The organism is Streptomyces sp. NPDC020597 (assembly GCF_044335095.1).
Classification (GTDB): domain Bacteria; phylum Actinomycetota; class Actinomycetes; order Streptomycetales; family Streptomycetaceae; genus Streptomyces.
The window spans coordinates 1-57,671 of record NZ_JBIRUL010000008.1 but is presented as its reverse complement, the minus strand read 5'-3'; the positions used below and the strand labels follow the sequence as shown (position 1 = coordinate 57,671).

Annotated in this window: 53 protein-coding genes (1 of these 53 running past the window's edge); 48 read left to right on the top strand and 5 right to left on the bottom strand. The window is 70.9% G+C overall.

The features are described from left to right. Positions 1–1,593, top strand: the 3' portion of a protein-coding gene (gene thrS, locus ACH4ZA_RS16090; protein ID WP_398429952.1) for a threonine--tRNA ligase. The gene continues 384 nt to the left of window position 1, outside the view; only the last 1,593 of its 1,977 coding nucleotides appear in the window; the start codon falls outside the window, past its left edge; its stop codon occupies positions 1,591–1,593. Between the two features lie 99 nt (positions 1,594–1,692). After that, positions 1,693–2,253: an HIT family protein gene (locus ACH4ZA_RS16085; protein ID WP_398429950.1), complete on the top strand. Its 561-nt coding sequence runs from the start codon at positions 1,693–1,695 to the stop codon at positions 2,251–2,253. Positions 2,254–2,382: 129 nt separating this feature from the next. Here ACH4ZA_RS16085 and ACH4ZA_RS16080 read toward each other — a convergent pair whose 3' ends face one another. After that, entirely contained in the window at positions 2,383–4,044 is a 1,662-nt protein-coding gene (locus ACH4ZA_RS16080) for a hypothetical protein (protein ID WP_398429948.1), read from the bottom strand. 197 nt (positions 4,045–4,241) lie between these two features. Beyond that, complete coding sequence (locus ACH4ZA_RS16075) at positions 4,242–6,437, bottom strand: elongation factor G-like protein EF-G2 (RefSeq protein WP_398429947.1); 2,196 nt, start codon at positions 6,435–6,437, stop codon at positions 4,242–4,244. A 224-nt stretch (positions 6,438–6,661) separates the two neighbouring features. Here ACH4ZA_RS16075 and pgsA point away from each other — a divergent pair, with 224 nt between their 5' ends. The 15 genes from pgsA to ACH4ZA_RS16000 all read left to right on the top strand — a co-directional run bounded on the left by pgsA (position 6,662) and on the right by ACH4ZA_RS16000 (position 22,036). After that, positions 6,662–7,435: a phosphatidylinositol phosphate synthase gene (gene pgsA, locus ACH4ZA_RS16070; protein WP_398430163.1), complete on the top strand. Its 774-nt coding sequence runs from the start codon at positions 6,662–6,664 to the stop codon at positions 7,433–7,435. Next, entirely contained in the window at positions 7,432–8,349 is a 918-nt protein-coding gene (locus ACH4ZA_RS16065; RefSeq protein ID WP_398429946.1) for a phosphatidylinositol mannoside acyltransferase, read from the top strand. Before pgsA ends, ACH4ZA_RS16065 begins: the two co-directional genes overlap by 4 nt. After that, the gene (locus ACH4ZA_RS16060; RefSeq protein ID WP_398429945.1) at positions 8,346–9,515 is read left to right on the top strand and encodes a glycosyltransferase family 4 protein; all 1,170 of its coding nucleotides are present in this window, start codon (positions 8,346–8,348) and stop codon (positions 9,513–9,515) included. Before ACH4ZA_RS16065 ends, ACH4ZA_RS16060 begins: the two co-directional genes overlap by 4 nt. Before the next feature lie 77 nt (positions 9,516–9,592). Then, positions 9,593–10,135: a hypothetical protein gene (locus ACH4ZA_RS16055; protein WP_398429944.1), complete on the top strand. Its 543-nt coding sequence runs from the start codon at positions 9,593–9,595 to the stop codon at positions 10,133–10,135. Between the two features lie 170 nt (positions 10,136–10,305). Further along, a complete protein-coding gene (gene pdxS, locus ACH4ZA_RS16050) occupies positions 10,306–11,217 on the top strand; it encodes a pyridoxal 5'-phosphate synthase lyase subunit PdxS (protein WP_057580365.1) in 912 nt (303 codons plus the stop codon). A 6-nt stretch (positions 11,218–11,223) separates the two neighbouring features. Further along, positions 11,224–11,835, top strand: a complete 612-nt coding sequence (gene pdxT, locus ACH4ZA_RS16045; protein WP_398429943.1) for a pyridoxal 5'-phosphate synthase glutaminase subunit PdxT — start codon at positions 11,224–11,226, stop codon at positions 11,833–11,835. Positions 11,836–11,911: 76 nt separating this feature from the next. Further along, positions 11,912–12,664 carry a YebC/PmpR family DNA-binding transcriptional regulator gene (locus ACH4ZA_RS16040; RefSeq protein ID WP_398429941.1) on the top strand — a complete coding sequence of 251 codons (753 nt, stop codon included), beginning with the start codon at positions 11,912–11,914 and terminating at the stop codon, positions 12,662–12,664. Positions 12,665–12,821: 157 nt separating this feature from the next. Further along, the gene (gene ruvC, locus ACH4ZA_RS16035; RefSeq protein WP_398429939.1) at positions 12,822–13,391 is read left to right on the top strand and encodes a crossover junction endodeoxyribonuclease RuvC; all 570 of its coding nucleotides are present in this window, start codon (positions 12,822–12,824) and stop codon (positions 13,389–13,391) included. Next, the gene (gene ruvA, locus ACH4ZA_RS16030) at positions 13,388–13,993 is read left to right on the top strand and encodes a Holliday junction branch migration protein RuvA (RefSeq protein WP_351688571.1); all 606 of its coding nucleotides are present in this window, start codon (positions 13,388–13,390) and stop codon (positions 13,991–13,993) included. The genes ruvC and ruvA overlap by 4 nt, the downstream gene beginning before the upstream one ends. A gap of 10 nt (positions 13,994–14,003) precedes the next feature. Beyond that, positions 14,004–15,077, top strand: a complete 1,074-nt coding sequence (gene ruvB, locus ACH4ZA_RS16025) for a Holliday junction branch migration DNA helicase RuvB (protein ID WP_398429938.1) — start codon at positions 14,004–14,006, stop codon at positions 15,075–15,077. Positions 15,078–15,252: 175 nt separating this feature from the next. Beyond that, positions 15,253–15,768, top strand: coding sequence for a preprotein translocase subunit YajC (gene yajC, locus ACH4ZA_RS16020; RefSeq protein WP_398429936.1), 516 nt, complete (start codon positions 15,253–15,255; stop codon positions 15,766–15,768). A gap of 133 nt (positions 15,769–15,901) precedes the next feature. Continuing rightward, positions 15,902–17,674 (top strand): protein translocase subunit SecD, encoded by a 1,773-nt coding sequence (gene secD / locus ACH4ZA_RS16015; RefSeq protein ID WP_398429935.1) that lies wholly within the window; start codon positions 15,902–15,904, stop codon positions 17,672–17,674. A gap of 3 nt (positions 17,675–17,677) precedes the next feature. Further along, the gene (gene secF, locus ACH4ZA_RS16010; protein WP_398429933.1) at positions 17,678–18,787 is read left to right on the top strand and encodes a protein translocase subunit SecF; all 1,110 of its coding nucleotides are present in this window, start codon (positions 17,678–17,680) and stop codon (positions 18,785–18,787) included. Continuing rightward, positions 18,784–19,323: an adenine phosphoribosyltransferase gene (locus ACH4ZA_RS16005; protein WP_391039372.1), complete on the top strand. Its 540-nt coding sequence runs from the start codon at positions 18,784–18,786 to the stop codon at positions 19,321–19,323. Before secF ends, ACH4ZA_RS16005 begins: the two co-directional genes overlap by 4 nt. A gap of 181 nt (positions 19,324–19,504) precedes the next feature. Further along, positions 19,505–22,036 carry a RelA/SpoT family protein gene (locus tag ACH4ZA_RS16000; RefSeq protein ID WP_398429932.1) on the top strand — a complete coding sequence of 844 codons (2,532 nt, stop codon included), beginning with the start codon at positions 19,505–19,507 and terminating at the stop codon, positions 22,034–22,036. An 84-nt stretch (positions 22,037–22,120) separates the two neighbouring features. Here ACH4ZA_RS16000 and ACH4ZA_RS15995 read toward each other — a convergent pair whose 3' ends face one another. Further along, positions 22,121–23,350, bottom strand: a complete 1,230-nt coding sequence (locus tag ACH4ZA_RS15995) for a DUF349 domain-containing protein (protein WP_398429931.1) — start codon at positions 23,348–23,350, stop codon at positions 22,121–22,123. 155 nt (positions 23,351–23,505) lie between these two features. Beyond that, the gene (locus ACH4ZA_RS15990) at positions 23,506–24,333 is read right to left on the bottom strand and encodes a peptidylprolyl isomerase (protein WP_398429930.1); all 828 of its coding nucleotides are present in this window, start codon (positions 24,331–24,333) and stop codon (positions 23,506–23,508) included. 180 nt (positions 24,334–24,513) lie between these two features. On the opposite strand from ACH4ZA_RS15990, the gene ACH4ZA_RS15985 reads away from it, so the two are divergent. From ACH4ZA_RS15985 to nusB, 18 genes are all read left to right on the top strand, one after another. Then, positions 24,514–25,230: an MBL fold metallo-hydrolase gene (locus ACH4ZA_RS15985; protein ID WP_398429928.1), complete on the top strand. Its 717-nt coding sequence runs from the start codon at positions 24,514–24,516 to the stop codon at positions 25,228–25,230. Between the two features lie 12 nt (positions 25,231–25,242). Next, entirely contained in the window at positions 25,243–26,505 is a 1,263-nt protein-coding gene (hisS, locus tag ACH4ZA_RS15980) for a histidine--tRNA ligase (RefSeq protein ID WP_398429927.1), read from the top strand. Positions 26,506–26,947: 442 nt separating this feature from the next. Beyond that, complete coding sequence (locus tag ACH4ZA_RS15975) at positions 26,948–27,607, top strand: vitamin K epoxide reductase family protein (RefSeq protein ID WP_398429926.1); 660 nt, start codon at positions 26,948–26,950, stop codon at positions 27,605–27,607. Between the two features lie 60 nt (positions 27,608–27,667). Further along, positions 27,668–29,023: a replication-associated recombination protein A gene (locus ACH4ZA_RS15970; RefSeq protein WP_398429925.1), complete on the top strand. Its 1,356-nt coding sequence runs from the start codon at positions 27,668–27,670 to the stop codon at positions 29,021–29,023. Positions 29,024–29,321: 298 nt separating this feature from the next. After that, positions 29,322–29,936, top strand: coding sequence for a 30S ribosomal protein S4 (gene rpsD, locus ACH4ZA_RS15965; RefSeq protein ID WP_007491489.1), 615 nt, complete (start codon positions 29,322–29,324; stop codon positions 29,934–29,936). Between the two features lie 186 nt (positions 29,937–30,122). Further along, positions 30,123–30,563, top strand: coding sequence for a DUF948 domain-containing protein (locus ACH4ZA_RS15960; protein WP_398429923.1), 441 nt, complete (start codon positions 30,123–30,125; stop codon positions 30,561–30,563). 8 nt (positions 30,564–30,571) lie between these two features. After that, complete coding sequence (locus tag ACH4ZA_RS15955; protein ID WP_398429921.1) at positions 30,572–30,934, top strand: hypothetical protein; 363 nt, start codon at positions 30,572–30,574, stop codon at positions 30,932–30,934. After that, the gene (alaS, locus tag ACH4ZA_RS15950) at positions 30,934–33,606 is read left to right on the top strand and encodes an alanine--tRNA ligase (protein ID WP_398429919.1); all 2,673 of its coding nucleotides are present in this window, start codon (positions 30,934–30,936) and stop codon (positions 33,604–33,606) included. The genes ACH4ZA_RS15955 and alaS overlap by 1 nt, the downstream gene beginning before the upstream one ends. A gap of 8 nt (positions 33,607–33,614) precedes the next feature. Beyond that, positions 33,615–34,079 (top strand): Holliday junction resolvase RuvX, encoded by a 465-nt coding sequence (ruvX, locus tag ACH4ZA_RS15945; RefSeq protein WP_398430162.1) that lies wholly within the window; start codon positions 33,615–33,617, stop codon positions 34,077–34,079. Positions 34,080–34,202: 123 nt separating this feature from the next. Further along, on the top strand, positions 34,203–35,987 hold the full coding sequence (mltG, locus tag ACH4ZA_RS15940; RefSeq protein ID WP_398429918.1) for an endolytic transglycosylase MltG: 1,785 nt from the start codon (positions 34,203–34,205) through the stop codon (positions 35,985–35,987). Positions 35,988–36,107: 120 nt separating this feature from the next. Beyond that, entirely contained in the window at positions 36,108–36,962 is an 855-nt protein-coding gene (locus ACH4ZA_RS15935) for a shikimate dehydrogenase (protein WP_398429916.1), read from the top strand. Between the two features lie 290 nt (positions 36,963–37,252). Continuing rightward, complete coding sequence (aroC, locus tag ACH4ZA_RS15930) at positions 37,253–38,437, top strand: chorismate synthase (protein WP_398429914.1); 1,185 nt, start codon at positions 37,253–37,255, stop codon at positions 38,435–38,437. Beyond that, positions 38,434–38,949: a shikimate kinase gene (locus ACH4ZA_RS15925; protein WP_398429912.1), complete on the top strand. Its 516-nt coding sequence runs from the start codon at positions 38,434–38,436 to the stop codon at positions 38,947–38,949. Before aroC ends, ACH4ZA_RS15925 begins: the two co-directional genes overlap by 4 nt. Continuing rightward, complete coding sequence (gene aroB, locus ACH4ZA_RS15920) at positions 38,946–40,040, top strand: 3-dehydroquinate synthase (protein ID WP_398429911.1); 1,095 nt, start codon at positions 38,946–38,948, stop codon at positions 40,038–40,040. The genes ACH4ZA_RS15925 and aroB overlap by 4 nt, the downstream gene beginning before the upstream one ends. A gap of 193 nt (positions 40,041–40,233) precedes the next feature. Continuing rightward, the gene (locus ACH4ZA_RS15915; protein ID WP_398429910.1) at positions 40,234–41,115 is read left to right on the top strand and encodes a Pro-rich N-terminal domain-containing protein; all 882 of its coding nucleotides are present in this window, start codon (positions 40,234–40,236) and stop codon (positions 41,113–41,115) included. Positions 41,116–41,207: 92 nt separating this feature from the next. Further along, on the top strand, positions 41,208–42,314 hold the full coding sequence (locus ACH4ZA_RS15910; protein ID WP_398429909.1) for an aminopeptidase P family protein: 1,107 nt from the start codon (positions 41,208–41,210) through the stop codon (positions 42,312–42,314). Positions 42,315–42,360: 46 nt separating this feature from the next. Continuing rightward, complete coding sequence (efp, locus tag ACH4ZA_RS15905; RefSeq protein ID WP_020117452.1) at positions 42,361–42,927, top strand: elongation factor P; 567 nt, start codon at positions 42,361–42,363, stop codon at positions 42,925–42,927. 2 nt (positions 42,928–42,929) lie between these two features. Continuing rightward, on the top strand, positions 42,930–43,364 hold the full coding sequence (gene nusB / locus ACH4ZA_RS15900; RefSeq protein WP_398429907.1) for a transcription antitermination factor NusB: 435 nt from the start codon (positions 42,930–42,932) through the stop codon (positions 43,362–43,364). A gap of 226 nt (positions 43,365–43,590) precedes the next feature. Here nusB and bldD read toward each other — a convergent pair whose 3' ends face one another. Further along, a complete protein-coding gene (gene bldD, locus ACH4ZA_RS15895; RefSeq protein WP_107444999.1) occupies positions 43,591–44,091 on the bottom strand; it encodes a transcriptional regulator BldD in 501 nt (166 codons plus the stop codon). Positions 44,092–44,331: 240 nt separating this feature from the next. Between bldD and pyrR the strand changes: the two genes are divergently transcribed. From pyrR to ACH4ZA_RS15830, 13 genes are all read left to right on the top strand, one after another. Then, positions 44,332–44,916, top strand: coding sequence for a bifunctional pyr operon transcriptional regulator/uracil phosphoribosyltransferase PyrR (gene pyrR, locus ACH4ZA_RS15890; protein WP_398429906.1), 585 nt, complete (start codon positions 44,332–44,334; stop codon positions 44,914–44,916). A gap of 97 nt (positions 44,917–45,013) precedes the next feature. Beyond that, entirely contained in the window at positions 45,014–45,994 is a 981-nt protein-coding gene (locus ACH4ZA_RS15885; protein ID WP_398429904.1) for an aspartate carbamoyltransferase catalytic subunit, read from the top strand. Between the two features lie 4 nt (positions 45,995–45,998). After that, positions 45,999–47,285: a dihydroorotase gene (locus tag ACH4ZA_RS15880; RefSeq protein ID WP_398429903.1), complete on the top strand. Its 1,287-nt coding sequence runs from the start codon at positions 45,999–46,001 to the stop codon at positions 47,283–47,285. Further along, positions 47,282–47,902, top strand: a complete 621-nt coding sequence (locus ACH4ZA_RS15875) for a hypothetical protein (protein ID WP_398429901.1) — start codon at positions 47,282–47,284, stop codon at positions 47,900–47,902. Before ACH4ZA_RS15880 ends, ACH4ZA_RS15875 begins: the two co-directional genes overlap by 4 nt. Beyond that, a complete protein-coding gene (gene carA, locus ACH4ZA_RS15870; RefSeq protein ID WP_398429899.1) occupies positions 47,899–49,041 on the top strand; it encodes a glutamine-hydrolyzing carbamoyl-phosphate synthase small subunit in 1,143 nt (380 codons plus the stop codon). Before ACH4ZA_RS15875 ends, carA begins: the two co-directional genes overlap by 4 nt. After that, a complete protein-coding gene (gene carB, locus ACH4ZA_RS15865) occupies positions 49,034–52,342 on the top strand; it encodes a carbamoyl-phosphate synthase large subunit (RefSeq protein ID WP_398429897.1) in 3,309 nt (1,102 codons plus the stop codon). The genes carA and carB overlap by 8 nt, the downstream gene beginning before the upstream one ends. A gap of 52 nt (positions 52,343–52,394) precedes the next feature. Continuing rightward, positions 52,395–53,501, top strand: a complete 1,107-nt coding sequence (locus ACH4ZA_RS15860) for a quinone-dependent dihydroorotate dehydrogenase (RefSeq protein WP_398429895.1) — start codon at positions 52,395–52,397, stop codon at positions 53,499–53,501. Beyond that, positions 53,498–54,340, top strand: coding sequence for an orotidine-5'-phosphate decarboxylase (gene pyrF / locus ACH4ZA_RS15855; RefSeq protein WP_398429893.1), 843 nt, complete (start codon positions 53,498–53,500; stop codon positions 54,338–54,340). The genes ACH4ZA_RS15860 and pyrF overlap by 4 nt, the downstream gene beginning before the upstream one ends. 290 nt (positions 54,341–54,630) lie before the next feature. Then, positions 54,631–54,954 (top strand): integration host factor, encoded by a 324-nt coding sequence (locus tag ACH4ZA_RS15850; RefSeq protein WP_003977346.1) that lies wholly within the window; start codon positions 54,631–54,633, stop codon positions 54,952–54,954. Positions 54,955–55,014: 60 nt separating this feature from the next. Next, a complete protein-coding gene (gmk, locus tag ACH4ZA_RS15845) occupies positions 55,015–55,608 on the top strand; it encodes a guanylate kinase (protein ID WP_398429891.1) in 594 nt (197 codons plus the stop codon). Positions 55,609–55,660: 52 nt separating this feature from the next. Beyond that, positions 55,661–55,933, top strand: a complete 273-nt coding sequence (gene rpoZ, locus ACH4ZA_RS15840) for a DNA-directed RNA polymerase subunit omega (RefSeq protein WP_003988945.1) — start codon at positions 55,661–55,663, stop codon at positions 55,931–55,933. Between the two features lie 122 nt (positions 55,934–56,055). Continuing rightward, positions 56,056–57,258 carry a bifunctional phosphopantothenoylcysteine decarboxylase/phosphopantothenate--cysteine ligase CoaBC gene (coaBC, locus tag ACH4ZA_RS15835; RefSeq protein ID WP_398429889.1) on the top strand — a complete coding sequence of 401 codons (1,203 nt, stop codon included), beginning with the start codon at positions 56,056–56,058 and terminating at the stop codon, positions 57,256–57,258. 239 nt (positions 57,259–57,497) lie between these two features. Then, positions 57,498–57,671: S-adenosylmethionine synthetase N-terminal domain-containing protein (locus tag ACH4ZA_RS15830; protein ID WP_391039454.1), on the top strand; the 174-nt coding region annotated here is incomplete at its 3' end.

Sequence of the window (57,671 nt, the reverse complement as noted above, 5' to 3'; positions counted from 1 at the left end):
AAGCGGGGGCAGCGGTTCTCCCGCCGCGTGGTCACCGACGAGGCCGCCCGCGAGGAGCTCGCCGACGAGCCGTACAAGCTGGAGCTGATCGGCCTCAAGGGCTCGGCCTCCTCCGACGACGGCGCGGACGTCGAGGTCGGCGCCGGCGAGCTGACGATCTACGACAACCTCGACGCGAGGACCGGCGACCTGTGCTGGAAGGACCTCTGCCGCGGTCCCCACCTGCCCACCACCCGCAACATCCCGGCGTTCAAGCTGATGCGCAACGCGGCCGCCTACTGGCGCGGCAGCGAGAAGAACCCCATGCTCCAGCGCATCTACGGCACCGCGTGGCCGACCAAGGACGAGCTGAAGGCGCACCTCGACTTCCTCGCCGAGGCCGAGAAGCGCGACCACCGCAAGCTGGGCTCCGAGCTCGACCTGTTCTCCGTCCCCGAGCAGATCGGCTCCGGCCTCGCGGTCTTCCACCCCAAGGGCGGCGTCGTCCGCCGGGTCATGGAGGACTACTCGCGCCGCCGTCACGAGGAGGAGGGCTACGAGTTCGTCTACACCCCGCACGCGACGAAGGGGAAGCTCTTCGAGCAGTCCGGGCACCTCGACTGGTACGCCGACGGCATGTACCCGCCCATGCAGCTCGACGAGGGCGTCGACTACTACCTCAAGCCCATGAACTGCCCGATGCACAACCTGATCTTCGACGCGCGCGGCCGCTCCTACCGCGAACTGCCGCTGCGGCTCTTCGAGTTCGGGACCGTGTACCGGTACGAGAAGTCGGGCGTCGTGCACGGCCTGACCCGCGCGCGCGGCTTCACCCAGGACGACGCGCACATCTACTGCACCCGCGAGCAGATGGCGGACGAGCTCGACAAGACGCTCACCTTCGTCCTCGGCCTGCTGCGCGACTACGGCCTGAACGACTTCTACCTGGAGCTGTCGACCAAGGACCCGGAGAAGTTCGTCGGCTCGGACGACGTCTGGGAGGAGGCGACCGAGACGCTCCGCCAGGTCGCCGAGAAGCAGGGCCTGCCCCTGGTCCCGGACCCGGGCGGCGCCGCCTTCTACGGCCCCAAGATCTCCGTCCAGACGAAGGACGCGATCGGCCGCACCTGGCAGATGTCGACCATCCAGCTCGACTTCAACCTGCCGGAGCGCTTCGAGCTCGAGTACACCTCGCCCGACGGCTCCAAGCAGCGACCGGTCATGATCCACCGGGCCCTGTTCGGGTCGATCGAGCGGTTCTTCGCGGTGCTCCTGGAGCACTACGCGGGCGCGTTCCCGGCGTGGCTGGCCCCGGTGCAGGCGATCGGCATCCCGATCGGCGACACACACGTCGACTACCTGGAGAAGTTCGCCGCGGCGGCCAGGAAGCAGGGGCTGCGGGTCGACGTCGACTCCTCCTCCGACCGGATGCAGAAGAAGATCCGCAACGCCCAGAAGCAGAAGGTGCCCTTCATGGTCATCGCGGGCGACGAGGACATGGCGGGCGGTTCGGTGTCCTTCCGCTACCGCGACGGCTCCCAGGAGAACGGCATCCCGTTCGACGAGGCCATCGCGAAGATCGCGAAGGTCGTCGAGGAGCGCACGCAGGTCTGATGCCGTGGTGCGCGGGCCCCCGGGGAGTCGCCCGGGGGCCCGTCGCCGTAGCGGGGGTCGCGTGAACCCCGCCGACACGCTGCGAACGGGCGAAGCAATATGCTGCCTTGCATGACGAGTGAGCCGGAGCAGCAGATCGGAGTGGGGACGCAGGACGCGTTCCAGCGCCTGTGGACGCCCCACCGGATGGCCTACATCCAGGGCGAGAACAAGCCGACCGGCCCCGGCGCCGGCGACGGCTGTCCGTTCTGCTCGATCCCGGCGAAGTCCGACGAGGACGGGCTGGTCGTCCGGCGCGGTGAGCACGTGTACGCGGTGCTGAACCTGTACCCGTACAACGGCGGCCATCTGATGACCGTGCCCTACCGTCATGTGGCCGACTACACCGACCTGACCGGGCCGGAGACCGCCGAGCTGGGCGAGCTGACCAAGCAGGCGATGACGGCCCTGCGCCTCGCGTCCGGCGCGCAGGGCTTCAACATCGGCATGAACCAGGGCGCCGTGGCGGGCGCCGGGATCGCCGCCCACCTGCACCAGCACATCGTGCCCCGGTGGGGCGGCGACACCAACTTCATGCCGGTGGTCGGACACACGCGCGTACTGCCACAGCTCCTGGCGGACACCCGCAAGATGCTGGCAGAAGCCTGGCCGGCAGCCTGACACAGGTGACGGTGTCAGCCCGCGGCGTGTGACGACGAGGCCCCTCCAGGGCCGCCGGCGGGGGTCCAGGGGCGTCGCCCACGGGACGCTCACCCCAACCCCCGTACGAGTCCGGCAGCCGCCGAAGGCCTACGCGTCGTAGCTGTCCGCCTTCCTCGGCGCCACGTCCTGGACCGCACCGCTGAGGATCGACGACCGCGAGGTGAACTTGTCGATGTTCACGTCGTGCTCCTTGAGCACCTTGAGCGCGGCCGAGTGCACCACGCGCAGCACCGGGGTGGCCGCCCGCAGGGCGTCGTCGGCCATGAAGCGATGACGCCAGGGCTGGTCCGCCCAGGCGTGCCGCAGGCCGAAGGGCTCGGGCAGGCCGATCGAGCCGCCGAGCCACTTCAGCAGCGGCGGGTACCAGCTGATCGTGGCGCGCGCGGCCACCCGGACGACTTCGTCGGCGGTGACCAGCGGCAGCTTGACCGTCCGGGTCTCCCAGAACCGGACGCTCTTGGCGACCTCCTTGGTCGGAGCCTCGGGCTTGGTGGTGAACAGGCCGTTCACCGGGCCCAGGGCGTGCCCGGTGACCTCGATGCGCAGCGTCTCGTGCAGCACCGTCACCGTGATCAGCATCGTGATGATCAACTGGCCGTCCCACAGCGGCCACTGGACGCCCAGGTAGTGCCGGTCTCCGCCGCCGAACTGCTGGTTGTTGCAGATGTCCTCTATGGCCCGCGGCTTGACCTGGTAGGCCTCGACGTCGGTGCCCTCCGGCCGCGCGACCGCCTTGGCGTTCTCGCCGACCGGGGTGACGATCCAGTGCCGCACCGTGGGCGGCGGGAATCCGCCGGTCTTCAGGCTCTGCCGGTTGAGCACGGAGAGCTGGTCGTGGATGGCGCGTACGACGGTCCAGCTGCGGAACTCGTGGACGCCCTTGTTCGGGTCGCTCGGCACCAGCTCCTCGGCGAGGTGCCAGGCGCCCCACCGCGTGCCCATGCCGAGTATGCCCTTGGGGCCGGCGTAGAAGACCGAGTTGGACTGCTGCTCCGCGCTGAGCCGTGCCAGGGACTGGCGCAGCTGCTCCGCCGCCGTCTGGTTCGGACTGGTCGGCACCGCCTCGGGCACCTTGGCGCCGACGCTGCCGCCGGACAGCAGGCTGTCCCAGCGCTGCCGGAGGTCGACCGCGGTGCCCTCGCAGATCCGCTTGGCCAGGAACCAGCCGACCACGGGCGCCACGACGCACCCGCGCGCGTACCACCCCACGGCGCCGGTGAACGGCATCTTGACCAGGAACAGCACGGCGAGCGCGCCCATGGCGACGAGCAGACCCGTGCCGAGGCCGGAGACCCGCTTGTCGTCCAGCTTCCCCATGCTCGCCCGAAGCTGGAAGACCAGCAGCCACACCAGCAGGCCCGGCAGGAACAGCACGCCGCACAGCAGCATGACGCCGGTCAGTTTCTGGTCGCGTTCGCGGCGGATGCGGTTGGCGGCGAGGCAGTGCTCCACGACCACCTGAGGCTCACTGCCGAACGACTGGATGAGCGGCTTGCGGCCGACGCCCAGCATGCGGTCGATCACCGCCTGCGAGAACGCCTCGCCGAGGTTGGGCCGGAAGATCCGGGCCCAGCTGCGGCCGGTGTTGACCGCCGTCTGATGCCATTCGTTGTCGGCGTTCTTGATGTCCTCCACCGGGTTGTCCCGGTAGGCCGCCGACGCCAGGCCGAACGTCGGTGTCTGCCCTCCGTCGCCCTGTTGCGGCACCTGCGGTCCGAAGATGTCCGCGTAACCGCTGCCAACGGTCATTCCCGCCCCCGATCGCCGCTGCTCTCGCTTCTGCGGCTTTCCCGACTTCCGTGCTCCGCACACCTGTTGATCAGGTCATCAGCGTATCGGCAGGCGCCGACATCCGTCGGCGGACGGCCGAAGCCGCCCGCCGAACCGGAGGATCGCCCTCCGCGTGCTGCCGCACCGGCCACTTGGGACCGGTGCGGCATCAACCGTCAGTCCGACTCCGCCTGTTGGCGCACCTTCTCGGCGACCTGCGGCGGCATCGGCTCGTGCCGGGCGTACGCGCGGTGGAAGCGGGCCGTGCCGTGCGACAGGGAGCGCAGATCGACCGCGTACCGGCCGATCTCGATCTCCGGCACCTCGGCCCGCACGAGCGTGCGGCTGCCGCTGGTCTGCTCGGTGCCCAGCACGCGTCCGCGCCGCCCCGACAGATCGCTCATCACGGTGCCCACGTACTCGTCGCCCACCAGCACCGACACCTCGGCCACCGGCTCCAGCAGATGGATCCGCGCGTCGGCCGCCGCCTCCCGGAGCGCCAGCGCGCCGGCCGTCTGGAACGCGGCGTCGGAGGAGTCCACCGAATGCGCCTTGCCGTCCAGCAGCGTGATCCGCACGTCCACCAGCGGATGTCCGGCCGCCACCCCCTTGGCGGCCTGCGCCCGGACGCCCTTCTCGACGGAGGGGATGAACTGCCGCGGCACCGAACCGCCGACGACCCGGTCCACGAACTCGATGCCCGAGCCGCCCGGCAACGGCTCCACCTCGATCTCGCAGACGGCGTACTGGCCGTGTCCGCCGGACTGCTTCACATGCCGTCCGCGCCCGGCGGACTTCGCCGCGAACGTCTCCCTCAGCGAGACCCGGTGCGGGACGACGTCCACCTGCACGCCGTAACGGGAGCGCAGCCGCTCGAGCGCGACGTCCGCGTGCGCCTCGCCCAGGCACCACAGCACGACCTGGTGGGTGTGCTGGTTGTGCTCCAGGCGCATCGTGGGGTCCTCGGCGACCAGCCGGCCCAGGCCCTGCGACAGCTTGTCCTCGTCGGCCTTGCTGTGGGCCCGGATGGCCAGCGGGAGCAGCGGGTCCGGCATCTGCCAGGGCTCCATGAGGAGCGGGTCGTCCTTGGCGGAGAGGGTGTCGCCGGTCTCCGCGCGGCCGAGTTTCGCCACGCACGCGAGGTCGCCCGCGATGCAGTGGGTGAGGGTCCGCTGCTGTTTGCCGAACGGCGCGGACAGGGCGCCGATGCGCTCGTCGACGTCGTGGTCCTCGTGACCGCGGTCGGCGAGGCCGTGCCCGGAGACGTGGACGGTCTCGTCCGGGTGCAGGGTCCCGGAGAACACGCGGACCAGCGAGACCCGGCCGACGTAGGGGTCCGAGGAGGTCTTCACCACCTCCGCGACCAGCGGACCGTCCGGATCGCAGGACTTCAGCTCCCGCGGCCGGCCGTCGACCGTCGTCACGCGCGGCGCCTCGCGCTCCAGCGGCGTCGGGAAGCCCCTGGTGACCAGTTCCAGGAGTTCGACCGTGCCGAGGCCCTGCCGGGCGCCGTCGGCGGCGGGGGCGGCCGCCAGGACGGGGAAGAAGGCGCCGCGCGCGACGGCCCGCTCCAGGTCGTCGATCAGCGTCTTGACGTCGATCTGCTCGCCGCCGAGGTACCGGTCCATGAGGGTCTCGTCCTCGCTCTCGGCGATGATCCCCTCGATCAGCCGGTTGCGGGCCTCCTCGATGGCGGGCAACCGCCCCTCGTCCGGCTCGGACTCCCTGCGCTCGCCGGAGGAGTAGTCGAACAGCGTCCGGGACAGCAGGCCGGTCAGCCCGGTCACCGGCGCGTGCCCGTCGGGCCCCTCGGGCCCGCGCAGCGGGAGGTACAGCGGCAGGACCGCGTCCGGGTCGTCCGCGCCGAAGGCCTCCGCGCAGATCCGCGTCATCTCCTCGAAGTCCGCGCGGGCGGCCTCCAGGTGCGTGACGACGATCGCGCGGGGCATGCCGACGGCCGCGCACTCCTCCCAGACCATGCGGGTCGACCCGTCCACGCCGTCCGCCGCCGAGACGACGAAGAGGGCCGCGTCCGCGGCGCGCAGACCGGCCCTGAGCTCCCCGACGAAGTCGGCGTATCCGGGGGTGTCGAGGAGATTGACCTTGATGCCGTCGAACATGACGGGCACCAGTGAGAGCTGCACCGAGCGCTGCTGCCGGTGCTCGATCTCGTCGTAGTCGGAGACGGTGCCGCCGTCCTCCACGCGGCCCGCCCGGTTCACTGCTCCCGCGGTCAGCGCGAGAGCCTCCACCAACGTCGTCTTGCCCGATCCGCAGTGGCCGACCAGCACCACATTCCGTACGGACGCGGGTTGGTCGGCCGCCGTAGCCCTGCCGGCGGCTCCGGGGTGTGCGTTCGCCTTGTCGCCCATTTTCCTTGCCTCCCGTGCACGGTGAGGTCACTGGGGGCGCGGGCGCCACGGCCCCGCGTGCGATGGCGGCTCCGGCGACGCCCGCGGTCCTTCGAGCTTTCCACTCCCGTCACCACGCGTCCATACGACGGACGTGACCCGGCCGTGCGCCGGACGCCGTGCGGCCGTGACACGGCGGAGGGGGCCGGGTGCCCGGCCGTCGCCCGCACACGCGCGTGGCTACGATGGGCCAGTCGGCGGCCAGCAGGGGCCGCACGGCCACACCGACCCTCGGGAAGGCCATGCTGAACAAGTACGCGCGTGCATTCTTCACGCGTGTCCTCACACCGTTCGCCGCGTTTCTCATCCGCCGGGGCGTGAGCCCCGACACGGTCACGCTCCTCGGCACCGCCGGCGTGATCGCGGGCGCGCTGGTCTTCTACCCCAGGGGCGAGTTCTTCTGGGGCACGATCGTGATCACGCTCTTCGTGTTCTCCGACCTCGTCGACGGCAACATGGCCCGCCAGCTCGGCCGCACCAGCCGCTGGGGGGCCTTCCTGGACTCCACGCTCGACCGGGTCGCCGACGGCGCGATCTTCGGCGGCTTCGCGCTCTGGTACGCGGGCCACGGCGACGACAACGCCCTGTGCGCCGTCTCGATCTTCTGTCTGGCCAGCGGTCAGGTGGTGTCGTACACCAAGGCCCGCGGCGAGTCGATCGGCCTGCCGGTCGCCGTCAACGGGCTGGTGGAGCGCGCCGAACGCCTGGTGATCTCGCTGGTCGCGGCAGGGCTCTCGGGTCTGCACGCGTTCGGCGTGCCCGGTGTCCAGGTGCTGCTGCCGATCGCGCTGTGGATCGTCGCCGTCGGCAGCCTCGTCACGCTGATCCAGCGCGTCGTCACGGTCCGCCGCGAGTCCGCCGAGGCGGAGCAGGCGGCCGCGGCCGAGGTCGCGGACGTCGCGGAGCGGCCGGACGAGGCGCAGGGCAGCGGGGCCCGGGGGAGCGAGGCCGCGAAGTGAGCGCCCGAGAGCGTCTGACGGACTCGCTGTACGGCCTGGGCTGGAGCACCGTCAAGAAGCTCCCCGAGCCAGTCGCCGTACGCCTCGGCCGCACCGTCGCCGACCTCGCGTGGAAACGGCGCGGCAAGGGGGTGCTGCGGCTGGAGAGCAACTACGCGCGCGTGGTGCCTGACGCGGGCCCGGAGCGCCTGGCCGAGCTCTCCCGCGCCGGGATGCGCTCCTACCTGCGGTACTGGATGGAGTCCTTCCGGCTGCCGGCCTGGAGCGCCGAGCGCGTCGCCGACGGCTTCGACCCCAAGGACGTGCACCACCTGACGGACGGCATCGCCTCGGACCGGGGCGTCATCCTCGCGCTGCCGCACATGGGCAACTGGGACCTGGCCGGCGCCTGGGTCACCACGAAGCTGCGCACGCCGTTCACCACCGTCGCCGAGCGCCTCAAGCCCGAGACGCTGTACGACCGGTTCGTCGCCTACCGCGAGGGGCTCGGCATGGAGGTGCTGCCGCACACCGGCGGCGCCGCCTTCGGCACCCTGGCCCGGCGGCTGCGCGAGGGCGGACTGGTCTGCCTGGTCGCCGAGCGCGACCTGTCCGCCTCCGGCGTCGAGGTCGACTTCTTCGGGGACACCGCGCGGATGCCCGCCGGGCCCGCCCTGCTCGCCCAGCAGACCGGCGCGCTGCTGCTGCCCGTCACCCTCTGGTACGACGACTCGCCCGTCATGCAGGGCAGGGTGCATCCGCCGATCGAGGTGCCCGGGACAGGCAGCCGGGCCGACAGGACGTCTGTCATGACACAGGCGCTGGCAGACGCCTTCGCCACCGGCATCGCCGACCACCCGGAGGACTGGCACATGCTGCAGAGACTGTGGCTCGCGGACCTGGAACCCCGCCCGTCGGACGGGGCGCCCGCGTGAGAATCGGCATCGTCTGCCCGTACTCCTGGGACGTCCCGGGCGGGGTGCAGTTCCACATCCGCGACCTCGCCGAGTACTTCGTCCGGCTCGGTCACGAGGTGTCCGTCCTCGCCCCGGCCGACGACGACACCCCGCTGCCGCCCTACGTCGTCTCGGCCGGCCGCGCCGTCCCCGTCCCGTACAACGGCTCCGTCGCCCGGCTCAACTTCGGGTTCCTGTCCGCCGCGCGCGTGCGGCGCTGGCTGCACGACGGCGCGTTCGACGTCGTGCACATCCACGAGCCGACCTCGCCCTCGCTCGGCCTGCTGACCTGCTGGGCGGCCTCGGGACCGATCGTGGCGACCTTCCACACGTCCAACCCGCGCTCGCGGGCCATGATCGCCGCGTACTCCATCCTCCAGGCGGCCCTGGAGAAGATCAGCGCGCGGATCGCCGTCAGCGAGTACGCCCGGCGGACGCTGGTCGAGCACCTCGGCGGCGACGCGGTCGTCATCCCCAACGGCGTCGACGTCGACTTCTTCGCCAAGGCCGAGCCCAACCCCGAGTGGCAGGGCGGCACGATCGGGTTCGTCGGACGCATCGACGAGCCGCGCAAGGGCCTGCCCGTGCTGATGCGGGCGCTGCCGAAGATCTTCGCCGAACGCCCGGACGCCCGGCTGCTGGTCGCCGGGCGTGGCGACGAGAAGGAGGCGGTGGAGAGCCTTCCGGAGGAGCTGCACGCGCGCGTGGAGTTCCTCGGCATGGTCAGCGACGAGGACAAGGCGCGCTTCCTGCGCAGCGTCGACCTCTACGTCGCGCCCAACACCGGCGGCGAGAGCTTCGGCATCATCCTCGTCGAGGCCATGTCGGCGGGAGCTCCCGTGCTCGCCTCCGACCTCGACGCCTTCGCCCAGGTCCTCGACCAGGGAGCGGCGGGCGAGCTGTTCGCCAACGAGGACGCGGACGCGCTGGCCGCCGCCGCGGTGAGGCTCCTGGGCGACCCGGAACGCAGGGAACAGCTGAGCGAGCGGGGCAGTGCGCACGTGCGGCGCTTCGACTGGTCGACAGTCGGCGCGGACATCCTGTCCGTCTACGAGACGGTGACGGCGGGAGCGGCGGCGGTCGCGGCCGACGACGAACGGGGATCGACGGGCCTGCGGGCCCGGCTCGGGCTGGCCAGGGACTGACCTGCGGGCCCGGAAAGGGGCCGGCCAGGGACTGACATGCCCGACCGCCGCGGGGGTCACGGGTAGCCTTGCCGCCCGTGACCGCAACCCTGATCTGGATCCTGGTCGTCCTCGTCGCGATCGGCCTCTACCTGAGCTGGACGGCGGGACGGCTCGACCGGCTGCACGCCCGTATCGACGCAGCCCGTGCCGCACTCGACGCGCAGCTGCTGCGCCGCGCGTCGGTGGCCCAGGAACTGGCCACCTCCCAGGTGCTCGACCCGGCCGCGTCGATCGTCCTGTACGAGGCCGCGCACGCCGCCCGGCAGGCCGAGGAGGAGCAGCGCGAGGTCGCCGAGAGCGAGCTCAGCCAGGCCCTGCGGGCCGTCTTCGCGGACGTTCAGCAGCTCGAGGTCGTGCGCGACGCGCCCGGCGGCGAGGAGGCGGCCCGCGAGCTCACGGAGGCCGTCCGCCGGGTCCCGATGGCCCGCCGCTTCCACAACGACGCGGTGGGCGCCGTCCGCAGACTGCGCGCGCACCGCAAGGTCCGCTGGTTCCGCCTGGCCGGCCACGCACCCTTTCCGATGGCCTTCGAGATGGACGACGAACCCCCGTTCCCCCTGGTCGACCGGGCCGCCTGACCGGAGTTCGGCCGAGCCGTCCCGGGCGGCGCGCCGGTGCGCGTCGAGGCGCTCCGGGGCCGCCGGCCGGGAAAAGGATCCACCGGCTGCGCATTGGCCCTTGCTGTGGACTGGTCCACTCGCGTTTCCTCAGTGCCGAAGAATCCTCTTTTCGACTAGTGAGGTCACCCGTGTCCAGCACGATCTCCGAAAACCAGACCCCCGAGACCGGCACCGCGCGCGTGAAGCGCGGCATGGCCGAGCAGCTCAAGGGCGGCGTGATCATGGACGTCGTCACGCCGGAGCAGGCGAAGATCGCCGAAGACGCGGGCGCCGTCGCCGTCATGGCGCTGGAGCGGGTCCCGGCCGACATCCGCAAGGACGGCGGTGTCGCCCGGATGTCCGACCCCGACATGATCGAGGGCATCATCGAGGCCGTGTCCATCCCGGTCATGGCCAAGTCCCGGATCGGCCACTTCGTCGAGGCGCAGGTGCTGCAGTCGCTCGGCGTCGACTACATCGACGAGTCCGAGGTCCTCACCCCGGCCGACGAGGTCAACCACAGCGACAAGTTCGCGTTCACGACCCCGTTCGTCTGCGGCGCCACCAACCTGGGCGAGGCGCTGCGCCGCATCGCCGAGGGCGCCGCGATGATCCGCTCCAAGGGCGAGGCCGGCACCGGCAACGTCGTCGAGGCCGTGCGTCACCTGCGTCAGATCAAGAACGAGATCGCCCGGCTGCGCGGCTACGACAACAACGAGCTGTACGCCGCCGCCAAGGACCTGCGCGCCCCCTACGAGCTGGTCAAGGAGGTCGCCGAGCTCGGCAAGCTCCCGGTCGTGCTGTTCTCCGCGGGCGGCGTCGCCACCCCGGCCGACGCCGCGCTGATGCGCCAGCTCGGCGCCGAGGGCGTCTTCGTCGGCTCCGGCATCTTCAAGTCCGGCGACCCGGCCAAGCGTGCCGCCGCCATCGTGAAGGCCACCACCTTCTACGACGACCCGAAGATCATCGCGGACGCGTCCCGCAACCTGGGCGAGGCCATGGTCGGCATCAACTGCGACACCCTCCCCGAGGCCGAGCGCTACGCCAACCGCGGCTGGTAGCACCTCATGAGCGACACAACCCCCGTCACAGGCGTTCTGGCCCTCCAGGGCGACGTACGGGAGCACCTCGTCGCCCTGGCCGCGGCCGACGCCGTGGCCAGGCCGGTGCGGCGCCCCGAGGAACTCGCCGAGGTCGACGGCCTCGTCATCCCCGGCGGCGAGTCCACGACCATCTCCAAGCTGGCCGTCCTGTTCGGCGTGATGGAGCCCCTCCGCGCGCGCGTGCGGTCCGGCATGCCCGTCTACGGCACCTGCGCGGGCATGATCATGCTCGCCGACAAGATCCTCGACCCGCGCTCGGGCCAGGAGACCGTCGGCGGCATCGACATGATCGTGCGCCGCAACGCCTTCGGACGCCAGAACGAGTCCTTCGAGGCCGCGGTCGACGTCCGGGGCGTGACGGGCCCTCCCGTGGAGGGCGTCTTCATCCGCGCCCCCTGGGTCGAGTCCGTGGGCGCACGCGCCGAGGTGCTCGCCGAGCACGGCGGGCACATCGTCGCCGTCCGCCAGGGCAACGCGCTCGCCACCTCGTTCCACCCGGAGCTGACCGGCGACCACCGGATGCACGCGCTCTTCGTGGACATGGTGCGCGCCGACCGGGCACACCGGTCCTTGTAGGATCTGCGGGGGTCCCCCGGCCGTTAAGGTCTGGGGGAGTTCGTTGCAGAGACGGTTACGCGAAGGAGACAGGCAGATGTCCGGCCACTCTAAATGGGCTACGACGAAGCACAAGAAGGCCGTGATCGACGCCAAGCGCGGCAAGCTCTTCGCGAAGCTGATCAAGAACATCGAGGTGGCGGCCCGGATGGGCGGCGTCGACATCGAGGGCAACCCGACGCTGTACGACGCCATCCAGAAGGCGAAGAAGCAGTCGGTCCCGAACAAGAACATCGACTCCGCGGTCAAGCGCGGCGGCGGCCTCGAGGCCGGCGGCGCCGACTACGAGACGATCATGTACGAGGGCTACGGCCCGAACGGCGTCGCGGTGCTCATCGAGTGCCTCACCGACAACCGCAACCGCGCCGCCTCCGACGTCCGCGTCGCCATGACCCGCAACGGCGGCAGCATGGCCGACCCGGGTTCGGTGTCGTACCTCTTCCACCGCAAGGGCGTCATCATCGTCCCCAAGGGTGAGCTGAGCGAGGACGACGTGCTGGGCGCGGTCCTCGACGCGGGGGCCGAGGAGGTCAACGACCTCGGTGAGTCCTTCGAGGTGCTCAGCGAGGCCACCGACCTGGTCGCGGTCCGCACCGCCCTCCAGGACGCCGGCATCGACTACGACTCCGCCGAGGCCAACTTCGTGCCGACCATGCAGATCGAACTGGACGAGGACGGCGCGAAGAAGATCTTCAAGCTGATCGACGCCCTCGAGGACAGCGACGACGTGCAGAACGTCTTCGCCAACTTCGACGTCAGCGACGAGGTCATGGAGAAGGTCGACGCCTGAGCCGGGGCTCCACCGCGTCTTCGACGGGCCGACGGGACACCCCCGTCGGCCCGTCGCGTTGCGGGGCGTGTGCCGGCGGCCGTTGTCGGTGGCACCCGATAGCCTGCACGAACAGGGGGCTTCCCGGCCGGCCGGGACGAGCGAAGGGAGGGCGGGCGTGCGGGTACTCGGGGTGGACCCCGGACTGACACGGTGCGGTGTCGGCGTCGTGGAGGGGGTCGCGGGCCGGCCCCTCACCATGCTGGGCGTGGGAGTCGTACGGACGCCCGCCGACGCCGAGTTGGGGCAGCGCCTCGTCGCCGTGGAGCAGGGCATCGAAGCGTGGCTGGACGAACACCGGCCCGAATTCGTCGCCGTGGAACGGGTGTTCAGCCAGCACAACGTGCGCACGGTGATGGGCACCGCGCAGGCCAGCGCCGTCGCCATGCTGTGCGCCGCCCGCCGGGGCATCCCCGTCGCCCTGCACACCCCCAGCGAGGTGAAGGCCGCCGTCACCGGCAGCGGTCGCGCGGACAAGGCCCAGATCGGCGCCATGGTCACCCGCCTGCTGCGACTCGACGCGCCCCCGAAGCCCGCCGACGCAGCCGACGCCCTCGCCCTCGCCATCTGCCACATCTGGCGCGCCCCCGCGCAGAACCGGCTCCAGCAGGCGGTCGCCCGGCACACCGCCAAGGCGCCCGCGCATCCCTCGACCGCACCGATGACACCGAAAGGCCGTACGGCATGATCGCCTTCGTCAGCGGCACCGTCGCCGCACTCGCCCCGGACACAGCGGTGGTCGAGGTGGGCGGCGTGGGCATGGCCGTCCAGTGCTCGCCGAACACGCTGTCCACGCTCCGGCTCGGAAAACCGGCCAAGCTCGCCACCTCCCTCGTCGTACGGGAGGACTCGCTGACCCTCTACGGCTTCGTCGACGACGACGAGCGCCAGGTCTTCGAGCTGCTGCAGACCGCCAGCGGCGTCGGCCCCCGGCTCGCCCAGGCCATGCTTGCCGTCCACGCCCCGGACGCCCTGCGCCGCGCCGTGGCCACCGGAGACGAGAAGGCGCTGATCGCCGTCCCCGGCATCGGCAAGAAGGGCGCGCAGAAACTGCTGCTGGAGCTCAAGGACCGGCTCGGCGAGCCGATCGGCGCCCCCGCGGTCGGCGCACCGGTCACCAGCGGCTGGCGCGACCAGCTGCACGCCGCCCTGATCGGCCTCGGCTACGCCACCCGCGAGGCCGACGAGGCGGTCGCCGCCGTGACCCCGCAGGCCGAGGCCGCCGGCGGTGCGCCCCAGGTCGGCCCGCTGCTGAGGGCCGCCCTGCAGACCCTGAACCGCGCTCGCTAGGAGAACGTCAGTGAACTGGGACGACACGACCGAGGAGACCGCCGCCGAGGAGCGGCTGGTGGGCTCGGTCGCCGACCGGGAGGACCAGGCCGTCGAGGCCGCCCTGCGTCCCAAGGACCTCGGCGAGTTCATCGGACAGGAGAAGGTGCGCGAGCAGCTCGACCTCGTCCTGCGCGCCGCACGCGCGCGCGGGGCGACCGCCGACCACGTGCTGCTCTCGGGAGCCCCCGGCCTCGGCAAGACCACCCTCTCGATGATCATCGCCGCGGAGATGGGCGCCCCGATCCGCATCACGTCCGGCCCCGCCATCCAGCACGCCGGCGACCTCGCCGCGATCCTCTCCTCGCTCCAGGAGGGCGAGGTCCTCTTCCTCGACGAGATCCACCGCATGTCCCGGCCCGCCGAGGAGATGCTGTACATGGCCATGGAGGACTTCCGTGTCGACGTCATCGTCGGCAAGGGCCCCGGCGCCACCGCCATCCCCCTCGAACTGCCTCCCTTCACCCTCGTCGGCGCGACCACGCGCGCGGGACTGTTGCCGCCCCCGCTGCGCGACCGCTTCGGGTTCACCGCGCACATGGAGTTCTACGAGCCGGGCGAGCTGCGACGCGTGATCCACCGCTCGGCCGACCTGCTCGACGTCGAGATCGACGCGGAAGGAGCGGCCGAGATCGCCGGCCGCTCCCGCGGCACGCCCCGTATCGCCAACCGTCTGCTGCGCCGCGTCCGCGACTACGCGCAGGTCAAGGCCGACGGAAGCGTCACCCGCGAGATCGCCGCGGCGGCGCTGCAGGTCTACGAGGTGGACGAGCGGGGGCTGGACCGCCTGGACCGGGGAGTCCTGGAAGCCCTGCTGAAACTGTTCGGCGGAGGCCCGGTCGGCCTGTCCACGCTGGCCGTCGCCGTGGGGGAGGAGCGTGAGACAGTGGAGGAGGTGGCCGAACCCTTCCTCGTCCGTGAAGGGCTGCTCGCCCGCACACCGCGGGGCCGGGTGGCGACCCCGGCCGCCTGGACGCACCTCGGCCTCACGCCGCCTCGGCCCCCGGGCCAGGGAAGCGGGCAGCAGGACCTGTTCGGGACGTGACGCCGGGGCTTCGGCGAGGACATTGGCCGGGTCAGGAACCCAGGTGCCATGCTGAGCGTTGTTCCATGCGCGCGGACTCGCTTAGACTCCGCCGATGCCGCCCTAGTCGGCAGCACACAACCCCCATCCATGAGGCCGCTCAACCGCCGCGGTCGTTTGAAGGAAGTTCCGACCCGTGAGTCCTTTGACCCTCCTCCCGTTCATCGTGCTCATCGGGGCCATGTTCCTGATGACCCGGTCGGCCAAGAAGAAGCAGCAGCAGGCGGCCGCCATGCGCAACGAACTGCAGCCCGGCAGTGGTGTCCGCACGATCGGGGGCATGTACGCGACGGTCAAGGAGGTCAATGACGACACGATTCTCCTCGATGCCGGTCCGGGCGTGGAACTCCTCTTCGCGAAGAACGCGATCGGCGCCGTCCTGACCGACGACGAGTACAACCGCATCGTGCACGGCATCGAGCACGACCTGAAGTCCGACTCCGACGTCGTCCCGGACGACGCCTCCTCCCTCGCCGAGTCCACCGGGAACGACGACTCCGTCGACGACGCTGCCGCCTCCGACGACAAGGCCGTCGACCTCGGCAAGAAGGACGAGACCGACGAGGTCCGGGAGAAGGCCGCCGAAGCCGAGCAGGCCGAGGCCGGCGAGGAGCCGAAGAAGACCGAGGGCGACTCCGACGCGAAGAAGTAGCCACGACCCCGGCGCTCAGGGTGCAGACCCGCCCGCGCCGGGGCGCGCGCATCTCGCCAGGGGATCCCACACCATGTCATGGCCGCCGCCGCGCTGACCCGGCGCAAGGCGGCCCGAGAGGGAGTACGAGAAGGTGGCAGCACCCAAGAAGGGCCGGAGTGCGAGTGCCCAGAGCAAGCCAGGGCGCACGCTGGCCCTGATCCTGATCGCCATCGTGGGGCTCACCGGAGGCATGTTCGCCTCCGGTCACACCACTCCGCGTCTCGGCATCGACCTCGCCGGCGGTACCAGCATCACGCTGAAGGCGAAGGCCGACCAGGGATCCGCGATCAACAAGGCCAACATGGACACCGCGGTCGACATCATGAACCGCCGTGTCAACGGGCTGGGCGTCACCGAGGCGGAGGTGCAGACCCAGGGTCGCGACAACATCATCGTCAACATCCCCAAGGGCACCAACTCCGCGGAAGCCCGCAAGCAGGTCGGCACCCCCGCCAAGCTGTACTTCCGTCCGGTCCTGGCCCAGGAGGCCACCGGCCCCGCCGCCCCCTCCCCGAGCGCGTCCCCGAGCGGCTCGTCGAGCGCGTCTCCGAGCCCGTCGGCGAGTGCCTCCGGCAAGGGTGAGAAGGCGACCTCCTCGTCGTCCCCCTCGGCCTCCGCCACCGCGCAGGGCCGCGCCGTCACCGACGCGCTCAAGGCCGACGCCACCCCGTCGGCCGCGGCCGGCGCCAAGGCGAAGGCGTCCCCCAGCCCGTCAGCCTCCGGTGGCGGCACCGCCTCCCCCGAGGTCACCGCACTCCAGGCCAAGTACGCGGCCCTGGACTGCACGAACAAGAAGGCACGCGCCGCGGTCAGCGCGGGCGTCAAGCCCGGGGACACGACGGTCGCCTGCGGTCAGATCGACAACGTCTGGTACAAGTACCTGCTCGGCCCGGCCGCGGTCGACGGCACCGACGTCAAGAAGGCCGCAGCTGTCTTCGACACGCAGGGCGCCGCGGGCTGGCAGGTCACGATGACCTTCACCAAGTCGGGCGGCAAGAAGTTCGCCGACATCACGGGCAAGCTCGCGCAGAACCAGCAGCCGCAGAACGAGTTCGGCATCGTGCTCGACGGCGACGTCGTCTCCAGTCCGTTCGTGCAGAGCGCGATCACGGGCGGCCAGGCCCAGATCTCCGGCAGCTTCAAGCAGGAGGAGGCCCAGGGCCTCGCCAACATGCTGTCCTACGGTGCGCTCCCGCTCAGCTTCCAGGAGCAGAGCACGACCACGGTGACGGCCGCACTCGGCTCCGACCAGCTGCACGCCGGTCTGCTCGCGGGTGCCATCGGCCTCGCCCTGGTCGTCCTCTACCTGGTGGCGTACTACCGCGGTCTGGCGCTCGTCGCACTCGCCTCGCTGCTGGTCTCGGCGGCCCTCACCTACGTGCTCATGGCCCTGCTCGGCCCGGCCATCGGCTTCGCGCTGAACCTGCCGGCCGTCTGCGGCGCCATCGTCGCCATCGGCATCACAGCGGACTCGTTCATCGTGTACTTCGAACGGGTCCGGGACGAGATCCGCGAGGGTCGCACCCTGCGACCCGCCGTCGAACGGGCCTGGCCGCGGGCGCGGCGCACCATCCTGGTCTCCGACTTCGTGTCGTTCCTCGCCGCCGCCGTGCTGTTCATCGTCACGGTCGGCAAGGTCCAGGGCTTCGCGTTCACCCTCGGCCTGACCACCGTCCTCGACGTGGTCGTGGTCTTCTTCTTCACCAAGCCGCTGATGACGCTCATCGCTCGGCGGAAGTTCTTCGCGAACGGCCACAAGTGGTCCGGCCTCGACCCGAAGAGCCTGGGTGCCCAGCCACCGCTGCGCCGCACCCGCCGTCCCGGCGGTCCTGTCGCCGGTCCCGTCGAGACGAAGGAGGCCTGAGCGATGTCCAAACTCGGTAACCTCGGCGCCCGGCTGCACCGTGGCGAGATCAGCTACGACTTCATCGGGCACCGCAAGCTCTGGTACGGCATCTCGATCCTGATCACCATCACGGCCGTCCTCGGCCTGGCGGTGCGCGGCCTGAACATGGGCATCGACTTCGAGGGCGGTGCCGTCTTCACCACGGCGAAGGGCGGCAGCATCTCCGTCTCCCAGGCCGAGGGCGCGGCGAAGTCGGCCTCCGGCCACGACGCGGTCGTCCAGAAGCTCGGCGACGGTTCTGTGCGCATCCAGATCGCCGGAATGGACATCAAGCAGTCCGACGCGATCAAGAACAAGCTCGCCGAGGACTTCAAGGTCAACCCGGAGACCATCGCCGCCGACCTCGTCGGTCCCAGCTGGGGCGACCAGATCGCCGCCAAGGCCTGGCAGGGCCTGGCGATCTTCATGGTCCTGGTGGTGATCTATCTGGCGATCGCCTTCGAGTGGCGGATGGCCATCGCCGCCCTGGTCGCCCTGATCCACGACATCACCATCACCGTCGGCATCTACGCCCTCGTCGGCTTCGAGGTCACGCCCGGCACGGTGATCGGTCTGCTGACCATTCTCGGTTACTCGCTGTACGACACGGTCGTCGTCTTCGACTCCCTCAAGGAGCAGACGAAGGACCTCACCAAGCAGACCCGCTTCACCTACAGCGAGGTCGCCAACCGCTCGATCAACGGCACCCTGGTCCGCTCCATCAACACCACGGTCGTCGCTCTGCTGCCGGTGGCGGGCCTGCTGTTCATCGGCGGCGGCTTCCTCGGCGCGGGCACGCTCAACGACATCTCGCTGTCGCTGTTCGTCGGTCTCGCGGCGGGCGCGTACTCCTCGATCTTCATCGCCACGCCGCTCGTCGCCGACCTCAAGGAGCTCGAGCCGCAGTACAAGGCGCTGAAGAAGCGGGTCCTCGCCAAGCGGGCCCAGTCGCCGGCCGAGGGCGAGCGCGACGAGACGCGCCCCGCCGACGGCTACGACGACGAGGACGCGGCGCCGGCGGTCGTCGGCCCGCGCGCCCAGCCCGCCGCCCGCGGCCGGGGCCGCGGCCGTCCGTCAGGAAAGCGACGGTGACCGGCGTCGAGGAGCTGCTCCTCAGCCGCATCCGGGACGTGGCCGACTACCCGGAGCCGGGCGTGATGTTCAAGGACATCACCCCGCTCCTGGCGGACCCGGCGGCGTTCACCGCCCTCACCGACGCGTTCGCGCAGATCGCCGAGCGCACCGGCGCCACCAAGGTCGTCGGCCTGGAGGCCCGGGGATTCATCCTGGGCGCCCCGGTCGCCGTCCGCGCCGGCCTCGGCTTCATCCCCGTGCGCAAGGCGGGCAAGCTCCCCGGCGCGACCCTCAGCCAGGCCTACGACCTGGAGTACGGCTCGGCCGAGATCGAGGTGCACGCGGAGGACCTGACCGCGGGCGACCGCGTGCTGATCGTCGACGACGTCCTCGCAACCGGCGGTACCGCCGAGGCGTCGATCCAGCTGATCCACCGGGCCGGAGCCGAGGTGGCCGGGGTCGCGGTGCTGATGGAACTGGGCTTCCTCGACGGTCGCCCCCGCCTGGAGGCTGCTCTGCGCGGGGCGCCCGTGGAGGCGCTGCTCACCATCTGAACGCGGTCTGCGCACCGCCGTACGCGAACGGGCGGGCACCGGAGGAATCCGGCGCCCGCCCCTCGCGTTTCACCGGTACACGGCCCTCACATCGGCCTGGAGGCGATCCTGGAGCGCAGGATCGCTACGATGGGTGCTCCGGAGCCTGACCGGGGACCCGGATCGCGCACGAGGAGCCCTCTTGCCAGACGAGGCCCAGCACCTGACAGCCGCCAAGCCCGAGTCCGCCTCGGCGCCCGCGGCCACCCCCGCGTCGCAGACGCCGGACGACCGCCGCGGCCCGGCCGAGAACGACCGTTCCGGGCACGCCGACGGGCCGGCCGAGCAGCCCCGTCCCCAGCCGGCTCCGCCCGAAGGCGCGACGGCCGCGCCCGCCGGCCGTCAGGCCGCCGCCGCCCCGCAGCAGGCCGCCCGCTCAGGCTCCTCCAACCGCGTCCGCGCCCGTCTCGCCCGGCTCGGCGTCCAGCGCCAGAACCCGTACAACCCGGTCCTGGAGCCGCTGCTGCGGATAGTGCGCAGCAACGACCCCAAGATCGAGACGGCCACCCTGCGCCAGATCGAGAAGTCCTACCAGGTCGCCGAGCGCTGGCACCGCGGCCAGAAGCGCAAGAGCGGCGACCCGTACATCACCCACCCCCTCGCGGTGACCACGATCCTCGCCGAGCTGGGCATGGACCCGGCCACCCTGATGGCGGGCCTCCTGCACGACACCGTCGAGGACACCGAGTACGGCCTCGAGGACCTGCGCCGCGACTTCGGCGACCAGGTCGCCCTCCTCGTGGACGGCGTCACCAAGCTGGACAAGGTGAAGTTCGGCGAGGCCGCGCAGGCCGAGACCGTGCGCAAGATGGTCGTCGCCATGGCCAAGGACCCGCGGGTGCTGGTCATCAAGCTCGCGGACCGCCTGCACAACATGCGGACCATGCGCTACCTCAAGCGGGAGAAGCAGGAGAAGAAGGCGCGCGAGACCCTCGAGATCTACGCGCCCCTCGCCCACCGCCTGGGCATGAACACCATCAAGTGGGAGCTCGAGGACCTCGCGTTCGCGATCCTCTACCCCAAGATGTACGACGAGATCGTCCGCCTGGTCGCCGAGCGGGCCCCCAAGCGCGACGAGTACCTGGCCATAGTGACCGACGAGGTGCAGGCCGACCTGCGGGCCGCCCGTATCAAGGCGACCGTCACCGGGCGTCCGAAGCACTACTACAGCGTCTACCAGAAGATGATCGTCCGCGGCCGCGACTTCGCGGAGATCTACGACCTGGTGGGCATCCGCGTCCTCGTGGACACCGTCCGCGACTGCTACGCGGCGCTCGGCACCGTGCACGCGCGATGGAATCCGGTCCCCGGCCGGTTCAAGGACTACATCGCGATGCCCAAGTTCAACATGTACCAGTCGCTGCACACGACGGTGATCGGGCCGAACGGCAAGCCGGTCGAACTCCAGATCCGCACGTTCGACATGCACCGCCGCGCCGAGTACGGCATCGCCGCGCACTGGAAGTACAAGCAGGAGGCCGTCGCCGGCGCCTCGAAGGTGCGCTCGGACCAGCCGAGGACCACCGGCAAGGACGACCACCTCAACGACATGGCCTGGCTGCGCCAGCTCCTCGACTGGCAGAAGGAGACCGAGGACCCCGGCGAGTTCCTGGAGTCCCTGCGCTTCGACCTGTCGCGCAACGAGGTCTTCGTCTTCACGCCGAAGGGCGACGTGATAGCGCTGCCGGCCGGTGCGACGCCCGTGGACTTCTCGTACGCGGTGCACACCGAGGTCGGCCACCGCACGATAGGAGCCCGGGTCAACGGGCGTCTGGTGCCGCTGGAGTCGACCCTGGACAACGGCGACCTGGTGGAGGTCTTCACCTCCAAGGCCGCCGGGGCGGGGCCGTCCCGGGACTGGCTGAACTTCGTCAAGTCGCCGCGCGCCCGCAACAAGATCCGCGCCTGGTTCTCCAAGGAGCGCCGAGACGAGGCGATCGAGCAGGGCAAGGACGCCATCGTCCGCGCCATGCGCAAGCAGAACCTGCCGATCCAGCGCATCCTGACCGGCGACTCGCTGGTGACGCTCGCGCACGAGATGCGGTACTCGGACATCTCCGCGCTGTACGCGGCGATCGGCGAGGGCCATGTCTCCGCGCAGAACATCGTGCAGAAGCTGGTCCAGGCGCTCGGCGGCGAGGAGGCCGCCTCCGAGGAGATCGACGAGACGGTCCCGCCGTCCCGCAGCCGCGGCCGCAAGCGGCGCAGCAACCAGGATCCCGGTGTCGTCGTCAAGGGCGTCGACGACGTGTGGGTCAAGCTGGCCCGCTGCTGCACACCCGTGCCCGGCGATCCCGTCATCGGCTTCGTCACGCGGGGCAGCGGCGTATCGGTTCACCGCAGCGACTGCGTCAACGTGGAGTCACTGTCACGGGAGCCCGAACGGATCCTCGAGGTCGAGTGGGCGCCCACGCAGTCCTCCGTCTTCCTGGTCGCGATCCAGGTCGAGGCGCTGGACCGCTCCCGGCTCCTCTCGGACGTCACGCGCGTCCTGTCCGACCAGCACGTCAACATCCTGTCCGCCGCGGTCCAGACGTCCCGCGACCGGGTGGCCACGTCCCGCTTCACCTTCGAGATGGGCGACCCCAAGCACCTGGGGCACGTCCTGAAGGCCGTACGCGGCGTCGAGGGCGTCTACGACGTGTACCGGGTGACGTCGGCGCGCCGGCCGTAGAACGGCGGCGAGAACACGGAACGGCCCCCGTACGCGAGGTACGGGGGCCGTCCGGCTGTCTGCGTCGCCCCGAGGGCCGCCGCCTCAGCCGCCGAACTCGTGCAGACCCTTCAGGGCCTGATCCAGCAGCGCCTGACGGCCCTCCAGCTCGCGCTCCAGCTTGTCGGCCTTCGCCGAGTTGCCCTGGGCGCGGGCCTGCTCGATCTGCGCCTTCAGCTTGTCCACGGCGCCCTGGAGCTGACCGGTGAGACCCGCGGCACGCGCGCGTGCCTCCGGGTTCGTCCGGCGCCACTCCGCCTCCTCGGACTCCTGGATCGCCCGCTCCACGGTGTGCATCCGGCCCTCGACCTTCGGCCGGGCGTCCCGCGGGACGTGACCGATGGCCTCCCAGCGCTCGTTGATCGAGCGGAACGCGGCCCGCGCCGCCTTCAGGTCGCCGATCGGGAGGAGCTTCTCGGCCTCCTCGGCCAGCTCCTCCTTGAGCTTCAGGTTCTCCGTCTGCTCCGCGTCCCGTTCGGCGAAGACCGAGCTGCGAGCGGCGAAGAAGACGTCCTGGGCGCCGCGGAAGCGGTTCCACAGATCGTCCTCGTGCTCGCGCTGGGCACGGCCGGCGGCCTTCCAGTCCGCCATCAGCTCGCGGTAGCGCGCGGCGGTCGGCCCCCAGTCCGTCGAACCGGACAGACCCTCGGCCTCGGAGACCAGCCGCTCCTTGATCCGGCGGGCCTCCTCACGCTGCGCGTCCAGCTGCGCGAAGTGCGCCTTGCGGCGCTTGGAGAACGCCGACCGCGCGTGCGAGAACCGGTGCCACAGCTCGTCGTCCGACTTGCGGTCCAGCCGGGGCAGCCCCTTCCACGTGTCCACCAGGGCGCGCAGCCGCTCACCGGCGGCCCGCCACTGGTCGGACTGCGCGAGCTGCTCCGCCTCCGTCACCAGGTCCTCCTTGGCGCGACGGGCCTGGTCGGACTGCTTCGCCCGCTGCTGCCTGCGCTCTTCGCGCCGCGACTCGACGGTCGCCACCAGCTTGTCCAGCCGTTCCCGCAGCGCCTGCAGATCACCGACCGCGTGGTGTGCGTCCACCTGCTCGCGGATGTGGTCGATCGCGACCTGAGCGTCCTTCGCCGAGAGGTCGGTGGTCTGTACTCGCTTCTCGAGGAGGCCGATCTCGACAACCAGGCCCTCGTACTTGCGCTCGAAATAGGCCAGGGCTTCCTCGGGGGAGCCTGCCTGCCACGAACCGACCACCTGCTCGCCGTCGGCGGTACGCACGTACACGGTCCCCGTCTCGTCGACGCGGCCCCACGGGTCGCTGCTCACAGCGCCTCCTCCACATGATGCCTCCGAGGGGCCTCACGGCCCCTGGGCATCGTCCACAGTTTCGTCACGGCCAACATAGGCGACCGGCAGGCCGCCTGTCCGCATCCCGCACGACCGAAATTGGGCAGTCGACCGCCCTGGCCACGGGTCGGTCGTCAGGACTTCGTGACCGTCGCCTTGTTGATCACGACGGTCGCGTTCGGGGCGCCGTCGCCCCCGCCCGTGTTCTCTCCCGCGGCGGCGATCTTCTTCAGAACCTTCATGCCTTCGGGTGACACGGTCCCGAACGGGGTGTAGCTGGGCGGAAGCTGACTGTCCTGGTAGACGAGGAAGAACTGGCTGCCGCCGGTGTGCGGCTGCCCGGTGTTGGCCATCGCGACCGTGCCCGCCGGGTAGACGTTCGCCTTGAGGGAGGCGTCCTTCAGGTTCTCGTCGGGAATGGTGTAGCCGGGACCGCCGCTGCCGCTGCCCGTCGGGTCGCCGCACTGCAGCACGTAGATCTGGTTGGTGGTGAGCCGGTGGCACTTGGTGTGGTCGAAGTAGCCCTTGCCGGCGAGGAAGTCGAACGAGTTCACCGTGTGCGGCGCGGCCTTCGCCTTGAGCGCTATGCCGATGTCGCCGCAGGTCGTCGCGAGCGTCATCGTGTACTTGGCCGACGCGTCGATCGTGACCGCCTGCTCCTTCTTCCAGGTCTGCGTCTTGACCGCGCCGGCGGCGGGCTTCTCGCAGGGGTCCTTGGCGGCACTGGGGCTGGGCGCGGCGGACGGCGTCGTCTGCGAACTCGCGTTCGTCTTGTCCTTGCCGTCGTCCTTCAGGACACCCGTCGTGTACAGCGCCAGGCTGCCGATGACGATCACGCCGAGCACCGACGCGATCACCGAGTTGCGCATACGGGCCTTGCGGCGGGCGCTCGTGCGCCGCTGCTGCTGCCGCAAGAACTTCTCCCGGGCGAGCTGACGCTTCCGCTGTTCCTGGGTGACCACCGGGTTCTCTCCTCGTGCGTCTCGTACGTCGACTGGGACGCGTGCGTCTTGTGAGCCGACCGCCTGCGTGTGTCCCGTACCGTATATGGGTTCGCTGAGGAAACGGCAGCGCCGGTAGGCTCTGACCACTGGCGCAGCCGCCCAGAAGCCCACGCGTATCGACACAAACGAAGGACGATCGTGCTCATTGCCGGGTTCCCCGCCGGGGCCTGGGGGACGAACTGTTATCTCGTCGCCCCGGCCGCGGGCGAGGAGTGCGTGATCATCGACCCGGGCCACCAGGCGGCCCCGGGCGTCGAGGAAGCGATCAGGAAGCATCGGCTCAAGCCCGTTGCCGTCGTCCTCACCCACGGTCACCTCGACCATGTGGCCTCGGTCGTCCCGGTGTGCGGCGCTCACGACGTGCCGGCCTGGATCCACCCCGAGGACCGCTACATGATGAGCGACCCCGAGAAGGCGCTGGGCCGGTCCATCGGGATGCCGCTGATGGGCGAGCTCACCGTGGGGGAGCCGGACGACGTCCGCGAGCTCACCGACGGCGCCGCGCTGGACCTGGCCGGGCTGGAGTTCTCCGTCGCGCACGCGCCGGGCCATACCAGGGGGTCGGTGACCTTCCGGATGCCGGAGACCACCGACGTCCCGTCGGTGTTCTTCTCCGGGGACCTGCTGTTCGCCGGCTCCATCGGACGCACCGACCTGCCCGGCGGTGACATGGCCGAGATGCTCGACTCGCTGGCCCGTGTGTGCCTGCCGCTCGACGACTCGACCGTGGTTCTGTCCGGCCACGGCCCCCAGACGACCATCGGCCAGGAGCGCGCCGCCAACCCGTATCTGCGGCAGGTGGCGGCCGGCGGCCAGGGAGCGGGTTCGCCCACCCCTCCCCGACGAGGAATGTGACGAGAGACTTCCGTGAGCACCTTTCAGGCCCCCAAGGGCACGTACGACCTGATCCCGCCCCGGTCCGCGAAGTTCCTCGCGGTACGCGAGGGCATCGCCTCCCCGCTGCGCAGCGCCGGTTACGGCTATGTCGAGACGCCCGGTTTCGAGAACGTCGAACTGTTCGCGCGCGGCGTCGGCGAGTCGACCGACATCGTCACCAAGGAGATGTACGCGTTCGAGACCAAGGGCGGCGACAGGCTGGCCCTGCGTCCCGAGGGCACCGCGTCGGTGCTGCGCGCCGCGCTGGAGGCGAACCTGCACCGGCAGGGCAACCTTCCGGTCAAACTCTGGTACTCCGGTTCCTACTACCGCTACGAGCAGCCACAGGCCGGCCGCTACCGCCACTTCTCCCAGGTGGGAGCCGAGGCGATCGGTGCGGAGGACCCGGCGCTGGACGCCGAGCTGATCATCCTGGCGGACCAGGCGTACCGCTCCCTGGGGCTGCAGAACTTCCGCATCCTCCTCAACAGCCTCGGCGACAAGGAGTGCCGCCCGGTGTACCGGGAGGCGCTGCAGACCTTCCTGCGCGGTCTCGACCTGGACGAGGACACGCTGAGCCGCGCGGAGATCAACCCGCTCCGGGTGCTCGACGACAAGCGCGAGGCGGTCCAGAAGCAGCTCGGGGACGCCCCGCTGCTGCGCGACTACCTGTGCGACGCCTGCAAGGCGTACCACGAGGAGGTGCGCGAGCTGATCGCCGCGGCAGGCGTCGCCTTCGAGGACGACCCCAAGCTGGTCCGCGGTCTGGACTACTACACGCGGACGACCTTCGAGTTCGTCCACGACGGACTGGGCTCGCAGTCCGCGGTGGGCGGCGGCGGCCGCTACGACGGCCTCTCCGAGATGATCGGCGGCCCCGCGCTGCCCTCGGTGGGCTGGGCGCTGGGCGTCGACCGCACGGTTCTCGCGCTGGAGGCGGAGGGGGTGGAACTGAGGCTGCCCGCCTCGACCTCCGTCTACGCGGTGCCGCTCGGCGAGGAGGCCCGCCGGGTGCTCTTCGCCAAGGTCACCGAGCTGCGCAAGCTCGGCGTCGCGGCCGACTTCGCCTACGGCGGCAGGGGCCTCAAGGGCGCCATGAAGAGCGCCAACCGCAGCGGGGCGCGCTACACCATCGTCGCCGGTGAACGCGACCTCGCCGAAGGCGTCGTCCAGCTCAAGGACATGGAATCCGGCGAGCAGACGGCGATCGGCGTCAACGAGATCGTGGCCGAACTGGAGTCGAAGCTCGGATAGCGCCTCGCCCGGGACGCTGAGCGACGCCGAGGGGCGCCGGGGCGGGTACCCGGCGCCCCTCGGCATGAGCGGGCCCGTGGGGTGTCCCGTCCGGGGCGTCTCCCGTCCGGCAGAAGGGGTCGTCACGCCCTACGGTCCCGCCGCCGTCAACTCCACGGGCGCCGGTTCCTCCTCCGGGTGACGGCGGCGCATGAGCGCGCCGCGCGGGTGCTCACCTCCTCATCCGCCTTCGGCGCTCCGCGCCCCGCCCGCGTCCTCGCCTGGCACGTCCACCGCGAACGGTTCGGGTGTGTTGTCATGCTTCGAGCGTCGGCCGGAACCGAACGCCCGGGGGCGGCCGCACGTACTTCCTTATGTCCACCGAACGGTGGACAGTCGGCCTTGTGCGGCACAATGGCCCCTGCCCGAAGATGGTCCAACTCTCAAGTGACGGATCGGCGTGATGAGCAAGACGACAGTGAAAGACGCCTCCACGGAGTCCGAGTCCGAGCACGTGGCCGCGGTCGAGCCACGGACGGAGGGCGCCGGCCGGGCGTTCGCGATCCTGCTGCTGGTCACCGGCGCGGCCGGTCTGCTCGCCGCGTGGGTCATCACGATCGACAAGTTCAAGATCCTCGAGGCCAAGGTCGCGGGCACGACCTTCACGCCCGGCTGCAGCATCAACCCGATCATCTCCTGCGGCAGCATCATGGAGAGCAAGCAGGCGTCCGCCTTCGGGTTCCCCAACCCGATGCTCGGCCTGGTCGCCTACGGCGTGGTGATCTGCGTCGGCATGAGCCTGCTGACCCGGGCCCGCTTCCCGCGCTGGTACTGGCTGACCTTCAACTTCGGCACGCTCTTCGGCGTGGTCTTCTGCACCTGGCTGCAGTACCAGTCGCTGTACAAGATCAACGCCCTGTGCCTGTGGTGCTCGCTGGCCTGGGTCGCGACGATCACCATGTTCTGGTACGTCACCTCGTTCAACGTGCGCAACGGCTTCCTCCCCGCCCCCGCCGGGCTGAAGCGGTTCTTCGGCGAGTTCACCTGGGTCCTGCCGGTCACGCACGTCGGCATCATCGCGATGCTGGTCCTGACCCGCTGGGGCGCCGACCTCTGGGCCTGAGCCCGGCCCGGCACGGGCGGCCGACGGGGACTGTCGTACCCCTGACGTAGGCTCCGAGGTGTGGAGCCCGACCTGTTCACCGCCGCAGCCGAAGACCGCCAGGAGAAGGACCCCGCAGGGAGCCCCCTGGCGGTCCGGATGCGCCCGCGCACCCTCGACGAGGTGGTGGGCCAGCAGCACCTGCTGAAGCCGGGCTCGCCGCTGCGCCGCCTGGTCGGCGAGGGCGCGAAAGGCCCGGCCGGCCCCTCGTCGGTGATCCTCTGGGGACCGCCGGGCACCGGGAAGACGACCCTGGCGTACGTCGTCTCCAAGGCCACCAACAAGCGGTTCGTCGAGCTCTCCGCCATCACCGCCGGCGTCAAGGAGGTCCGGGCCGTCATCGACGGCGCCCGCCGCGCCATCGGCGGCTTCGGCAAGGAGACCGTCCTCTTCCTCGACGAGATCCACCGCTTCAGCAAGGCCCAGCAGGACTCCCTCCTCCCGGCCGTCGAGAACCGCTGGGTGACGCTGATCGCGGCGACCACCGAGAACCCGTACTTCTCCGTCATCTCGCCCCTTCTCTCCCGCTCTCTCCTGCTGACCCTCGAGCCCCTCACCGACGACGACCTGCGCGACCTGGTCGGCCGTGCCGTGACCGACGAACGCGGACTCAAGGGCGCCGTCACCCTCCCCGCGGACGCCGAGGCGCATCTCCTGCGGATCGCCGGCGGCGACGCCCGGCGCGCCCTGACGGCCCTGGAGGCCGCCGCCGGCGCCGCCCTCGACCAGGACGAGACCGAGATCAGCCTGCGGACACTGGAGCAGACGGTCGACCGCGCGGCCGTGAAGTACGACCGCGACGGCGACCAGCACTACGACGTCGCCAGCGCCCTCATCAAGTCCATCCGCGGCTCGGACGTCGACGCGGCCCTGCACTACCTGGCCCGCATGATCGAAGCGGGCGAGGACCCCCGCTTCATCGCCCGCCGCCTGATGATCTCCGCCAGCGAGGACATCGGCCTCGCCGATCCGAACGCCCTGCCGATCGCGGTCGCCGCAGCCCAGGCCGTCGCCATGATCGGCTTCCCCGAGGCCGCCCTCACCCTCAGCCACGTCACCATCGCCCTGGCGCTCGCGCCCAAGTCCAACGCCGCCACCACGGCGATCGGGGCCGCCCTGGACGACGTCCGCAAGGGCCTGGCCGGGCCCGTCCCGCCCCATCTGCGGGACGGCCACTACAAGGGCGCCGCCAAGCTCGGGCACGCGCAGGGGTACGTGTACCCGCACGACCTGCCGGAGGGCATCGCCGCCCAGCAGTACGCGCCGGACGCGATCCACGGCCGGGAGTACTACACCCCCACCCGGCACGGAGCCGAGGCCCGCTACGCGGACGCGGTGGAGTGGACCAGATCGCACCTCGGTCGGAACGGGTCCTGAGCACCCTGTAGACTTCCCCGAAGTGCTGCGTCCCGTGCAGTCAGAACGGGACAGTCAGCCGGAGCACCGGTCCCTCGGACCTGCTCCAGGAGCGTCGCGCACCGTCGAAGGTGTCGCGGGCAGCCCATCACCACCCGGAATCCGGGATCGGTCGGTGGGCAACTCGCGTGCTGCACGTATGTGCCCAGACCAGGGGAGCGGCTGCCCGGCAGGTCCCACGCGGACCCCACGGGTTTCCCCGGCTGCGGATTGCGACCTCCCTCAACCCTGACAAGCCGAAACCAGGAAACGAGAGACAGTGGCGAACCAGTCCCGCCCCAAGGTGAAGAAGTCGCGTGCCCTCGGCATCGCGCTGACCCCGAAGGCCGTCAAGTACTTCGAGGCCCGCCCCTACCCGCCGGGTGAGCACGGCCGCGGCCGCAAGCAGAACTCGGACTACAAGGTCCGTCTGCTCGAGAAGCAGCGTCTGCGCGCGCAGTACGACGTGTCCGAGCGCCAGCTCGTCCGCGCCTACGAGCGTGCCTCCAAGGTCCAGGGCAAGACCGGTGAGGCCCTGATCATCGAGCTCGAGCGCCGTCTCGACGCGCTGGTCCTGCGTTCGGGCATCGCCCGCACGATCTACCAGGCCCGTCAGATGGTCGTGCACGGCCACATCGAGGTCAACGGTCAGAAGACCGACAAGCCCTCCTTCCGTGTCCGTCCCGACGACGTCGTGATGGTCCGCGAGCGCAGCCGTGAGAAGACCCTCTTCTCCATCGCCCGCGAGGGCGGCTTCGCCCCCGACGGCGAGACCCCGCGCTACCTCCAGGTGAACCTCAAGGCCCTGGCGTTCCGCCTGGACCGTGAGCCGAACCGCAAGGAGATCCCGGTGATCTGCGACGAGCAGCTCGTCGTCGAGTACTACGCCCGCTGATCCCCGCCGGGATCGGCCCGCGGAGGTCGTAGCGCCTGCGCACCCCGGCCCGTCGTCCTCCCGCCCTTCGGGGCGGGCGGGGCGACGGGCTTTTGCACGCCCCTAATCCGGTACGGAACGCCGGTGGCGGCGCGATAGGCTCGCCTCCAGAGATAGGTGTTCGTCGGCCGAGGGAGCGGGTGCGCAGTGTCCGGTGGAGAGGTGGCCGGCATTCTGGTGGCCGTGTTCTGGGCGATCCTGGTCTCCTTCCTCGCGGTCGCGCTGGCGAGGCTGGCCCAGACGCTCAGGGCGACCACCCGGCTGGTCGCGGACGTGACCGAACAGGCCGTCCCGCTGCTGGCCGACGCCTCCGCCGCCGTGCGTTCCGCGCAGACCCAGATCGACCGGGTCGACGCCATCGCCAGCGATGTCCAGGAGGTCACGTCGAACGCGTCGGCGCTCTCCACCACGGTCGCCTCCACCTTCGGCGGGCCCCTGGTGAAGGTCGCCGCGTTCGGCTACGGCGTCCGCCGGGCCCTCGGCGGACGCGACGAAGACACGCCCGCGAGGGAGCCCCGGCGGACCGTCATCGTGGGCCGCACGGTCTCCCGGCGGGAGAAGCGCAAGCCCCGTGGAAAGAGGGACTGAGACCAGCGATGTTCCGCCGTACCTTCTGGTTCAGCACGGGCGTCGCCGCCGGTGTCTGGGCCACCACCAAGGTCAACCGCAAGCTGAGGCAGCTGACCCCCGAGAGCCTCGCCGCGACCGCGGCCGACAAGGCCCTCGAGACGGGAGCACGCCTCAAGGACCGCGCGGTGGGCTTCGCGCTCGACGTCCGCGACAACATGGCCCGGCGGGAGGCCGAGCTGGGCGAGGCGCTGGGGATCCGCGAGAACCCCGCCCTGCCCGCCCCCAGGCGGTACCCCGCCATCGAGAACCGCACCGACCCGCAGTATCGCGACAACCCGAAGTACATCGAGAACACGACGTACTCGAACGACCGGAATGAGGACCACTGATGGAGTCGGCCGAGATCCGCCGCCGCTGGCTGAGCTTCTACGAGGAGCGCGGGCACACCGTCGTCCCTTCGGCGTCGCTCATCGCGGACGACCCGACTCTGCTCCTGGTCCCCGCCGGCATGGTTCCCTTCAAGCCGTACTTCCTCGGCGAGGTGAAGCCGCCGTGGGCGCGCGCCACCAGCGTGCAGAAGTGCGTGCGCACGCCGGACATCGAAGAGGTCGGCAAGACCACCCGGCACGGCACGTTCTTCCAGATGTGCGGCAACTTCTCCTTCGGCGACTACTTCAAGGAAGGCGCCATCAAGTACGCCTGGGAGCTGCTCACCAGCCCCCAGGACAAGGGCGGTTACGGCCTGGAGCCGGAGAAGCTCTGGATCACCGTGTACCTGGAGGACGACGAGGCCGAGCGCATCTGGCACGAGGTCGTCGGCGTGCCCAAGGAGCGCATCCAGCGCCTCGGCATGAAGGACAACTACTGGTCCATGGGCGTCCCCGGCCCGTGCGGTCCCTGTTCCGAGATCAACTACGACCGCGGCCCCGAGTTCGGCGTCGAGGGCGGCCCGGCCGTCAACGACGAGCGGTACGTGGAGATCTGGAACCTCGTCTTCATGCAGTACGAGCGCGGGGAGGGCATCGGCAAGGACAACTTCGAGATCCTCGGCGAGCTGCCCAGCAAGAACATCGACACGGGCCTCGGCCTGGAGCGCCTCGCCATGATTCTGCAGGGCGTGCAGAACATGTACGAGATCGACACCTCCATGGCCGTCATCAAGAAGGCCACCGAGCTGACCGGCGTCGCGTACGGCGAGGCCCACGACTCGGACGTCTCGCTGCGCGTGGTCACCGACCACATGCGCACCTCCGTGATGCTCATCGGCGACGGCGTCACCCCGGGCAACGAGGGCCGCGGCTATGTGCTGCGCCGCATCATGCGCCGCGCCATCCGCAACATGCGCCTCCTCGGCGCCACCGGCCTCGTCGTCAAGGACCTCATCGACACGGTCATCGAGATGATGGGTCAGCAGTACCCGGAGCTGGTCACCGACCGCGAGCGCATCGAGAAGGTCGCCCTCGCCGAGGAGAACGCCTTCGTCAAGACGCTGAAGGCCGGCACCAACATCCTCGACACGGCCATCACCGAGGCCAAGGCCGCCGGCGGGCGGGTCCTCGCCGGCGACAAGGCCTTCCTGCTCCACGACACCTGGGGCTTCCCGATCGACCTCACCCTGGAGATGGCCGCCGAGCAGGGGCTGTCCGTGGACGAGGACGGCTTCCGCCGCCTGATGAAGGAACAGCGGGACAAGGCCAAGGCCGACGCCCAGGCCAAGAAGACCGGCCACGCCGGCGTGGGCGCCTACCGCGAGATCGCCGACAAGGCCGGCGAGACCGACTTCATCGGTTACTCCGACACCGAGGGCGAGTCCACGATCGTCGGCATCCTCGTCGACGGCGCCTCCTCGCCGGCCGCCACCGAGGGCGACGAGGTCGAGATCGTCCTCGACCGCACCCCGTTCTACGCCGAGGGCGGCGGCCAGATCGGCGACACCGGCCGGATCAAGGTCGACACCGGTGCCGTCGTCGAGATCCGCGACACCCAGAAGCCGGTCCCGGGCGTGTACGTCCACAAGGGCGTCGTCCAGTTCGGCGAGGTGACGGTGGGGGCCAAGGCCCATGCCTCGATCGACGGCCGCCGCCGTACGGCCATCGCCCGCGCCCACTCGGCCACCCACCTGACCCACCAGGCGCTGCGCGACGCCCTCGGCCCGACGGCCGCCCAGGCCGGTTCCGAGAACCAGCCCGGCCGCTTCCGCTTCGACTTCGGCTCCCCGTCCGCCGTTCCGACGGCCGTGATGACCGACGTCGAGCAGAAGATCAACGAGGTGCTGGCCCGCGACCTGGACGTCCAGGCCGAGGTCATGGGCATCGACGAGGCCAAGAAGCAGGGCGCCATCGCCGAGTTCGGCGAGAAGTACGGCGAGCGCGTCCGGGTCGTCACCATCGGCGACTTCTCCAAGGAGCTGTGCGGCGGCACGCACGTGCACAACACCGCCCAGCTGGGTCTGGTCAAGCTGCTCGGCGAGTCGTCGATCGGCTCGGGCGTGCGGCGCATCGAGGCCCTCGTCGGCGTCGACGCCTACAACTTCCTGGCTCGTGAGCACACGGTCGTCGCCCAGCTCCAGGAGCTGATCAAGGGCCGTCCGGAGGAGCTTCCGGAGAAGGTCTCCGCCATGCTCGGCAAGCTGAAGGACGCCGAGAAGGAGATCGAGAAGTTCCGCGCCGAGAAGGTCCTGCAGGCCGCCGCCGGTCTCGTGGAGTCCGCCAAGGACGTCCGCGGAGTCGCCGTCGTCACCGGCCAGGTCCCGGACGGCACCACGCCGGACGATCTGCGCAGGCTGGTCCTCGACGTGCGTGGCCGCATCCAGGGCGGACGGGCCGCCGTGGTCGCCCTGTTCACGGTCAACAACGGCAAGCCGCTGACGGTCATCGCCACCAACGAGGCCGCCCGTGAGCGCGGGTTGAAGGCCGGCGAGCTGGTCCGCACGGCCGCCAAGACCCTCGGCGGCGGCGGTGGCGGCAAGCCCGACGTGGCCCAGGGCGGTGGTCAGAACCCGGCCGCCGTCGGCGACGCCGTCGACGCCGTCGAGCGGCTCGTGGCGGACACGGCCAAGTGAGCGGTCCCATGCGCCGGGGCCGCCGACTCGCGATCGACGTCGGGGACGCCAGGATCGGGGTCGCCTCGTGCGACCCCGACGGGATCCTCGCCACACCGGTGGAGACGGTCCCCGGCCGGGACCTGCCCGCGGCCTACCGGCGGCTCGGACAACTGGTCGAGGAGTACGAGCCGATCGAGGTCGTGGTGGGTCTTCCTCGCTCCCTCAAGGGGGGCGAGGGCCCGGCCGCGGTGAAGGTACGCGGTTTCGCACAGGAACTGGCGAACAAAATCGCGCCCGTATCCGTACGTCTGGTTGACGAGCGGATGACGACCGTGACGGCCAGTCAGGGACTGCGGGCATCGGGGGTGAAGTCGAAGAAGGGCAGATCGGTCATCGACCAGGCAGCCGCTGTGATCATCCTTCAGCAGGCGCTGGAATCCGAACGGGTGTCAGGTAAAGCACCGGGCGAGGGCGTCGAAGTGGTCATCTGATCGCGATACGGTAACGTTCCGCGCGATGCGGGGCTGTTCGAACAGTCGCCGCACAGAGAGAGGCGGAACGGTGACGGGCTCGCGAAGGCTTCGTGTCCACCGCCTCGCGGCTCTAGGGGATCGATGACTGAGTATGGCCGGGGCCCCGGCTCCGAACCGTGGCATCCGGAGGACCCGTTGTACGGGGACGGCGGATGGGAAGGGCAGCACGCCCACCCGGGCCATCAGCCTGTCTACGGCGGCCAGCAGCAGCACGACCCCTACCCGCAGGGCCGGCAGCAGCCGCAGGAGCAGCAGCAGGGGTACGGCGACTGGGGCCAGGGGCAGCCGCAGCAGTACGACCCGCAGTACCAGGGTTACGGCCAGCAGCAGTACCCGGGGCAGGAGCAGCAGCAGTACGTCCAGCAGAACCAGCAGCCCTACCACGAGGGGTACCAGGAGGGCGGCTGGGACGGCGCGGGCACGCATGCGCAGGTCCCGTACGCGGCCGACCCCGGCGACCCCTACGGTCAGCAGGCCGCGGCCTACGGCGCCCAGCAGCCCGACTTCTACGGCACCCCGGACGCGTACCCGCCGCCGGAGCCGCCCGGCCGGCGGCAGGCGGAACCGGAGCCAGCGCCGGAGGCGGCGAGCGCGCCGGAGCCCGAGCCCGGCCGGAACACCGACTGGGATCCCGGTCCCGACCAGGGCGAGCAGGCGTTCTTCGCGGACGGCGCCGGCCAGGACGACGAGGACGACGGCGACGAGCCGGAGGGGCGTGGCGAGCGGCGGGGACGCAGCGGGAAAGGCGCCAAGGGCGGCAAGGGGTCCAAAGGGGCCAAGGGCAAGAAGAGCCGTAACGGCACCGCCTGCCTGATCGTCGTCCTGGTGTTCACCGGCGGTCTCGGCGGAGTGGGCTATTTCGGCTACCAGTTCTACCAGAATCGTTACGGCGCGGCCCCGGACTACGCCGGCGACGGCTCCGGCACGGCGGTGACCGTCGAGATTCCCAAGGGTGCGGGCGGATACGACATCGGCCGCATTCTGAAGGCGGCCGGCGTCGTGGAAAGCGTCGACGCCTTCGTCTCGGCCCAGCAGGGGAATCCCAAGGGCAAAACGATTCAGGACGGCGTCTACACGTTGCAGAAACGTATGTCTGCGGCGAGTGCGGTCGAACTGCTGCTGAGCCCGAAGAGCCGCAGCAACCTCGTCATCGCCGAAGGGCTGCGCAACTCCGCGGTCTACGCCCTGATCGACAAACGTCTCGACGTGGCGGCGGGAACCACCGCCGGGGTCGCCAAGAAGTCGTACAAGACGCTCGGCCTGCCCTCCTGGGCGCTCAACCGGCCCGATCTGAAGGACCCGCTGGAAGGATTCCTCTATCCGTCCAGCTATGCGGTCTCCAAGGGGCAGAAGCCCGATGCCGTCCTGAAGAAGATGGTCGCGCGGGCCGCCGAGAAGTACCAGGACTTCGACCTGGCGAAGAAGGCCTCCGCCCTGGGCCTCGACGGTCCGTGGCAACTGCTGACCGTGGCGAGCCTGGTGCAGGCGGAGGGCACGAGCCACGACGACTTCCGCAAGATGGCCGAGGTGGTCTACAACCGCCTCAAGCCCGGTAATCCCCAGACGTACGGCTCGCTCGAGTTCGACTCCACGTACAACTACGTGAAGAACCAGAGCAAGATCGACCTGTCCATCGCCGAACTGCGGAATTACGACAACCCGTACAACACCTATCACGAGAAGGGCCTGCCTCCGGGGCCCATCGACAATCCCGGTGACGACGCGCTGAAGGGCGCGCTCAACCCGACGCACGACGGCTGGTACTACTTCCTCTCGACGGACGGCAAGAGCAGCAAGTTCACCAGAACGCTCGCCGAGCACGAGAAGCTGGTCAACGCGTGGAATGCGAGCAAGGGAAAGAACTGACGTCCGTCCGGGTGTGCGCAGGGTTCGACGACAGGACAACGGCGGGCGTCGGGCGGGTGGCCGGCTGCTCCGCGCCACCCGCCCGTACGGTGCGCCGTGAAGGCTCAAGGACTGGTTTCCATGGCAGCAGCAGAAGCAACCGGCGCCCGCAGGGCCGCCGTGCTCGGCAACCCCATCGCCCACTCCCTCTCCCCGGCGCTGCACCGCGCCGCATACCGGGCGCTGGGGCTGACCGGCTGGACGTACGACCGCTTCGAGGTGGACGAGGAGGCCCTGCCCGCCTTCGTCGACGCACTCGGCGCCGAATGGGCCGGACTCTCGCTGACCATGCCGCTGAAGCGCGCGGTCATCCCGCTGCTCGACGAGATCAGTGAGACGGCGGCCTCCGTCGAGGCGGTCAACACCCTGGTCCTCACCGAGGACGGCCGCCGGGTCGGCGACAACACCGACATCCCCGGCATGGTCGCGGCGCTGCGCGAGCGCGGCGTCGAACAGGTGGAGTCGGCCGCGATCCTCGGCGCGGGCGCCACCGCGTCCTCCGCGCTGGCCGCCCTGTCCCGGGTGTGCGCCGGCGAGATCGTCGCCTACGTCCGCAAGTCGGCCCGGGCCGCCGAGATGCGGCAGTGGGGGGCACGGCTCGACGTCGACGTGCGGATCGCCGACTGGGCGGACGCCGCCGACGCCCTGCGCTTCCCGCTGGTCGTCGCGACCACCCCGGCCGGGGCCACCGACGCGCTGGCGGCCTCGGTGCCCGAACGCCCGGCCACCCTCTTCGACGTGCTCTACGATCCGTGGCCGACCGAGCTGGCCGCCCGCTGGTCGATGTTCGGCGGCGCCGTGGTCAGCGGCCTCGACCTGCTCGTGCACCAGGCGGTGCTCCAGGTGGAGCAGATGACCGGCCGGGCCCCGGCGCCCGTGGAGGCCATGCGCACGGCCGGTGAACACGCGCTGAGCGCCCGGCGGCAGTCGCCCTGACCGGCGGGGGCGCCCCGTGCGCCCCGTGCGGTCCGCGCCGGCGGCGCTCCCGGCTCCGGCCGTGCGCAGGGGCCGTCCCGTGTCCCGTCCGGAGCCGGGCCGTGACCGGCGCCCGTCGGCCCCCCTTGACGCCGTGCCGTCCGGTTGGTGGACCGACGGCCGGGTTCGGCTTCCGGACGTGGGAGGATCGAAGGCGGCGGGCCAGGGCCGCGCACCCGGTCACGCCGACGACGTACGCGACGTACGCGCGTGCGCAGAGCAGTACAGGGCGCGAGCACTGAGGAGCATCGTTGAGCAGGCTGCGTTGGCTGACCGCGGGGGAATCCCACGGTCCCGCACTTGTCGCGACGCTGGAGGGCCTTCCCGCCGGCGTGCCGATCACCACGGAGATGGTCGCCGACCATCTTGCGCGGCGGCGGCTCGGCTATGGGCGTGGTGCGCGCATGAAGTTCGAGCGCGACGAGGTCACCTTCCTCGGCGGCGTCCGGCACGGCCTGACCATGGGCTCCCCGGTGGCCGTCATGGTGGGCAACACGGAGTGGCCGAAGTGGGAGCAGGTCATGTCGGCGGACCCGGTCGACCCGGAGGTGCTGGCCGGCCTCGCCCGCAACGCCCCGCTCACCCGGCCGCGTCCCGGCCACGCCGACCTCGCCGGGATGCAGAAGTACGGCTTCGACGAGGCCCGGCCGATCCTGGAGCGCGCCTCTGCGCGGGAGACGGCCGCCCGGGTCGCACTCGGCGCGGTCGCCCGTTCGTACCTCAAGGAGACGGCCGGCATCGAGATCGTCTCCCACGTCGTCGAGCTGGCCGCCGCGAAGGCGCCCTACGGCGTGTACCCGACCCCCGCGGACGTGGAGAAGCTGGACGCGGACCCGGTGCGCTGCCTGGACGCGGACGCCTCGAAGGCGATGGTCGCGGAGATCGACCAGGCCCACAAGGACGGCGACACCCTCGGCGGCGTCGTCGAGGTGCTGGCGTACGACGTCCCGGTCGGCCTCGGTTCGCACGTGCACTGGGACCGCCGGCTGGACGCCCGCCTGGCCGGCGCGCTGATGGGCATCCAGGCGATCAAGGGCGTCGAGGTCGGTGACGGCTTCGACCTCGCGCGCGTGCCCGGCTCGAAGGCGCACGACGAGATCCTCGCCACCGGCGACGGGATCCGGCGCGCCTCGGGCCGCTCCGGCGGCACCGAGGGCGGGCTGACCACCGGCGAACTGCTGCGTGTGCGCGCGGCGATGAAGCCGATCGCGACCGTCCCGCGGGCCCTGCAGACGGTCGACGTCGCCACGGGCGAGGCGACGCAGGCGCACCACCAGCGCTCCGACGTGTGCGCGGTCCCGGCCGCCGGGATCGTCGCCGAGGCGATGGTCGCGCTGGTGCTGGCGGACGCGGTGGCTGAGAAGTTCGGCGGCGACAGCGTCGCCGAGACCCGCCGCAACGTGCGCTCGTACCTCGACAACCTGCACATCCGATGAACGGGCCGCTGGTCGTCCTGGTCGGTCCGATGGGCGTCGGCAAGTCCACCGTCGGGCAGCTGCTCGCCGAACGGCTCGGCGTCGGCTACCGGGACACCGACGACGACATCGTGGCCGAGCAGGACCGCAGCATCGCGGAGATCTTCGTCGACGACGGCGAGGAGGCGTTCCGCGCGATCGAGAAACGGGCCGTGCGGCGCGCACTCGACGAGCACGACGGCGTCCTGGCGCTCGGCGGCGGCGCGATCCTGGACGCCGACACCCGCGGCCTGCTGGCCGGGCGGCGCGTGGTCTACCTGGCCATGGACGTCGAGGAAGCCGTCAAGCGCACCGGACTCAACGCGGCCCGCCCGCTGCTCGCCGTCAACCCGCGCAAGCAGTGGCGCGAGTTGATGGAGGCCCGCCGCCACCTCTACGAGAGCGTGGCCACGGCCGTGGTCGCGACGGACGGCCGCACCCCCGAAGAGGTCGGACGCATCGCCCTGGACGCTTTGGAGTTGAAGGAAGCATGAGCAGCGAGTCAGTGACCCGGATCCAGGTCGGCGGCAGCGCGGGCACCGACCCGTACGAGGTCCTGATCGGCCGTGCGCTGCTGGGCGAGCTCGCCGGGCTGATCGGCGACCGGGTCAAGCGGGTCGCGGTGATCCACCCCGAGGCGCTGGCCGAGACCGGCGACGCGCTCCGGGCCGATCTCGCCGGGCAGGGGTACGAGGCCGTCGCGATCCAGGTGCCCAACGCGGAGGAGGCCAAGACCGCCGAGGTCGCCGCGTACTGCTGGAAGGCGCTCGGCCAGTCCGGGTTCACCCGCTCGGACGTCGTGGTGGGCGTCGGCGGCGGCTCCACCACCGACCTCGCCGGGTTCGTCGCCGCGACCTGGCTGCGGGGGGTGCGCTGGATCGCCGTCCCGACGACCGTGCTCGCCATGGTCGACGCGGCCGTCGGCGGCAAGACCGGCATCAACACCGCCGAGGGCAAGAACCTCGTCGGTTCGTTCCACCCGCCGGCCGGTGTGCTGTGCGACCTGGCGGCGCTCGACTCCCTCCCGGTCAACGACTACGTCTCCGGGCTCGCCGAGATCATCAAGGCCGGGTTCATCGCCGACCCGGTGATCCTCGAGCTGATCGAGTCCGATCCCGAGGCGGCCCGCACCCCGGCGGGCCCGCACACCGCGGAGCTCATCGAACGCTCCATCAGGGTCAAGGCGGACGTGGTGTCCTCGGATCTGAAGGAGTCGGGCCTGCGGGAGATCCTCAACTACGGCCACACCCTCGCGCACGCCATCGAGAAGAACGAGCGCTACAAGTGGCGGCACGGCGCGGCGGTCTCCGTCGGCATGCACTTCGCCGCGGAACTGGGCCGCCTCGCCGGCCGGCTGGACGACGCGACGGCCGACCGCCACCGCACGGTCCTGGAGTCGGTGGGCCTGCCGCTGCACTACCGCCACGACCAGTGGCCCCGGCTGCTGGAGACCATGAAGGTCGACAAGAAGTCCCGCGGCGACCTGTTGCGGTTCATCGTCCTGGACGGACTGGCCAGGCCCACCGTGCTCGAGGGCCCCGACCCGGCCGTCCTGCTCGCCGCGTACGGCGAGGTGGGCGAGTAGCCCGACGGGGAAGCACGCGGTCAGGCGCGCCCGGTCCTCCTCCGCCGGAATCCGCCTGCCGCGCCGGGCACTTCCGACCGCCCCCGGCCGTTCACCGAACGACGGCCGGGGGCGGTACCGTTCAGTCCCGAAGGGGGCCGCGGCCCCCGTCACGACCAGCGCCCATTGCCTGTACGAGACGGAGTGGCACCGGATGCAGCACGCAGTGGGTTCTCCGCTGCCGCCGCCCCACCAGCCGGGGCACGGTCCGGCCGCCGGCTGGCCGCCGGCCGCACATCACCCCGGCCCGCACCAGCCGGGCAGCGCCCCGCCGCCGCAGCCGGGTCACCTCGGGGCCCCCTCGGGCCCGGTCCCGCCGGCCCCCCACCCGCCGGTGCCGCCCGTGCCGCACCCACCCGCCCCGCAGCACGCCCCCGCCCCGCCGGGTCCCGACGTCACCGGACATGTGCCGCTGCCCCCGGGCGGCCCGGTCGCCATGCCCAGCGCGCCGCCCGCCCCGGTCGCCCCCGACCCCGGGGCGACCACCCTCGCGGTGCTGCTGATCGGTCCGGCGGGCGCCGGCAAGACCAGCGTCGCCAAGTTCTGGGCCGATCACCGCCGGGTGCCGACCGCCCACGTCAGCCTCGACGACGTGCGGGAATGGGTCCGCTCGGGCTTCGCAGACCCGCAGTCCGGATGGAACGACCACTCCGAGGCGCAGTACCGCCTGGCCCGCCGCACCTGCGGCTTCGCCGCGCGCAACTTCCTGGCCAACGGCATCTCGTGCATCCTCGACGACGCGATCTTCCCCGACCGCCCGGCCGTCGGCCTCGGAGGCTGGAAGCGGCATGTGGGCCCCGGCCTGCTGCCCGTCGTCCTGCTGCCCGGGCTGGAGGTCGTCCTGGAGCGCAACGCCGAGCGCTCCGGCAACCGCCGCCTCACCGACGAGGAGGTGGCCCGCATCCACGGCCGCATGGCCGGCTGGTACGGCTCCGGCCTGCCGATCATCGACAACTCCCAGCTGGACGTCCCCACCACGGCGAGGGTCCTGGACGACGTCCTGGCACGGGCGATCGCCAGCCCCCCGAAGTGGTAACGGACCGGGCCCAGGAGCCGCGCGGAGGCCCTCCCGTCCCCCGAACGCCTCTCCAACCGGCGTGATCCGGCCGACGCTCCTAGGCTCGACTCATGTCAGAGGTCTACGCGTCCCGCCGAAATAGCCTGCGCGAGCGCTGCAACGCGGCCGGAAGCGCGGCTGCGCTCGTCTCCCGCCCGGCCAACGTGAGGTATCTCGCGGGCGCCGCCCCTCAGGGCGCCGTCCTGCTGCTCGGCCGGAGCGAGGATCTCCTCGTCTGCTCCGGGCCGGCCGACGACCGCCCGGGGGAGGGCCGGCCGGACGAGTCCCTGCGGGTCCACACCCTGCCCCACGCCGGAGGGGACCCGGCGGTGGCCGCCGCCGACCTGCTCACGGCCCAGGGCGGCGACTCCTTGGCCGTCGAGGAGCACCACCTGACGATGGTCCGCCACCGCGAACTGCGCTCCGTGGCGCCCCGACTGCGCCTGGCCGACCTGGGCTGCGCGGTCGAACAGCTCAGAGTGGTGAAGGACGAGGAGGAGATCTCCTGTCTGCGGATCGGCGCCGAGATCGCCGACCAGGCGCTGGGGGAGCTGCTGGAGTCGATCCTGGTGGGGCGCACCGAGCGGCATCTCGCCCTCGAACTGGAGCGGCGCCTCGTCGACCACGGCGCCGACGGCCCGGCCTTCACCACCTCCGTCGCCACCGGGCCGAACTCCGGTCGCCGCGGCCACCGCCCCACGGACCGGCGCGTCGAGGAGGGCGACTTCCTCTCCGTCTGCCTGGGCGCGGCCTATCGCGGCTACCGCTGCGAGATCGGCCGCACGTTCGTGATCGGCACGTCCCCCGCCGACTGGCAGATCGAGCTGTACGACCTCGTCTTCGCCGCTCAGCGGGCCGGACGGGAGTCCCTGGCGCCGGGCGTGGCCTGCCGCGACGTGGACCGGGCGGCACGCCAGATCCTGGACTCCGCGGGGCACGCCGAGGGCCTTTTGGCGCTCACCGGGCACGGTGTCGGACTGGAAATCGAAGAGGACCCGCAGTTGACCCCCGCGGCCATGGGTAAACTGGACGCTTGCGTGCCGGTCACCGTCGAACCCGGGGTACACCTCCCGGGCCGGGGCGGCGTCCGGATCGATGACACGCTCGTCGTGCGCCCCGAGGCGGACGGCGGACCCGAGCTACTCACCATCACGACCAAGGAGCTGCTCGCGCTGTAGGAGTGCGTGCCCCGGGGTCGTCGTCAGTCCAGGAGATTCCGCAACCGTGGCTTCCACGAACGACCTCAAGAACGGCCTGGTGCTCAAGCTGGAAGGCGGGCAGCTCTGGTCCGTCGTCGAGTTCCAGCACGTCAAGCCCGGCAAGGGCCCCGCCTTCGTGCGCACCAAGCTCAAGAACGTGCTTTCCGGCAAGGTCGTCGACAAGACGTTCAACGCCGGCGTCAAGGTCGAGACCGCCACTGTCGACAAGCGCGACATGCAGTTCTCGTACATGGACGGCGAGTACTTCGTCTTCATGGACATGGAGACCTACGACCAGCTCATGGTCGACCGCAAGGCTGTCGGAGACGCGGCCAACTTCCTGATCGAGGGCTTCACGGCCACCGTCGCGCAGCACGAGGGCGAGGTGCTCTTCGTGGAGCTGCCGGCCGCCGTCGAGCTCGTGGTGCAGGAGACCGAGCCGGGCCTGCAGGGCGACCGCTCCACCGGCGGCACCAAGCCCGCCACCCTGGAGACCGGTCATCAGATCCAGGTCCCGCTCTTCATCACCACCGGTGAGAAGATCAAGGTCGACACCCGGACCAGCGACTACCTCGGCCGGGTGAACAGCTAACCGTGGCTGCCCGCAACACGGCCCGCAAGCGCGCCTTCCAGATCCTCTTCGAGGGCGACCAGCGCGGAGTCGACGTCCTGACGGTCCTCGCGGACTGGATCCGGCTCTCCCGGGCCGACACCCGGCAGCCGCCGGTCAGCGAGTACACCATGCAGCTGGTCGAGGGCTACGCGGAGCACACGCGGCGCATCGACGAGCTGATCGCCCAGTACGCGGTCGGCTGGACGCTCGACCGGATGCCGGTCGTCGACCGCAACCTGCTGCGTCTCGGCGCGTACGAGCTCATCTGGGCCGACGAGACCCCGGACGCGGTCGTCCTCGACGAGATGGTGCAGCTGGCGAAGGAGTTCTCCACGGACGAGTCGCCCTCGTTCGTCAACGGTCTGCTCGGCAGGCTGAAGGAGCTCAAGCCGTCGCTGCGCCGGACCGGCGAGTAGCCGACGGCGCAGAGTCCGGCGACCGCGGGCCCCACGGGGCCTGCGGGCCGCCTGGGGCTCGTTGCGCAGTCTCACGCGTCCCTCTCGAGGGCGTACACGCCGGAGGGCCCACAGCGCAGGCTGTGGGCCCTCCGGCGTACCCGGACCGAGTCGGGCGGCCGGAACCATCCGATTCCGGCCAACCCGGCGGCACGTTTCTGCAGAGCTCTGTGGGCCCGCTGGGGCCTCAGCCCTCCTCGTGGGCGACCGCGCGCCGGGCGTCCGCGTCCAGCACGCCCCAGTTGATCAGCTGCTCGGTGAGGACCGAGGGCGACTGGTCGTAGATGACGGCGAGGGTGCGCAGGTCGTCCTGGCGGATAGACAGCACCTTGCCGTTGTAGTCGCCGCGCTGGGACTGGATCGTGGCCGCGTACCGCTGCAGCGGGCCGGCCTTCTCGACCGGCACGTGGGCCAGCCGCTCCAGGTCCAGGACCAGCTTCGGCGGGGGCTCGGCCGCCCCGCCCGGGGTGGTGCCCGGCAGCAGTTCCTGCACGGGGACGCCGTAGAAGTCCGCCAGCTCGGCAAGACGCTGCACGGTCACGGCGCGGTCGCCGCGCTCGTACGATCCGACCACGACCGCCTTCCAGCGTCCCTGGGACTTCTCCTCGACCCCGTGGAGGGAAAGGCCCTGCTGGGTGCGGATGGCCCGGAGCTTGGCCCCGAGCTGCTTGGCGTATTCGCTGGACATATAGCTCCCGGCAATGGGTCGACGCGGCACGAACCGCGTGCTGGTAACTCACTGTGAGGTTACGCAGCGTGATTCTTCTGCGTCAAGCCGAATGGTCCACACCGACTCTTCCGTGGTATCGATGGCCGATTGGGCCAGGGGGGTGATCAGGGGCGCCCCTCGGGCCTGGTAGCGTGGTTGGCGCAAATCCGACGTCCTTTAAGGTCCGTCCCGTGAGGCGGAGAAGGAGGTCCGTTTCGTATGGACAAGCAGGACACCCAGCAGGACCCGCGGCAAACCGATGCCCGGCCCGTACTCGAGGCCCCCGACATCGCGCGCGTGCTGACCCGCATCGCCCACGAGATCGTCGAACGCGCCAAGGGCGCCGACGACGTGGTGCTGCTCGGCATTCCGACCCGCGGCGTCTTCCTCGCCCGGCGGCTCGCCGACAAGCTCGAGCAGATCACCGACCGCAAGGTTCCGGTCGGCTCCCTCGACATCACCATGTACCGCGACGACCTGCGCATGCACCCGCCGCGTGCGCTGGCCCGCACCGAGATCCCCGGTGACGGCCTGGACGGCAGGCTGGTCGTCCTCGTCGACGACGTGCTCTTCTCCGGCCGCACCATCCGCGCCGCCCTCGACGCGCTGAACGACCTCGGACGCCCGCGCGCGGTCCAGCTCGCGGTCCTCGTCGACCGCGGCCACCGGGAACTGCCCATCCGCGCCGACTACGTCGGCAAGAACCTCCCCACGTCGTTGCGGGAGACGGTCAAGGTCCTGCTCGCCGAGGAGGACGGTCGCGACACCGTGCTGCTCGGTGTAAAGCAGACCGCCCAGCAGTAGCACGCGCGCGTGCGGCCCCGTCGCCGCGCGCCGCGCCGTCGTGCCCCTGCACGCCCGTGATCTCCCCATGTCTGAACTGCCTTACGGAGCCTGACAGATGCAGCGTCATCTCATCTCGGCCGCCGACCTCACCCGCGACGACGCCGTCCTGATCCTCGACACCGCCGAGGAGATGGCCCGGGTCGCCGACCGGCCCATCAAGAAACTGCCCACCCTGCGCGGCCGCACCATCGTCAACCTCTTCTTCGAGGACTCCACGCGCACGCGCATCTCCTTCGAGGCCGCCGAGAAGCGCCTCTCCGCGGACGTCATCAACTTCTCCGCCAAGGGGTCGAGCGTCTCCAAGGGCGAGTCCCTGAAGGACACCGCGCAGACCCTGGAGGCCATGGGCGTCGACGCGGTCGTCATCCGGCACGGCGCCTCAGGGGCGCCCTACCGCCTGGCCACGTCCGGCTGGATCGACGCCGTCGTCGTCAACGCGGGCGACGGCACCCACCAGCACCCCACCCAGGCCCTCCTGGACGCCTTCACCATGCGCCGCCGACTGGTCGGCCGGGACGCCGGACTCGGCCGGGACCTCTCCGGCAAGCGCATCACGCTCGTCGGCGACGTGCTGCACAGCCGGGTCGCCCGCTCCAACGTCGACCTGCTGCACACGCTCGGGGCCGAGGTCACCCTCGTCGCCCCGCCCACCCTGGTGCCGGTCGGCATCGAGACCTGGCCCTGCGAGGTGTCCTACGACCTCGACAGCACGCTGCCCAAGTCCGACGCCGTGATGATGCTGCGCGTGCAGCGCGAGCGGATGAACGCCGCGTTCTTCCCGACCGAGCGCGAGTACTCGCGGCGCTACGGCCTCGACGGCGACCGGATGGCGCGGATGCCCGAGCACGCGATCGTCATGCACCCCGGCCCGATGGTCCGCGGCATGGAGATCACCGCCGAGGTCGCCGACTCCGAGCGCTGCACCGTCGTCGAACAGGTCGCCAACGGCGTGTCCATCCGGATGGCCGTCCTCTACCTGCTCCTGGGCGGCAACGAACCCGCCGTCAGCCACGCCCGTACCACCGAGGAGAAGTAAGTCCATGAGCAAGATCCTGATCCGTGGTGCGAAGGTGCTCGGCGGCGAGCAGCAGGACGTCCTGATCGACGGCTCCACGATCGCCGAGGTGGGCACGGCCCTGAGCGCCGAGGGCGCCGAGGTCGTCGAAGCCGCCGGCAAGGTGCTGCTGCCGGGCCTGGTCGACCTGCACACCCATCTGCGCGAGCCGGGCCGCGAGGACTCCGAGACGGTGCTGACCGGCACCCGCGCGGCCGCTTCCGGCGGCTACACGGCCGTCTTCGCCATGGCCAACACCTTCCCGGTCGCCGACACCGCCGGCGTGGTCGAGCAGGTCTACCGGCTCGGGCAGGAGCACGGCTACTGCGACGTCCAGCCCATCGGCGCCGTCACCGTCGGCCTGGAGGGCAGGAAGCTCGCCGAGCTGGGCGCCATGCACGAGTCGGCCGCCGGCGTCACCGTCTTCTCCGACGACGGCAAGTGCGTCGACGACGCCGTGATCATGCGCCGGGCCCTGGAGTACGTGAAGGCCTTCGGCGGGGTGGTCGCCCAGCACGCGCAGGAGCCGCGGCTGACCGAGGGCGCCCAGATGAACGAGGGCGTCGTCTCCGCCGAGCTGGGGCTGGGCGGCTGGCCCGCGGTCGCCGAGGAGTCGATCATCGCCCGGGACGTCCTGCTCGCCGAGCACGTCGGCTCCCGCGTCCACATCTGCCACCTCTCCACCGCCGGCTCGGTCGAGATCGTCCGCTGGGCCAAGTCCCGCGGCATCGACGTCACCGCCGAGGTGACCCCGCACCACCTCCTCCTCACGGACGAGCTGGTCCGTTCCTACAACCCGGTCTACAAGGTGAACCCGCCGCTGCGCACCGAGAAGGACGTGCTGGCCCTGCGGGAGGCGCTCGCCGACGGCACCATCGACATCGTCGCCACCGACCACGCCCCGCACCCGCACGAGGACAAGGACTGCGAGTGGGCCGCGGCCGCCATGGGCATGGTCGGCCTGGAGACCGCGTTGTCGGTGGTCCAGGAGACGATGGTGGAGACGGGCCTGCTGGACTGGGCCGGGGTCGCGAGCCGGATGTCCTTCCGGCCCGCCGCCATCGGGCGGGCCAAGGGCCACGGCCGTCCCGTCTCGGCAGGTGAGCCCGCCAACCTCACGCTCGTCGACACGCAATACCGTGGGTCCGTGGACCCCGCGGGCTTCGCCTCGCGCAGCCGGAACACCCCGTACCAGGGTCGTGAGCTGCCGGGCCGTGTCACGCACACGTGGCTCCGGGGCAAGGCCACGCTCGTCGACGGGAAGCTCACGTGACATCTGCACTACTGCTCGCGGCCGAGAAGGAATCGGCCCAAGTGACCGACTGGGCCGCCCGGGCCGGCTGGGTGGTCGGCCTCGGACTGTTCGTCGCGCTCGTGTACTGGCTGATGCGCGAGGGCTGGAAGTGGCGCGGCACGCTCCAGGGCGACATCCCCGAGCTGCCCGTCCGCCCGTCGCCCGCCGCCACCGTCGACGGAGGCGGCACGCCGCCGCTGCCTGGAATGCCGGACGCCCTCGGCCCGGCGAGACTGAGCATGAGCGGCCGCTACCACGGCTCCACCACCGCCGGGCAGTGGCTCGACCGCATCGTGGCGCACGGCCTGGGCGCGCGCAGCCGGGTCGAGCTCACCCTGACGGACGCGGGACTCGACGTCGTACGACCGGGCGCGAACGACTTCTTCATCCCGGCCGACGCGCTGCGCGAGGCCCTGCTCGGCAAGGGCATCGCCGGCAAGGTCCTCACCGAGGGCGGACTGCTCGTGGTGACGTGGGCGCACGGCGACAGGCTGATCGACTCCGGCTTCCGCTCGGACCACGCGGCCGAGCACGCCGCCTGGGTCGACGCCATCAACTCCATGATCAAGAACAACACGACGGAAGGCGCACGATGACGACCTCCACCAGGGGAGCCGCCAGGACTCCCGCCGTACTCGTCCTGGAGGACGGCCGCATCTTCCGCGGCCGCGCCTACGGGGCCGTGGGGGAGACCTTCGGCGAAGCGGTGTTCTCCACCGGCATGACCGGCTACCAGGAGACCCTGACCGACCCGTCGTACGACCGCCAGATCGTCGTCGCGACCGCCCCCCAGATCGGCAACACCGGCTGGAACGACGAGGACGACGAGTCCGGCCGCATCTGGGTCTCCGGCTACGTCGTGCGCGACCCCGCGCGCGTGCCCTCCAACTGGCGCGCCAGGCGCTCCCTGGACGACGAGCTCGTCGCCCAGGGGATCGTCGGGATCTGCGGCATCGACACCCGCGCCCTCACCCGCCACCTGCGCGAGGGCGGCTCGATGCGGGCCGGCGTCTTCTCCGGCGAGGCGATCGCCCCGGACGCCGAGCTCCTCGCGCGCGTGCAGGCCCAGCCGCACATGAAGGGCGCGAGCCTGTACGAGGAGGTCGCCACCAAGGAGGCCTATGTGGTGCCCGCGGTCGGCGAGAAGCGGTTCACCGTGGCCGCCATCGACCTCGGCATCAAGGGCATGACCCCGCACCGCATGGCCGAGCGCGGCATCGAGGTCCACGTGCTGCCCGCGACGGCCTCGGCCGACGAGGTGTACGCCGTGAACCCCGACGGCGTGTTCTTCTCCAACGGCCCGGGCGACCCGGCCACCGCCGACGGCCCCGTCGCGCTGATGACCGAGGTCCTCGAACGCCGGACGCCGCTGTTCGGCATCTGCTTCGGCAACCAGATCCTCGGCCGCGCCCTCGGCTTCGGCACCTACAAGCTGAAGTACGGCCACCGCGGCATCAACCAGCCGGTCCAGGACCGCACGACCGGCAAGGTCGAGGTCACCGCGCACAACCACGGCTTCGCCGTGGACGCGCCGCTCGACAAGGTCAGCGAGACGAAGTTCGGCCGAGCCGAGGTCTCGCACGTCTGCCTCAACGACGACGTCGTGGAGGGGCTGCAGCTGCTCGACCAGCCGGCCTTCTCCGTCCAGTACCACCCCGAAGCGGCAGCGGGCCCGCACGACGCCGCCTACCTGTTCGACCGCTTCGTATCCCTGATGGAGGGCCAGCGTGCCTAAGCGCACCGATATCCAGTCCGTCCTGGTCATCGGCTCCGGCCCGATCGTCATCGGCCAGGCCGCCGAGTTCGACTACTCCGGCACCCAGGCGTGCCGCATCCTGCGCGCCGAGGGCCTCAGGGTGATCCTGGTCAACTCCAACCCGGCGACGATCATGACCGACCCGGAGATCGCCGACGCCACCTACGTCGAGCCGATCACCCCCGAGTACGTCGAGAAGATCATCGCCAAGGAACGCCCGGACGTCCTGCTGCCGACGCTCGGCGGCCAGACGGCCCTCAACACCGCGATCTCCATGCACGAGCAGGGTGTGCTGGAGAAGTACGGCGTCGAGCTGATCGGCGCCAACGTCGAGGCGATCAACAAGGGCGAGGACCGCGACCTCTTCAAGGGCGTCGTCGAGGCCGTCCGCCAGAAGATCGGGCACGGCGAGTCCGCCCGGTCCGTGATCTGCCACTCCATGGACGACGTGATCGCGGGCGTGGAGACGCTCGGCGGCTACCCCGTCGTCGTCCGCCCCTCCTTCACCATGGGCGGCGCCGGTTCCGGCTTCGCCCACGACGAGGAGGAGCTGCGCCGCATCGCCGGCCAGGGCCTGACGCTCTCCCCGACCACCGAGGTGCTCCTGGAGGAGTCCATCCTCGGCTGGAAGGAGTACGAGCTGGAGCTGATGCGCGACAAGAACGACAACGTCGTGGTCGTCTGCTCCATCGAGAACTTCGACCCCATGGGCGTCCACACCGGTGACTCGATCACCGTCGCGCCCGCGATGACGCTGACCGACCGCGAATACCAGCGCCTGCGCGACATCGGCATCGCGATCATCCGCGAGGTCGGCGTCGACACCGGCGGCTGCAACATCCAGTTCGCGGTCAACCCCGTCGACGGCCGCATCATCGTCATCGAGATGAACCCGCGCGTGTCGCGTTCGTCGGCCCTGGCCTCGAAGGCGACCGGGTTCCCGATCGCCAAGATCGCGGCCAAGCTCGCCGTCGGCTACACCCTCGACGAGATCCCCAACGACATCACACAGGAGACCCCGGCCTCCTTCGAGCCGACGCTCGACTACGTGGTCGTCAAGGCCCCGCGGTTCGCCTTCGAGAAGTTCCCGTCCGCCGACTCCACCCTCACGACCACCATGAAGTCGGTCGGCGAGGCCATGGCCATCGGCCGCAACTTCACCGAGGCCTTCCAGAAGGCGCTGCGCTCGCTGGAGAAGAAGGGCAGCCAGTTCACGTTCGTCGGCGAGCCCGGTGACAAGGACGAGCTGCTGCGGGAGGCCGTGCGGCCCACCGACGGCCGGATCAACACCGTCATGCAGGCCGTACGCGCGGGCGCCACGCCCGAGGAGGTCTTCGAGTTCACGAAGATCGACCCCTGGTTCGTCGACCAGCTCTTCCTCATCAAGGAGATCGCCGACGAGCTGGCCGCGGCCGACCGCCTGGAGGCCGGCCTGCTCGCCGAGGCCAAGCGGCACGGCTTCTCCGACCAGCAGATCGCCGAGATCCGCGGGCTGCGCGAGGACGTCGTCCGCGAGGTCCGGCACGCCCTGGGCGTCCGGCCCGTCTACAAGACGGTCGACACCTGCGCCGCCGAGTTCGCCGCGAAGACGCCGTACTTCTACTCCTCCTACGACGAGGAGACCGAGGTCGCACGCCGCGAGAAGCCCGCGGTGATCATCCTGGGCTCCGGCCCGAACCGCATCGGCCAGGGCATCGAGTTCGACTACTCCTGCGTCCACGCCTCCTTCGCGCTGTCCGACGCCGGGTACGAGACCGTGATGGTCAACTGCAACCCGGAGACGGTCTCCACCGACTACGACACCTCCGACCGCCTGTACTTCGAGCCGCTGACGCTCGAGGACGTGCTGGAGATCGTCCACGCGGAGGCGCAGGCCGGTCCCATCGCCGGTGTCGTCGTGCAGCTCGGCGGCCAGACCCCGCTGGGGCTGGCGCAGGCCCTCAAGGACAACGGCGTGCCCATCGTGGGCACCTCCCCGGAGGCCATCCACGCGGCCGAGGACCGGGGCGCCTTCGGACGCGTGCTCGCCGAGGCCGGCCTGCCTGCCCCCAAGCACGGCACCGCCACCACCTTCGCCGAGGCCAAGGCCATCGCGGACGAGATCGGCTACCCGGTCCTCGTCCGGCCCTCGTACGTGCTCGGCGGCCGCGGCATGGAGATCGTCTACGACGAGACCCGCCTGTCCTCCTACATCGCCGAGTCGACCGAGATCAGCCCCACCCGGCCAGTCCTCGTCGACCGCTTCCTCGACGACGCCATCGAGATCGACGTCGACGCGCTGTACGACGGCGACGAGCTGTACCTCGGCGGCGTGATGGAGCACATCGAGGAGGCCGGCATCCACTCCGGCGACTCGGCGTGCGCCCTGCCTCCCATCACCCTGGGCGGCTTCGACATCAAGCGCCTGCGGGCCTCCACCGAGGCGATCGCCAAGGGCGTCGGCGTGCGCGGCCTGATCAACATCCAGTTCGCGATGGCCGGCGACATCCTCTACGTCCTCGAGGCGAACCCCCGCGCGTCCCGTACGGTCCCCTTCACCTCGAAGGCGACCGCGGTACCGCTGGCCAAGGCCGCCGCCCGCATCTCGCTCGGCGCGACCATCGCCGAGCTGCGCGCCGAGGGGCTGCTCCCGGCGACCGGCGACGGCGGCGAGCTGCCGCTGGACGCGCCGATCTCCGTCAAGGAGGCCGTGATGCCGTGGACCCGCTTCCGGGACACCTCCGGCCGGGGCGTCGACACCGTCCTCGGCCCGGAGATGCGTTCCACCGGCGAGGTCATGGGCATCGACTCCGTCTTCGGCACGGCGTACGCCAAGTCGCAGGCGGCCGCGTACGGCCCGCTGCCCACCAAGGGCCGCGCGTTCATCTCGGTTGCCAACCGGGACAAGCGCTCGATGATCTTCCCCGCGCGTGAGCTGGTGGCCCACGGTTTCGAACTGCTCGCCACCTCCGGCACGGCCGAGGTCCTCAAGCGCAACGGCATCAACGCCACCGTGGTGCGCAAGCAGTCCGAGGGCGCCGGCCCGAACGGCGAGAAGACGATCGTCCAGCACATCCACGACGGTGACGTCGACCTCATCGTGAACACCCCGTACGGCACCGGCGGCCGGCTCGACGGCTACGAGATCCGTACGGCGGCCGTGGCGCGGTCGGTGCCGTGCCTGACGACGGTGCAGGCGCTGGCCGCCGCCGTCCAGGGCATCGACGCCCTCAACCGGGGCGAGGTGGGCGTCCGCTCGCTCCAGGAACACGCCGAACACCTGACCGCGGCTCGCGACTAGCAGCTGAAGAGGGGGACACCGGAAACGGTGTCCCCCTCTTCATGAGGGAACCATGTACAAGATCTTCTTCAAGCTCCTCTTCCAGCGGATGGACCCCGAGCAGGCCCACTGCCTGGCCTTTGGCTGGATCCGCCTCGCCGTGCGCGTTCCCGTGCTGCGCACGTTCGTGGCCGCCGCGCTCGCCCCCCGCTACAAGGAGCTGCGCACGGAGGCCTTCGGGCTGCGCATGCACGGCCCGTTCGGGCTCGCGGCCGGCTTCGACAAGAACGCCGTCGCGATCGACGGCATGGCGATGCTCGGCTTCGACCACGTCGAGATCGGCACGGTCACCGGCGAGCCGCAGCCCGGAAACCCCAGGAAGCGGCTGTTCCGGCTGGTCGGGGACCGGGCGCTGATCAACCGCATGGGCTTCAACAACGACGGTTCGCTGGCGGTCGCCGCCCGTCTCGCCTCCCGGACGCCCGTCTTCAAGCCCGTGGTCGGCGTCAACATCGGCAAGACCAAGGTCGTGCCGGAGGAGGAGGCCGTCGCCGACTACGTGAAGTCGGCCGAGCGGCTCGCGCCGTACGCCGACTACCTGGTCGTCAACGTGTCCTCGCCGAACACGCCGGGGCTGCGGAACCTGCAGGCCACCGAGGCGCTGCGACCGCTGCTGAGCGCCGTGCGCGAGGCCGCCGACCGTGCCGTCGTCTCGCGCCGCGTCCCGCTGCTGGTGAAGATCGCCCCCGACCTCGCCGACGAGGACGTCGACGCGGTCGCCGACCTCGCCGTGGAGCTCGGTCTGGACGGGATCATCGCCACGAACACCACCATCGCCCGCGAGGGCCTCGGCCTGACGTCCGAGCCCTCCGTGGTGAAGGAGACCGGCGGGCTGTCCGGAGCGCCCGTCAAGGCCCGGTCCCTCGAGGTGCTGCGTCGCCTCTACGCGCGCGTGGGCGACCGCGTGACCCTGGTCGGCGTCGGCGGTGTGGAGAACGCCGAGGACGCCTGGCAGCGCATCCTGGCCGGCGCGACCCTGGTGCAGGGGTACAGCGCCTTCGTCTACGAAGGGCCCTTCTGGGGCCGGGCCATCCACAAGGGACTCGCCGCCCGTCTGCGGACGAGCCCCTACGCCACCCTCGCCGACGCGGTCGGCGCCGACGTGAGGAAGACGGCATGACGAGCGAGCCCTTCGGCGCGCGGCTGCGGCGGGCCATGGACGAACGCGGTCCGCTGTGCGTCGGCATCGACCCGCACGCTTCCCTGCTCGCCGAGTGGGGTCTGAACGACGACGTCGCGGGTCTGGAGCGGTTCAGCCGCACGGTCGTGGAGGCGACGGCCGACCGGGTCGCCCTGCTGAAGCCGCAGAGCGCCTTCTTCGAGCGGTTCGGCTCGCGCGGGGTGGCCGTCCTGGAGAAGGCGGTGCAGGAGGCGAGGGCGGCGGGCGCCCTGGTCGTGATGGACGCCAAGCGGGGCGACATCGGCTCGACCATGGCGGCGTACGCCGAGTCGTTCCTGCACAAGGACGCGCCGCTGTTCTCCGACGCCCTCACCGTCTCCCCCTACCTCGGCTACGGATCGCTGTCGCCGGCGGTGGCGCTGGCCCGGGAGAGCGGCGCCGGTCTGTTCGTCCTGGCGCTGACGTCCAACCCGGAGGGCGGCGAGGTCCAGCACGCGGTGCGGCCCGACGGGCGGGACGTGGGCGCGACGATGCTGGCGCACCTGGCCGCCGAGAACGTGGGGGAGGAACCCCTGGGCTCCTTCGGCGCGGTCGTCGGGGCCACGCTGGGCGACCTCTCGACGTACGACCTGGACATCAACGGTCCGCTCCTCGCGCCCGGGGTGGGCGCCCAGGGGGCGACGCCGGCCGATCTTCCCCGGGTCTTCGGGTCCGCGGTGCGCAACGTCGTCCCGAACGTGAGCCGGGGCGTGTTGCGTCACGGTCCCGACGTCGTCGCTCTGCGTGACGCCGTGGAGCGGTTCGCGTACGAGGTCCGGGCCGCCGTGACCGCCGCCTGACCTCCGCCGGAGCGGCGCCGGCCGCCCGACCGGGGGTTCGGTGGGGCGGCTCGGGGGCGACTTGAGCCTGGATACATTCTCAAATCAGGGGCATTATGTCGTAAATGTCCGGCCCTGCGGAGGCTGACCAGGACTTTTCCTCTGTTCTCGCTGACTCTGGCGGAGTTGGCCGCTAGTCTCCGACGGAGAGTGAACGGGCAGAGCGTGTTGCTCGTATCTCACCAGGTGTGGGGCCGCTAGGTTCCTCACCGGTCCGTATCCGACAGTTCGACATCCGAGGTGACGTAGGCGTGGCTCTTCCGCCCCTTACCCCCGAACAGCGCGCAGCCGCGCTCGAAAAGGCCGCCGCGGCTCGCCGGGAGCGGGCCGAGGTCAAGAATCGACTGAAGCACTCCGGCGCCTCCCTTCACGAGGTCATCAAGCAGGGTCAGGAAAACGACGTCATCGGCAAGATGAAGGTCTCCGCCCTCCTGGAGTCGCTCCCGGGCGTGGGCAAAGTCCGCGCCAAGCAGATCATGGAGCGGCTCGGCATCTCCGAGAGCCGTCGCGTGCGCGGCCTCGGCTCCAACCAGATCGCATCCCTGGAGCGTGAGTTCGGCAGCACCGGCTCCTGATCCCGGGGTCCTGCCGGAAGGGAGTCCCGGGCACTCCGGGATTGCTGGAATAATCGCTGCATGGCAGTAAACCTCCGGGGGACGACCCCCGAACCCCCGGACGCACGTCCGCGGCTGACCGTGCTCTCCGGCCCCTCCGGGGTCGGTAAGAGCACGGTCGTCGCTCATATGCGCAAAGAACACCCCGAGGTCTGGCTCTCGGTGTCGGCGACGACGCGTAAGCCCCGGCCCGGCGAACGGCACGGCGTCCACTATTTCTTCGTCACCGACGACGAGATGGACAAGCTGATCGCCAACGGCGAGCTGCTGGAGTGGGCCGAGTTCGCCGGCAACCGCTACGGAACTCCGCGCGCCGCCGTGCTGGAGCGCCTGGAGTCGGGCGAGCCGGTGCTCCTGGAGATCGACCTCCAGGGCGCCCGGCAGGTCCGTGAGTCCATGTCCGAGGCCCGGCTGGTGTTCCTGGCCCCTCCCTCGTGGGACGAGCTGGTGCGCAGGCTCACCGGGCGGGGCACCGAACCGCCCGAGGTGATCGAGCGCCGCCTGGAGGCGGCGAAGGTCGAACTCGCGGCCGAGCCGGAGTTCGACGTCACCCTGGTCAACACCTCCGTCGAGGACGTGGCACGCGAGCTGCTAGCCTTGATGGATGTTGTGTGATCACGAATCTGTGATCATGACCTATTTTTTCCCATCCATCGGAAGGTAGAGCGTGTCCTCTTCCATCTCCGCGCCCGAGGGCATCATCAACCCGCCGATCGACGAGCTCCTCGAGGCCACCGACTCGAAGTACAGCCTCGTGATCTACGCGGCCAAGCGGGCGCGTCAGATCAACGCGTACTACTCGCAGCTCGGCGAGGGCCTCCTCGAGTACGTCGGTCCGCTCGTCGACACCCACGTCCACGAGAAGCCGCTGTCGATCGCCCTGCGCGAGATCAACGCCGGTCTGCTGACGTCCGAGGCCGTCGAGGGCCCCGCGCAGTAGTATTTTCGGCTCACCGTGGGTTTTTCCACAGGCCCGGCAGCGCGACTGCCGGGCCTGTGGTGTGTGATGGACCCGTACGCCGGGAGCCGCGGCGTACGCGCGCCGAGGTCCGGGGAGAAGCGGTGGACAAGCCGAAGGTCGTTCTGGGGGTCAGCGGCGGCATCGCCGCCTACAAGGCCTGCGAGCTGCTGCGCAGACTGACCGAGTCGGGACATGACGTGCGTGTCGTGCCCACCGCGTCCGCACTGCACTTCGTCGGCGCCGCCACCTGGTCCGCCCTCTCCGGCCACCCCGTCTCCACGGAGGTCTGGGACGACGTCCACGAGGTCCCGCACGTCCGCATCGGCCAGCACGCCGATCTGGTGGTCGTCGCTCCCGCCACGGCGGACATGCTCGCCAAGGCCGCCCACGGCCTGGCCGACGACCTCCTCACCAACACGCTCCTCACCGCCCGATGTCCGGTCGTCTTCGCCCCCGCGATGCACACCGAGATGTGGGAGCACCCGGCCACCCAGGAGAACGTGGCCACGCTCCGCCGCCGGGGTGCCCTGGTGATCGAGCCCGCCGTCGGGCGTCTCACCGGCGTCGACACCGGCAAGGGCCGGCTGCCCGACCCGGCGGAGATCTTCGAGGTGTGCCGCCGCGTCCTGGCCAGAGGCGTGCGGGAACCCGACCTGGCCGGCCGGCACGTCGTGATCAGTGCCGGCGGCACCCGGGAGCCCCTCGACCCGGTCCGCTTCCTCGGCAACCGCTCCTCCGGCAAGCAGGGGTACGCCCTGGCCCGCACCGCCGCCGCCCGCGGCGCCCGCGTCACGCTCATAGCGGCCAACACCGGTCTGCCCGACCCCGCGGGGGTCGACGTGGTCGCGGTCGGCACGGCCGTACAGCTGCGCGAGGCGGTCCTGAAGGCCGCGGGCGACGCCGACGCGGTCGTCATGGCCGCCGCGGTGGCCGACTTCCGGCCGCAGACCTACGCCTCAGGCAAGATCAAGAAGAAGGACGGCGAGGAGCCCGCCCCCGTCGTCCTGGTGCGAAATCCGGACATCCTCGCGGAGCTGTCCGCCGACCGGGCGCGCCCCAACCAGGTGGTTGTCGGCTTCGCCGCAGAGACCGACGACGTGCTGGCGAACGGCCGCACGAAGCTGCGGCGCAAGGGCTGTGACCTCCTCGTGGTGAACGAGGTCGGGGAGCGCAGGACGTTCGGCTCCGAGGAGAACGAGGCCGTCGTGCTGGGGGCCGACGGCAGTGAAACCCCCGTGGCCCACGGCCCGAAGGAGGCCCTCGCCGACATCGTGTGGGACCTGGTGGCGGAGCGCCTGGGCTGACCGCCCGGCACGGTCCCGATCACGACCGGCCCGGCCGGATTCGGGTCCGCGTCCCCTGGCCAAGGGCGGCGGGCATTCGGCAGAATGCCCGTGCCGCAGGTCACAGCGCTCCCGAGAGGCGAGACGGGTGGGCCCGTGGCGGGGCACGACCGATAAACTGTTCTCGGACGACGCCGGGCGCAGCTCCTGTCGCGTCCGCCAATGATCAGCCAGCAGCCGCTGCAACCCCAGGGAGCGTTGTGTCCCGTCGCCTGTTCACTTCGGAGTCTGTGACCGAGGGTCACCCCGACAAGATCGCTGACCAGATCAGCGACACCATCCTCGACGCCCTGCTGCGTGAGGACCCGGCATCCCGGGTCGCCGTCGAGACCCTGATCACGACCGGTCTGGTGCACGTGGCCGGCGAGGTCACC

Excerpts from the sequence above, each read along its gene's own strand:
- ACH4ZA_RS16085 (WP_398429950.1), top strand. The coding sequence starts at position 1,693 with ATGCTGCCTTGCATGACGAGTGAGCCGGAGCAGCAGATCGGAGTGGGG.
- ACH4ZA_RS16080 (WP_398429948.1), bottom strand. The coding sequence starts at position 4,044 with ATGACCGTTGGCAGCGGTTACGCGGACATCTTCGGACCGCAGGTGCCG.
- ACH4ZA_RS16075 (WP_398429947.1), bottom strand. The coding sequence starts at position 6,437 with ATGGGCGACAAGGCGAACGCACACCCCGGAGCCGCCGGCAGGGCTACG.
- pgsA (WP_398430163.1), top strand. The coding sequence starts at position 6,662 with ATGGGCCAGTCGGCGGCCAGCAGGGGCCGCACGGCCACACCGACCCTC.
- pdxT (WP_398429943.1), top strand. The coding sequence starts at position 11,224 with ATGAGCGACACAACCCCCGTCACAGGCGTTCTGGCCCTCCAGGGCGAC.
- ACH4ZA_RS16040 (WP_398429941.1), top strand. The coding sequence starts at position 11,912 with ATGTCCGGCCACTCTAAATGGGCTACGACGAAGCACAAGAAGGCCGTG.
- ruvA (WP_351688571.1), top strand. The coding sequence starts at position 13,388 with ATGATCGCCTTCGTCAGCGGCACCGTCGCCGCACTCGCCCCGGACACA.
- secF (WP_398429933.1), top strand. The coding sequence starts at position 17,678 with ATGTCCAAACTCGGTAACCTCGGCGCCCGGCTGCACCGTGGCGAGATC.
- ACH4ZA_RS15975 (WP_398429926.1), top strand. The coding sequence starts at position 26,948 with ATGAGCAAGACGACAGTGAAAGACGCCTCCACGGAGTCCGAGTCCGAG.
- ACH4ZA_RS15955 (WP_398429921.1), top strand. The coding sequence starts at position 30,572 with ATGTTCCGCCGTACCTTCTGGTTCAGCACGGGCGTCGCCGCCGGTGTC.
- alaS (WP_398429919.1), top strand. The coding sequence starts at position 30,934 with ATGGAGTCGGCCGAGATCCGCCGCCGCTGGCTGAGCTTCTACGAGGAG.
- ruvX (WP_398430162.1), top strand. The coding sequence starts at position 33,615 with ATGCGCCGGGGCCGCCGACTCGCGATCGACGTCGGGGACGCCAGGATC.
- mltG (WP_398429918.1), top strand. The coding sequence starts at position 34,203 with ATGACTGAGTATGGCCGGGGCCCCGGCTCCGAACCGTGGCATCCGGAG.
- ACH4ZA_RS15935 (WP_398429916.1), top strand. The coding sequence starts at position 36,108 with ATGGCAGCAGCAGAAGCAACCGGCGCCCGCAGGGCCGCCGTGCTCGGC.
- ACH4ZA_RS15925 (WP_398429912.1), top strand. The coding sequence starts at position 38,434 with ATGAACGGGCCGCTGGTCGTCCTGGTCGGTCCGATGGGCGTCGGCAAG.
- aroB (WP_398429911.1), top strand. The coding sequence starts at position 38,946 with ATGAGCAGCGAGTCAGTGACCCGGATCCAGGTCGGCGGCAGCGCGGGC.
- ACH4ZA_RS15915 (WP_398429910.1), top strand. The coding sequence starts at position 40,234 with ATGCAGCACGCAGTGGGTTCTCCGCTGCCGCCGCCCCACCAGCCGGGG.
- ACH4ZA_RS15910 (WP_398429909.1), top strand. The coding sequence starts at position 41,208 with ATGTCAGAGGTCTACGCGTCCCGCCGAAATAGCCTGCGCGAGCGCTGC.
- bldD (WP_107444999.1), bottom strand. The coding sequence starts at position 44,091 with ATGTCCAGCGAATACGCCAAGCAGCTCGGGGCCAAGCTCCGGGCCATC.
- pyrR (WP_398429906.1), top strand. The coding sequence starts at position 44,332 with ATGGACAAGCAGGACACCCAGCAGGACCCGCGGCAAACCGATGCCCGG.
- ACH4ZA_RS15885 (WP_398429904.1), top strand. The coding sequence starts at position 45,014 with ATGCAGCGTCATCTCATCTCGGCCGCCGACCTCACCCGCGACGACGCC.
- ACH4ZA_RS15880 (WP_398429903.1), top strand. The coding sequence starts at position 45,999 with ATGAGCAAGATCCTGATCCGTGGTGCGAAGGTGCTCGGCGGCGAGCAG.
- carA (WP_398429899.1), top strand. The coding sequence starts at position 47,899 with ATGACGACCTCCACCAGGGGAGCCGCCAGGACTCCCGCCGTACTCGTC.
- ACH4ZA_RS15860 (WP_398429895.1), top strand. The coding sequence starts at position 52,395 with ATGTACAAGATCTTCTTCAAGCTCCTCTTCCAGCGGATGGACCCCGAG.
- pyrF (WP_398429893.1), top strand. The coding sequence starts at position 53,498 with ATGACGAGCGAGCCCTTCGGCGCGCGGCTGCGGCGGGCCATGGACGAA.
- gmk (WP_398429891.1), top strand. The coding sequence starts at position 55,015 with ATGGCAGTAAACCTCCGGGGGACGACCCCCGAACCCCCGGACGCACGT.